Origin of the sequence: Nocardia spongicola (assembly GCF_047200775.1) — a bacterium.
Lineage (GTDB): Bacteria > Actinomycetota > Actinomycetes > Mycobacteriales > Mycobacteriaceae > Nocardia.
This window is the reverse complement of record NZ_JBJZOO010000005.1, coordinates 56,372-114,042: the sequence shown is the minus strand read 5'-3', so window position 1 is coordinate 114,042 and position 57,671 is coordinate 56,372. Positions and strand designations below refer to the sequence as shown.

Here is a 57,671-nt window from a genome sequence, read left to right as displayed (position 1 = left end):
CGGCGAAGGAACCCTCGCAGATTTCGGTGATCCCGGTGGGATGGGCGAGGATCAATTCGATGCGGCCGGGGTGCGGACAGCGCAGATAGCCGGTTTCGCTGTGCAGCGGTCTGCCGTCGTCGGTGGCGCGGGTTTTCTGCTGGTACATGAGGAATGGCCGGCCGAGATGGCCGAATCGGATTTCCTCGACATAGCTGAATGGCTGAATGGTCGGGTACTCACCGTGTCCGTTGCCGCGCCAGCTGCCGAGCAGGGGCGTGAGCGGAGCGATATCGGGATGCGGGGCGACGGGAGGCTGGGATTCGACCACGGCGGACAGCCTAACCCGTGGTCGGCCTATCGCTCCGGTGCTCCCGCCACGTAGGCACAGTAATGTCGGTTTCACCCGATCGAAACGGGTGTGTGGCCGGAAAGGAAGCAGGAACGTTGAACGGATGGTGGAAGGCGCGCCGTGGCGTTGTGCCTCGACTGCGCACCCGAAACGGTGTGCTGCGCGCATCGGGGCTCGGCTTGGCGCTGATTGTCGCTACAGCGTGTGCGGACGCGACACCGGATGAGGTGTCCGCGCTCGATGGCAACAGATACGTCCGAACCGATCTCGTGGCCACCGATGCGGACTACGAAGCGCAGCTCACCATCCCGGATATGGTGAATGCCTGGGGAATGGCGAACCGTCCGCGCGGTGCGGGCGGGCACTTCTGGGTGGGTGCCGGAGGCGCGTCGTTCCAGTTCGTCGGCGACGTCACCGGCTCGCCGGATGAGGAAATGCGCGAGCTCTTCCGGGATCCGTTGCAGATCGTCACCATTCCCGGCGCCGACGCCGATACCTCGGACGAGAGTGCGGGCAAGACCACCGGCGTCGTCTACAACCCGGCGCCGATCAACTCCGATCTGTTCTTCGTCCGCGACCAGCCGGTCGCGGCGGAAGGCGGACCGCTGAACGGCTCGGCGCGCTTCATTTTCGCCACCGACTCCGGCACGCTCTCCGCGTGGACCGAGCAGGGCTTCGAAGGACGGACCGTACGCCACGACGGCCCTGCTGTTCTGGTCTTCGACGGCAGGCCGCAGGGTATGCAGTTCTTCGGCATCGCGCTGACTCCCTCCGGCGATAAGCTGCTGGCCGCCGATTTCGGTGCCGACCCGCAGATCCGGACATTCGACAAGAACTGGCAGTTGATCCCGACCACGGGTTTCGCCAACCCCTTCGCCACCGGCGACGCGATCGATCCGGCCGCACCGGAGCAGGGGAGGAAGGCCGAGCCGGGCGATCCCGCGCCGTTCAATGTCGCGACCATCGGTGACCGGGTCTTCGTCACCTACGCCGTAACTCAGCCGGATGAGCAGGATCCGACCGCGTTCGACGCGGGCGAGGAGGATTCGCTGGACCAGAACGAGGAAAAGAACACCGGCGGTAAACCGAACAAGGGCAAAATCGCCGAGTTCGACGCCAACGGCAAGCTGGTGCGCATCCTCGATGACGGCAAGCGCCTGAACGCGCCATGGGCGGTTACCGTGGCGCCGGAGGGCTTCGGCCCGCTCAGCGGAAAACTGCTGGTGGGCAACTTCGGTGGCGCCGGACATGTGCTCGCCTATGACGACACCACCGGAAAGTTCGCCGACTATCTGCGGGATACCGACGGCGAGCCGGTCGCCATCGAAGGGCTGTGGGCGCTGATGTTCGGCAACGGCGAGAGCCTGGGAGACGCCGACTCGCTGTATTTCACCGCGGGACCGGATGACGAGAAGGCCGGTCTGTTCGGCAGATTCCGTCTGAAGTAATCGCGGGGCATGCGACAGCGGCCCGCTACCGGATGGTGCGGGCCGCTTGTCCTATCGGCCTCCGGTCGGCGCGGAAGCACTGGGCGCGGTGCGCCGTTCGCGGACGGCCGATGCGGTTTCCGTTAGCGCGGTACGGATGGTCGTACCCGTAGTCGTCGTAGAACCGCAATACGCTCGCTGTGAGCCCGCTGGCCCGCGCAAGCACACCGATCGTGATCAACTCTGCCGGTTCCGAATTCGCCACCCGGCCATCGTTGAGTCTCGACCTGCTCGAAGGTCGAACGCCATCGGTGGGGCAGTGCGCCGTGTGTGTCCGCTGCGGTGGTAAGGGGCCCGGCGTGCGGGCAGCCGCTGTCCGGTTGAGGTCGCCGCGGGCACGCAGATTCTCTGCCATGTCGTGGTGGGCAGCTCGCGGGGAGACCGCTCAGCCCAACCGACCCGCGGCATCGTAGATCATGGCGGCGGAATCCCGTGGACTCAGCGCCATGGCACGCAGCTGGTCGAAAATGACGCCGAAACGCCGGATCTCCGCGCGTCCCTCGATCAGTTCGTCGCCGGCGATGCCTTCGACATAGACCAATTCGGGGTCGGCGGGGTCGGGGAAGTCCAGCAGGGTGAAGGGCCCGGACATACCGGGGTGCGCGCCGGCGTCGAACGGCATGATCTGCACGATCACGTTCTTACGCTCGGTTTCCTTCAAGAGCCGTTCGAGCTGGCCGCGCATGACCGAGGGGCCGCCGACGGTGCGCCGGATCGCGGCCTCGTCCATGACTACCCAGAGTTCGAGCGGTTTTTCCTTGGATAGGTTGGCGGCGCGATCCATCCTGGCTTTCGCCCTGCTCTCCATGACCGACGCCTCCAATGCGGGCATGGAGGTGCTGATGACCGCTGTCGTGTACTCGTAGGTCTGTAAAAGCCCTGGGATGGTCGAGGTTTGGTAGTGGCGGGCCGAGCGCGCCTCTGCCTCGAAGTTGATATAGGCGGCGTATACCTCTGTCACACTGCCTTCGTAGGCCCGTGCCATACCGGGTTTCAACGCATCCGCCAGTAGCGCCAGCGCATCCTCACGTTGGGTGTTGCCGATGCCGTATAGGTCGAGCATCGCCATGAGGGTGCGGCGCTGCGGACGGGCCTGCGCGGTCTCGATCCGATACAGCGTGGTGACATTGATCCCGGTCTTCGCGCTGACCTCTTCCTTGCTGAGCTGGGCGGTTTCGCGCATCTCATGCAGCATCGCCGCGAGTCGCCGCAACCGGACGGTCAGGACGGTGCGCTTGCCTGCCATCAGAACAACCCTTTCGGTCCGCGCACTTACTGGAACGCGCTGTGGCGTTCGCGCCCGAATACGGCCCTCGTGCAGTGGGTCCGCGACGACCGTGTGGGCACAGCAACAGAGACTACCTCCAGTGATCCACGTTATGGTCAATGCTTTCCAGGAGAAATGCGCTTTCCGGAAGAAAATTTCTCAGCGCGGCACCTGGGCGGCGAACCGTGCCGGGTATCGGCTGAACAGGTATACACGTGTAATGCGTCTTCCGGCGCCTGGTGTCGACTGGCCGATCACGGCAGGAACCCTGTGCGGAGGTGTCGGATCCGGGCTCGGGGCGGCGGCTGTGCCACGTTCCGGCATCGTCCATTGCTATTGGGTAGCTATAGTGAATTTTTTGCGCATGAAAACGGAATCAGCAGCCTGGAGTGGATCTATTCAGTGTTGCTAAAAGTTTGCTACGGTTTGGCATAGAGTCGTGTTCCTGGCTGCCGTGCCTGGGTGGCGATAGATAATGATCGTGTGACCGGGACCGATTACCTCGCGTCGATGAGCGCCACCGCGGTCGATGGCGTCCTGGCGGGCACGCCGCAGCGAGTGGGTCGCTTCCGTTTCTGGTCGACAGATCAGCGATGGGAATGGTCGGACGAAGCCGCCGCGATCTACGGCTACGCCAGGGGCGCGCAGCCGAGCACCGAGTTGCTGCTGGAGCACAGACATCCGGACGACCGTACGTTGGTAACCCAGGTCGCCGCCGCCATGTGTACCGGCGAGCCGTTCTGCGCTCGCCATCGCATCATCGATACGGCCGGGCGGGTACATCACATCATCGTTGTCGCCGACCGCATGCTCGGTGAGCAGGGCGTGCTGCTCGGTGTGACCGGCTACTTCGTCGATGTGTCCGACACTCTCGAAGAGAATCGGCAGGAGATCCTCGATGGCACCCTGCCCGAGCTGATCGAGTCACGTGCGGTGATCGAACAGGCCAAAGGGGTGCTCATGGTCGTCTACGGCATCAAGGCCGAACAGGCGTTCCGGGTACTGCAATGGCGTTCTCAAGAAACCAACATCAAGTTGCGCGCGTTGGCGCAGAAATTGGTCACCGAGATTCTCGCTATGGACGGAGCTCCGGCCGCCCAGCGTGCCCGCTTCGACCACCTGCTGTTGACTATGCACGGTGGTGTCGTGGCCGCGGAGTGAAGGTAGTCCCGCCCTGCGGCGAACGATCGAGGACAGTCGGCGACCGATCGCTGGGCACTTGCCCCTGAGATCCTTCCGAGCGGAAGTACTCGACGTTCCGAGGCATGTGTGGATACGATGCCTCCGGGGGGATATCTCCGGCTTGAACGGTGAGGGGGTTGCGTGGAACAGATCGAGCTCGTCGCCCTTGCCGACGCGTGGTGGCGCACGTTGCGGACGCTCATCGTCGATTCGGTGTCCGTCTCCGATCCTGAAGTCGTGCTCCTCGGTCTGCTCGAGGATCTGGTGCTCGGCCTGGAAGCCGAAGTATTCGACGCGAGCGTCGGTGCGCGGGTTGGTGCCGGGCTGGTCTCCATGGGTGTGGTCGGTCCGACTGTGCTCAGCGCATCCGCGCAAGTGCTGTACTGGTTGGCTGAACGCAGTGCGGACCCGCGCACGGGCAGGCGGCTCGCGGCACTACTCGCCGCGGTCGGCCAAGGATACGAAACGCGGCTTTACGCCGACGGTGAGCGGCAGCCGGAAGCTGTATGCCAGGTGAACCGAGCAGCGGGCCAGGTGAACCGAGCGACGTACGAGGTCAGCCCAGCCGGGAGTGAACATTTCCGCGTCGTCTTCGACAATGCCGCGATCGCGATCGGTATCGGTGATACCGATGGAACGCTGCTGGATGCCAATCGCGGACTGGCCGAGATGATCGGGGTCCCGGTCGAAACACTCCGGGGAATATCGGTCTACGACTTCGCTCACCCCAATGACAGAGACGCCATCCGCACGTTGGTGTACGAGAAGCTGGTCCCTGCCGGAGCGGGCACGGTGAAGCTGGAACAGCGTATTCTTCGTGCGGACCACAGCTATGGATGGGCAGCCTTCGCGATCACCTTCGTCAAAGGCGCCGCCGGGCACAGCGACTATCTGCTCGCGATCGGTGAAGATGTCACCGAGCAGCACCGGATGCGGGAAGAACTGCACCGGCAGGCCCGACATGATCCGCTCACCGGGCTACCGAACCGCAGGCATCTCATCGAACGGATCGACACGATGATCGCCTGCGCCGACCACGGCGACCGCGCGGGGCTGTGTTTCGTCGACATCGATCGCTTCAAACATGTCAACGATTGCTACGGACACGGGACAGGCGACCAGATCCTCACCGCGGTCGCCGCTCGTCTGCGAGACAGCGTGCGCGACTCCAGTTGCCTGATCGCCCGGATCGGCGGTGACGAGTTCGTCGCGCTGATTCCGCCACCTGCGAGCGACCATCAGGTGGCCACTGTGGCCGATAGCTTGCTCGAGTCGCTGATCGAGCCGATCATCATCGGTGACCGGCGACTACGTATGTCCGTCAGCATCGGCGCGGTGCTCACCCCGGTCGCGGGGGCTGATGCCGAGTCGCTGCTCGACGCCGCCGACACCGGCCTCTATCGCGCGAAGGCCGACGGTAAAGGGCGGTGGGTGTTGCACATTCCGGGTGTCGGCACCACCTGCGGACCGCAGCCTGTGCCGTGATCCGCGGCGCATGAGCGTACGCGGTTGTCGTGTCGGCCGTACAGTTCGACCCCGTGCGGTATCTCGCTCAACTGTCGAGTATCCGACGCAGAAAAACGGATGGGACGATCGGCCAGTTCTCTTTCCAGCGCCCCTTCTGATTGTCGTCGTCGAGCGAGCTCAACAGCGTGGTGATCCGCGGGCCTTCGTCGAGTAGCGGGCGGATGAGGCCGACATCGGCGTAGGTGGCCAATACCGGTACGAGGGTGTCCTTCGCGGCGTCGGTCTGCTCTGCTGCCGCGAGGCAGGATGCGAGCAGCACCTGCGCCTGCGCTGCGCTGCGCGGGCGGCGAGCGGCATCGATGGAATCACGCAGTTGCTCGGCGCGGGTGATGGCGGTGGCGATCTGCGTCGCGGTGTCGGAGCGTAAGAGCAACCGGATCGTGGAATCCGCGCGCAACTCCGCGGTCATTATCGCGACACCGCTTTCCCCGACCGGGGACTCGGTGAGATAGGTGGGGGTGAGACCGAGCCGAATCTGTTCATTGGCTATCCGGGCGGCCAGCCGCGGCAGTTTCAGGGCGCGCGCGGTCTCGGCGCCTTCTTCCAGGCGCCGGGTGGCGGCTTCGAGATCACCGCGCAGGGCCTCCAGCCGAGCAGCAGTGGCGTAACTTGCCATCAGGAACGAGACGGGGCCGCCCTCGGTGCCGAGCTGCCCGGCCTCGTTCAGCAGTTGTTCGGCTACGGGGAGATAGTCGCGTTCGTAGAGCAACTCACCGAGCAGAGCGCCCGCCAAACGGGCGGCATAGGTTTTCGGGCCCGACGCGGGGGTGGCGATCTGCACCGCGTTGCGGAAGCTGTGCTCCGCGGCGGGGATATCGAGCTCTTCCCTGGCTGCGATGCCGGCCATGCTGTGGCTGTACATCAGAATGAACGAGCTGCGGGTCTCCCGGTGATAGGGGATAGCCCAATCGTGCCATTCGCGTGCTTTGTCATAATCGAACCGGCATATCGCGGCGAACGAGGCGAGATTGGCGGCCGTGCACAGCGACCATGGTCCTAGGGTGTCTGCTCGCTCCAGGCATTCGGCGACCACGGTGTCCACGTCTTCCAAGCGATCGGCGAACACCCGCTCCACCCCTTCGATGAGGTCGGCCTCCACCGCGAGATCGGCGCCTGCCGTCGTGGACTTGTCGAGTGATGCCCGGGCCATCCGCAGCGCGGCGTGTAGTTCGGTGGGTTGCCGCAGCAGGGCGTTCGCCCAGGCGACCGCGATCTGCAGTCGCGGGCGTGCGCGAGCAATCGTCGGTGGCAGTTTGGCGACCAACCCGAGAAAAGTCGCGAGCTGGGCATCTTGCACCAGTTCCCTGGCCCGTGCTTCGACCAGATCAACAGCCATTTCGCTGTCCTCGCAGGCCAGTGCGTGATCGATGGCCTCGCTGAGCATTCCGTGATCGGCGAACCAGATGGCGGCGGCGCGGTGGAGTTCGGGAACCTGTTCGGGGTGATCGCGTTCGAGGCGTTGCCGGAGGAACTCGGCGAACAGATGGTGATAGTGGAACCATTCGCCGCTGTCATCGGTCCGGCGCAGGAAAAGATTGCGGCGTTCGAGATTCTCCAGCAGCGTCTGCCCGTAGGGCATGCCGGTCAGCGCGGTGGTCAGGCTGCCGGAGATCCGTTCGGGAAGTGAGGTTTTGAGCATGATGTCGAGGAGCTCCGGCTCGACGGTATCGAGCACATTCTCGGCCAAGTACTCGGCGATGGTGTGATGACGCCCGGACAGGTGGGCGATCAGCTTTGCCGGATCGCGGTGTTCGCGCAGGGACAGCGATGCCAGCTGCAATGCGGCGGCCCAGCCTTCGGTACTGTCCCGCAGCTCGATGCTCTCCTCTTCGTCCAGGACGAGACCGCTTTGTGCCGCGAGAAACGAACGTGCCTCTTCCGCATCGAAACGCAATGCGGCGGCATCGATTTCGACGATCTCATGGCGAACCCGCATGGTGCCGAGGGGCAAACTCTCCAGGGAGCGGCTGGTCACGATGATCTGCAGGTAGTGGCAGCCCTGTTCTACCAGGAAATTCAAGGCGGTGACGGCTGCGGGGCCGGAGATCCGGTCCCAGTCGTCGATGACGAGGGCGAACCGTTCGCGGCGTTCGTGGATGGTGTTGATCAGCGTGGTGAGCACATAACGCGCGGCAGCGGCATCGCCTTCTTCGAGCATGGGCGCGAGGTCGGGTACCAGCGTGGGATCGGCCCGGTTGAACGCCTCGATCAGGTGGGTGAGTAACCAGACGATATTGCTGTCGTCGGGATCGGCGTTCATCCAGGCCACAGTGACGCCATCGGTTTCGGTGAGATGCTTGGCCCATTGTGCGGCCAGCGTGCTCTTGCCGAATCCGGCAGGAGCATGGATGACCGCGAGCCGCGGCCGTGGCTCGGCATGTAGGACGTCGAGCAGCCGATCACGCTGCACCAGGGGCCGGGTGGACATCGCTGGGCGGAATTTCGTTTCGGGTGCCTGCGGTGTTCTGAGGCGGGTCGAGGGAGATTGCGCGGTGGGGGCCGGAGGGTGTGCGTCGAGGCCGGGAAGCGCTCGGTGATCGACGGCGGGCAGAGTCATACTCTCGATCGGCATACCGTTGTGGCGCTGGATATCGCGTAACAACTCTCCGAACGCGGCGGCCGAGGGCGGACGGTCCGCCGGATTGCGCGACATACTGGCCTCGATGGCGGCGCATACCTCGTCGGGGATACCGTCGGATCGCAGATCGGGGAGTGGGTCGGCGGAGATCCTGAGAAACTGGGCGACGATCTGCTCGCCGGAGCGGCGTTCATATGCCGCGTGCCCGGTGATCATGGCGAACAGGGTCGCGCCGAGGCCGTACACATCGGAAGCCACCGACGGAATGCCGGAGCGCAGCACTTCGGGTGCGGTGAAGGCGGGGGAACCGGTAACCACACCGGTAGTGGTTTCGAAACCGCCTTCGATACGAGCGATCCCGAAGTCGGACAGTTGTGGCTCGCCATAGTCGGTGATCAGGACATTGCCCGGTTTGATATCGCGATGCAGGATACCGGCTCGGTGGGCGGTCTCCAGGGCGCCCGCCAGTTTGATGATGATGCTGATCGCCTCGGGTACCGGCAGGAAGCCCTCTCGGCGGATACGGTTGTCCAGGGAACCGCGCGAGTGATAAGGCATCACCAAGTACGGGCGCCCGCTCCAGGTGGTGCCCACCTGGAGGATCGGCACGATGTTCGGGTGTCCGGACAATGCGCCCATCGCCTGCTGTTCCCGCAGGAACCGCTCGACATTCTCCGGTTCCAGATCCGGTCGTGCGGTGAGGACCTTGACCGCGACGCTGCGATTCAGCGCGCGCTGCCGACAGCGGTAGACCACCCCGAACCCGCCCTTGCCGATCACCTCAGGGTTGTCGAGTCCCTCGCCCTCCAGCTCCTGCTCGATCCCTGGAGGCCGATTCTGCTGCGTTGTGAACGGGTCCAAACCAGTCATGGCCCTGCTCTGCGTCTGGTGGCTACGGTCCTGCGGTAGACACCAGTTTATGCCCGGTGCGTTTCGTGCCGGATTCGCACGGTCGCTACCGCCGGAGGAGTTATGCGCGGTTCGGCCGAACACTACCGTTCCTGCGGTAGCGGGCAGGCGCGGTAGCGGGTCGCGGACGATCGTATTGCCGCATGATCGCCGATGCGCGGTGGCTGGGCCGTTCCCACGACCGTGAGCGACCCGTGGAGAAATGGTGAAAGGCGCTGCGGCAATGGTTTCGGTGTCGGTTACCCCGGTGCGGTCGCCGGTATTGTCGTCGTGTCTCCAGACGTGGTCCCAGGATTATCGATGACCGTCGCTTCGGGTTCTGGTCCCTGAATGTCCGATATTTGCCGCCAATGGCCGCTATGCCCGGTTCGGGGTTATTCCGTTGGTGTGCGGTAGCGAACCCGGGGGGTCGCTCCGTGGGAGCCTGCTGGTAGCTCGCCTCGGTGACCAGGCGGATGTCCGCGGCGGTTCGGGAGGGCGCATAGGCTGCGGAATCATAGCCATTCATTGATTCTTATGATTTATGTCACTTATGTCTTGCTGTGTCGCTTCTCGGTGGTGAGTGGCTCTGCGGTGATCGGCATCCAGGTCTCGCGGATGTGCTGCGCGATATGCGCTCGGCGGCGTCGGGGGGCGGCATCGCCCTGTCCTTTCGTGCGGGGGTATGCGCCGGGATTGTCCGGAGTGCCTGCGGATGAGGACGTCGGTGCTGTTTCTGATGAACCGGCCGCGCCAGGGGATGGGAGTGCGCTGTGGTGGTCGCGTGCGTTCGAAGGTGGTCATCTTGTGTGCGGTCAGGGCTCCGGCGGTATGGGCCGATCGGGATAGGTGATCCCGGTTCGATGGCTGCACTCCGATCGTGTCGGGGCGTGGTGTGGGAATCGGGTGATGTGCCGGTACTTTCGGAGTGCGCTGTGGGAAGGCAACTCGGCATCTCGTTGAACATCCTTATCCCACAATGCAATTCGCTGATGTATAGGTAATCGCGGTAGTGGTGATCCGGAGTCGAGCCTACTGTGCAGTGCTCGGCGATGATGTCCCGCTACTGTCGGGGTCGGTAGTGGAGCCGTAATCGATTGCGGCAGGTATGCTCTGGGGCCCTCATGTCATCAGGGGAGCTTGACAGCAGAAATGCGGACGCAATCTTGCGTTCTGCCATCGGGCCGCACATTATCCAGTTAGCCTAGGTGTGACAACCGATCCGATGACCGGGATAACCGAATCGAGAGCCAATTATGTTGGTACAAAGAGCGTTGGTGTCGGGTAAACCAGAGGCGGGGCGGTGAGCGCGCCGACAGTCGGCATGCTGCCGACAGCACCGCAATTATTGTGCGCCTTCCAGGGCCGTCGTTTCCAAGATCGGGAACTACTACGGTCCGCGCATACTCTCGCCGTACTGCATCAGCATCGCGCGCAAGTGCGAGATATCGCGATGATTGCCGAAATAGACTGTCGACGCGGTGAACTCATCGATGAAATCAATGAGTGGGTCGCACAGGAACTGCCGCAGCATCGACAAGGGGCTTCACTACATACCGAAAGCCTCGGCGCAGTGGTCGACCGGATGGCGAGCAGTTGGGTGCATGCGAATCAGGTCATCCACGACGAAGGCGCGCGCAGCGACAATACCCATAAATATTGGTATCAGCTGGCCGAACTCGTGGACGGATATACCGATCTGGTTATCGATGTGGCCGGTGGCCGTCGTCGGTTGCCCGAGCAATGACCGTATTGCGGTAATGACCCTCTCTCGGCGTTAGTGCTGCCGCTACGCGGTCGCAGTTATCCGTGTGGCGATCCCCGAGTACCGAGTCGCCCCTCGTGGCGTCTTCGAACAGTTGTGGTGCGGGCACCATGTCGGCGAATACCCTGTGGAATCCTGCTCGGCGCGCGGCAGTGTTGTGCGGATGGCGGGGTGCGGATAAGCGGGGTGGCGCCTGGCCTGCGCGGCAGTGTGCTGTGGTCGGCTTACCGGATACCGTGATCGGGCCATAGCCGGGTAGTGGGATTCCGGCCGGTCTCCGCGCCGGTCCGGTCGTCCCATTACGCTGTTTGCTATGTCTGTCCGTACTCGTAAGCCGCTCGTTCCCGGCACACTGTCACCCATTCGTGAAGTTCCGCGCGCTATCGAGCGTCCGGAGTACGCATGGAAGAAGACCGCCAACGAGGGGAATGAGCCCTGGGTACAGAGCGCGGAGACGATCGAGAAGATGCGGATCGCGGGCAAGATCGCCGCGCAGGCATTGGCAGAGGCCGGTAAAGCGGTCGCGCCCGGTGTCACCACCGACGAACTGGACCGCATCGCGCACGAGTACATGTGCGACCACGGCGCGTATCCGTCGACTCTCGGTTACAAGGGATTTCCGAAATCCTGCTGTACCTCTCTGAACGAGGTGATCTGTCACGGCATCCCGGATTCCACGGTGATCCAGGACGGTGACATCGTCAATATCGATGTCACCGCCTATATCCACGGTGTGCACGGTGACACCAACAAGACCTTCCTCGCCGGAGCGGTCGACGAGCAGGTACGGCTGCTCGTGGAGCGGACCGAAGAAGCCACCAACCGGGCCATCAAGGCGGTCCGGCCGGGCCGGGCGCTCAATGTGATCGGCCGGGTGATCGAATCCTTCGCCAACCGTTTCGGTTATGGCGTGGTGCGCGACTTCACCGGGCACGGTGTCGGCCCCACATTCCACAGTGGCCTGGTCATCTTGCACTACGACCAGCCCGCGGTGCAGTCCATCCTGGAACCGGGGATGACATTCACCATCGAACCGATGATCAACCTCGGCGGTATCGACTACGAGATCTGGGACGATGGCTGGACTGTGGTCACCAAAGACCGCGCATGGACCGCGCAGTTCGAGCACACACTGGTGGTCACCGAATCGGGGGCCGAGATCCTGACGCTGCCGTGACCGGTGCCTCGGTCGCCCGGATACCTTCGCCCGGAGCCTGGGCCCGCCTGCGATGAAGGGCGCGCTGTTGGTCGCGGGAACCACCTCGGATGCGGGAAAGAGCGTTGTGGTGGCCGGAATCTGCCGGATGCTGGCCAGGCGTGGTGTGCGCGTCGCGCCGTTCAAGGCGCAGAACATGTCCAATAACTCTGTAGTCACCCTCGACGGCGGGGAGATCGGCAGGGCGCAGGCCCTGCAGGCGCGGGCCTGCGGCCTCGAACCGAGTGTGCGGTTCAACCCGGTACTGCTCAAGCCGGGCAGTGATCGGCGCTCACAGTTGGTGGTGCGGGGGCGAGCGGTCGGGACTGTCGGCGCCGCGGACTATATCCGGCATCGGCGGGAGTTGCGCGCCGTCGTCGCCGCCGAGCTCGCCGCACTGCGCGCCGAGTTCGATGTGGTGATCTGCGAGGGTGCCGGTTCGCCCGCCGAGATCAACCTGCGCGCCACGGATCTGGCGAATATGGGTCTCGCTCGCGCCGCGCGGTTACCGGTGCTGCTGGTCGGTGATATCGATCGCGGCGGCGTGCTCGCCCATCTGTTCGGTACCCTCGCGATCCTCGAGCCCGAAGATCAGCGCTTGATCTCGGGTTTCGTGATCAACAAGTTCCGTGGCGCGCGCGAGTTATTGCGCCCGGGGCTGGACCGGCTCACTGAACTCACCGGCCGCCCCACTGTGGGAGTGCTCCCCTACGCCGAGGATCTCTGGATCGACGCGGAGGACTCGCTCGGTACCCTCGCCGACGCCCCGGTCGGTCGTCCCAGCCCCCCGGTGGGCACGGAATGGCTGACCGTCGCCGCGGTGCGATTGCCGCGTATCTCCAACTCCACCGATGTGGAGGCGCTGGCCTGCGAGCCGGGTGTCGCGGTGCGGTGGGTGAGCGATCCGTCGCGGCTGGCCGGGGCGGATCTGGTGGTTGTGCCGGGCAGTAAGGCGACGGTATCGGATCTGCGCTGGTTGCGGCGTACCGGGATCGCCGACGCATTGCGAGCGCGTGCCGCCGCGGGCGGGCCGATCCTGGGGATCTGCGGGGGATACCAGATGCTCGGTACCCGGATTATCGACCATGTCGAGTCCGACGTCGGGGAGGTCGAAGGACTCGGATTATTCGATCTGACAATCGAATTCGCCGAATCCAAGGTCCTGCGCCGCAGCGCGGGGTGTGCCGAGGGGATTACCGTGCACGGCTATGAGATCCACCATGGTCGTGTCGTGCATCGAGGTGACCCGGCATGGCTCACTGTCGAGGGCGAGCCGGAGGGCAGCGCCCGTGGTGCGGTATGGGGCACCCACCTGCACGGGTTGCTGGAGTCGGACCAGTTGCGCCGCAGCTGGCTGCGTACGGTTGCTGTAGCCGCTGGGCGAACGGGTTTCGTTGTCGCCGAAGATATTTCGGTCGACGCGGTGCGTTCTGCGCAACTCGATCTGCTGGCTGATCTGGTGGAAGACCACCTCGATATCGCGGAGCTGGAGCGTTTGCTCAGTACCGGCGCGCCCACCGACCTGCCGACTTTGGCCACCGATGCCGTACCCGCTGGTGGTCCGGCAACTCGACAGGACATGGGCGTGATCTGATTGTTATTTCTGATAACGAGGAGATGGGTCGGCGCCTTCGATAGCAAACGGCACCTCCTATAGCAGTTGGATGAACGGGCCGGAATCCGGACGCTCGCGGGGGTGGGCACGTGTCCCGCCACTCGGTTCCGGCGATCCGTGTAGCGTGATTCGGCATGAGATCTCGGCAGATCGCGGTGGGTGACCAGGCGTGGACCGTGCGGATCGATGGACCGGAGTCCCGACACAGTGTGCTGCTGCTGCCCGGGGCGGATGATGTGCCGGACGTCTACGACCAGGTATGCGCTCGTCTGCACACCTCGGATCTGCGCACTTTCGCGCTGGAGTCGATCGAGGGCCTCGACCCGGACCGCCTGACCGCGATTCTGGACGAACTGGGATTGCCGTGGGTGCACATCGCCGGATGCGGTTCGGGTGCGGTACTGGCCTGGCAGGCCTGTGCGCGCGGATTCGGCCGGTTCCAGAGTCTGGTCGTCGCCGATCACGGGCATCCAGCCGTGCCAGGTGCCGACGGTACGGTGCTGGACGCGACAACCGGCCCGGTGGAGGTGCCGACCACATTGCTGGTTACCAAGAACCTGCCGAGGTCGGTGGCCGACACCTCCGGGCGGTTCGTCTACGGCGAATTCCGGGTGGTCGAGGTCGACGTCGCCGATGTGGCCGCCGAAGCGGGCCACGAACTGGCCACCGAGATCGTGCTACGCACCAGCTTCTGGTGACCTCCGGTAGTCCGCCAGCCAGTCCAGCCAGCTGTTCACCTCGGCGAACGCCTTGGCGCGCGGTTCGGGGCCGGACAGGAATATGTCGTGCACGGCGCCGTCGATCGGCACGATATTGGTGCGGTCGCCCAGACAGCCCGACCAGCGCTGGATCTGTTTGACGTCGAGCACCGCGTCGGCGACGGCTACGGAAGGGCCGTATTTCCTGGCGAACTTGCTGATCCGGGAGCGCAGGATCAGGGTAGGCACCCCGACCTCCAGACCTTCTTGTAACTGCAAATGTCCCGTGCGGATGGCGCTCAGCCAGTCGAACCGGACCGGGAAGCCGTGTAACGGTTTCCAGTCCAGGTTGTAGTCCCATTCGCCTGCCGAGGAGCGATGGAGGCTGTCGCCGTATGTGCTGATCTTGGTGCCGGGCAGCAGGGTCTTCCCGCGAACTCGCCCGATCGTCTTGATGAGTACTGTTCCTAAGCCCCGGTAGAACGAGGGCCCCTGCAGATCGAACCACGGACTGTTGAGCACCAGCCCGGTGATCCCCGCGGCGGTCGCTCCCCGGGTGCGATTGACTCGATCCAGCCACAGCGACATGACCAGACCGCCGGTGGAGTGTCCGTTGAGTACCACCGGAGCGCCGGTCTCGGCCCGGATGATCCGCAGCGATTCGTTCAGTTCCTGGTCGTAGAGCGCGAGATCTGTCACATAGTGCGGGGTGTGCCCCTTGCGTCGGGATCGGCCGCACTTGCGCAGGTCGAGCGCGTAGAACTGGAACCCGCGCGCAGCGAAGTGCTCGGCGAGGTGCTCTTGGAAGAAGTAATCGGTGAATCCGTGGACATAGAGCACCGCGCCCGCGGTGTGTGCGACGGCACCGTTGGGTACATAGCGAACCAGTGTGGCGACCACGTCGCCTTCGCCGTCGGGATCAGGGCCCAGCGGGATCGTGCGTTGCTGGTAATGCGGGCCGAGGATGTCAGGCTGCCAGCCTCCATCATCCGGGGAGTCCTGGATCGGCTCGACAAGTGGCTGTTCGTTCGTCACGCGACCAATCTATGGGATGCGCTGGTGAGCCCGCAGACCGCGACCATATCGCTGCGCGGAGTGGCGAGGATCTCTGTCGCATTCCACACATTCGGCGGGCTGGTTGTGTTGCGGCAGGGTAAAGAGGGGCACAATTGGGCCTGGGTGAACAGCGGGTAACCTGACTCCCGCCATGCTGTTCGGGAGCGGCGGCTGTCGAACCCGGAGCGCAACTACACACCGTGCCCAGGCAGGTCCATCCGCCCGGTGGGCCCGCGCAAAAGGACAAGGAAGTCGATCTACTCGTGCCGAACGCTGCCATGACTGAAAAGACCGATGTAGTACTCATCGGTGCGGGGATCATGAGTGCCACTCTCGGCGCGCTGCTGCGGCAGCTGCAGCCGGACTGGTCGGTCTCCCTGTTCGAGCGGCTCGATGCTGCCGCCGCGGAGAGCAGTGACCCGTGGAACAACGCGGGCACCGGGCACTCCGCGCTGTGCGAGTTGAACTACAGCCCGCAGAGCCCCGACGGCTCGGTGGACATCACCAAAGCCGTCGATATCAATGAGCGTTTCCAGGTTTCCCGCCAGTTCTGGTCTTATGCCGTGGAGAACGGCATCCTCGGTGATCCGTCCGCCTTCATCAACCCGATACCGCACGTCAGTTTCGTGCACGGTGCCGACAATGTGCCCTACCTGCGTAAGCGGTATGAGGCCCTGGCCGCGCACCCGCTGTTCGAAGGCATGGAATACATCGACACCCCTGATGAATTCGCCCGGCGGCTGCCGCTGATGGCGCGCGGCAGGGATTTCTCCGACCCGATCGCGTTGAACTGGTCCGACGGCGGCACCGATATCGACTTCGGTGCGCTCACCAGGGAATTGCTGGCTTATCTCGGCGCCTCCGGCGCGGACCTGGCCTTCGGCCACGAGGTGCGCGACCTGTCCAAGCAGGCCGATGGGTCATGGCTTGTCACGGTGCGTAATGTCCGTACCAGGGAAACCCGCAAGCTGATCAGCAAATTCGTATTCGTCGGCGCGGGTGGCGGCGCGTTGCCGTTGCTGCAGAAGGCGAATATCGCGGAGGCCAAGGGATTCGGCGGCTTCCCGGTAAGTGGTCAGTTCTTCCGCTGTGTCAATCCGGCGCTGATCGACCAGCACGAGGCCAAGGTGTACGGCAAGGCCGCGGTCGGCGCGCCGCCGATGTCGGTGCCGCACTTGGATACCAGGGTGATCCAGGGCAAGCCGGGACTGCTGTTCGGCCCGTACGCGGGCTGGACGCCGAAATTCCTCAAGGACGGTAAGAACACCGACCTGTTCAAATCAGTGCGGCCGAACAATATCTTCTCGCTGCTCGGTGTCGGCGTCACCGAGCTGGGGTTGACCAAATACCTGGTCAGCGAGCTGCTGAAATCGGAAGCCGGCAAGGTGATCACATTGTCGGAGTTCATCCCGCGCGCCGAGGCCAGGGACTGGGAACTGATCACCGCGGGCCAGCGCGTGCAGGTGATCCGCCGTAAGGGCGCGGGCGGGGTGCTCGAGTTCGGTACCGCCGTGATCTCCGCGCAGGACGGCACCATCGCCGGTCTGCTCGGTGCTTCTCCAGGAGCCTCGACATGCGTGACGGCCATGCTCGACGTCCTGCAGCGCTGCTTCCCGTCCGAGTACGACCAGTGGACGCCCAAGCTGAAGGAGATGGTGCCCTCGCTGGGGGTGCGGCTCTCGGACAACTCGGCGCTGTTCCACGAAGTGTGGGACTGGACGACCAAGGCGCTGAACCTCGGCGGTGGCAACACGCTGAGGTAGGCGGGGTCGCGGCGAACCGCTGGGTGTGATAGCAAGACGCGATGATGTCAACGGTTGCACTCAAACGGTCATGGGCACAGGATCTCGACACCGCCACGCTCTATCAGCTGTTGAAACTTCGCGTCGAAGTCTTTGTCGTCGAGCAGAAATGTGCCTACCCCGAGCTGGATGGTAAGGATCTGCTTGCGGAGACCCGGCATTTCTGGCTCGACGACGAGGGCGAGGTCATCGCCACGCTGCGGTTGTGCGAGGAGCACCACGATGGTGTGAAGAGTTTCCGCATCGGCAGGCTGTGTACCGCGGAGCCCGTGCGCGGGCACGGCTACACCACCCGGCTGGTACAGGCGGCGCTGGCTGAGGCCGGTTCCACACCGGTGCGTTTGAACGCGCAGAGCTACCTGGTCGATCTGTACCGCAAGCACGGTTTCAAGGTCGATGGCGAGCAGTTCGAGGAGGACGGCATCACACACGTGCCGATGCGTAAAGGCGGGGCCTGAACGCAGACTCCGTGCCCACCTATCCGCTCCCGGTGTCGCCGCGCCGTGGCGCGGATCGGAGGGTGCTGTCGGCCCCTCGGACGTGCCGCGCTTAGAGTTGGGGCGTGTCTGTGTCCCATGCCGAAACCGTGTCGATGTCCGACCAGCACAGCCGATCGCGTATCGGCTCGGAGGGAGAGGCAGGCTTCCCCTTCTCTGCCGTTGTGGGGCAGCAACAGTTGCAACTGGCGCTGATTCTCTGCGCGGTACATCCCGGTATCGGCGGGGTACTGGTGCGTGGTGAGAAGGGCACCGCGAAATCGACCGTGGTGCGCGCATTGGCTCAGCTGCTACCGCCGGTGGTGGACGAAACGGGGGCGCGGCCCGCCCGGCTGGTCGAGCTGCCGGTGGGCGCGACCGAGGATCGGGTTATCGGCTCCCTGGATTTGGAGCGGGTGCTGCGCGATGGTGAGCAGGCTTTCCGCCCCGGTCTGCTCGCCGCCGCACACCATGGTGTGCTCTATGTCGACGAGGTGAACCTGCTGCACGACCATCTGGTCGACGTATTGCTGGACGCCGCGGCGATGGGCCGGGTGCACATCGAACGGGACGGCGTCTCGCACTCCCATCCCGCACGTTTCGTTCTGGTCGGCACCATGAACCCGGAGGAGGGCGAACTGCGCCCGCAGTTGCTGGACCGGTTCGGGCTGACCGTGGACGTGGCGGCCTCGCGGGAAGTGGACGTGCGTATGGCGGTGGTACGCCGCAGGCTGGACTACGAGGCAGACCCGGCCGGATTCGCCGTGCGGTACGCCGAGGCCGACCGCGAGGTGGCCGAGCGAATCCTCGCCGCCCGCGCGCGGGTCGGCCAGGTGCTGCTCGATGATGTGGAGCTACGGCGGATCGCCGCGCTGTGCGCCGCGTTCGATGTCGACGGGATGCGGGCGGATCTGGTCGTCGCCCGCACCGCGACCGCGCATGCCGCGTGGCGTGGCGGCACCGCGGTGACCGAGAACGATGTGCGGGTGGCGGCGGAATTGGCGCTGCCGCACCGGCGCAGGCGCGATCCGTTCGACGAGCCGGGCATCAGCGAAGAACAACTGGACGATGCGATGCGTGACGCCGCGGAGCAGGCGCGCAATGCCGAGCAACCCCCTGCTCCGGCCGAGGAGTCCGCGCAATCCGGTTCGGAACCCGACGGCTGCGGTGACGATCCGACGGACCCGCCGCCGGACGGCCCGGAAGAGGACCCGACCCCGCCGGACGGCCCCGGCGGCGGTGGCTCCGGCGAAAGGCGCAGCGGGAAACCGGTTTCCGGCGCGGCCACGCCGCCGCGCTGGGAGGTGCCCGGTGTCGGCGCCGGTGCTGCGGGCAGGCGTTCGCGCGCCGAGTCGCGACAGGGGCGGGTCGTACGTTCCACCACCGACACTTCTTCCGGGTTGCACGTGATCGGTACCCTCTTCGCCGCGGCAGCCAGGCCCCGCGGCCGAGCCGAGGGGCCGCTGCGGCTGGTCGCGGAGGATCTGCGCGGCGCGTATCGCGAGGGCCAGGAAGGCAATCTGGTGCTGTTCGTGGTCGATACGTCCGGCTCGATGGCCGCGCGGGACCGGCTGTCCGCCGTTACCGGCGCGGTGATCTCCTTGCTGCGTGATGCCTATCAGCGCCGGGACAAGGTCGCCGTCGTCACCGTACGTGGTGCGGAGGCCGAGCTCGTGTTGCCACCGACCTCATCGGTGGACATCGCGGTGCGCCGATTGTCCGGAATGCGTACCGGCGGAAAGACTCCGCTCGCGGCAGGCTTGTTGAAGGCGCGTGAAGTAGTGCGGCGCGAGCGGGTGCGTGACCCACGCCGTAGGCCACTGCTGGTGCTGCTGACCGACGGCAGGGCCACCGGCGGCACCGATCCGGTCTCGCGCGCTCGTGCCGCCGCGACTTTGCTCGCCGAGGACGCGGTCACCTCGATGGTGGTCGATTGTGAACGCGGCATGATCCGGCTGGGCTTGGCCGCCGAATTAGCCCGCGACCTGCGCGGCGGATATCTGAGCTTGGCCGAGCTGACCGGAGAGACGGTCGCTGATGTCGTCCGGGCGAGCTCAGGGGGCGTACGCGGTAGGTCGGTGCGAGCGGCTTGAGCAGCGGGACCGCGGCCGCGGCAGCTCGCCCGTACGGTGCACTACGGGTAGGTCGGGGGTCACCGAACCGCTTGCGCGGCACCTCCTGTCCGCAGGAGCGGCGTCCGGCGTAGTCGTAGCGCGCAGCGCAGGCCTGACCAGCTGGGCGCGCAGCCCGGTGGCCGGACCGGAATGAGTCGAGAGAGAACAAGGAGATTCGATGCCCAAGGGTGTGCCGGAGATTGTGCCCGATGACGGGCTGACCACGCGACAGCGGCGCAATCAGCCGGTCCTGGCGGTACATACCGGACCGGGCAAAGGCAAGTCGACGGCCGCGTTCGGGATGGCGCTGCGGGCCTGGAATCAGGGCTTCGATATCGCGGTGTTCCAATTCGTGAAGAGCGCCAAATGGAAGGTGGGTGAGGAAGCCGCGTTCCGTACCCTCGGCACACTGCACGAGCAGACCGGTGCGGGCGGACCGGTCGAATGGCACAAGATGGGTGAGGGCTGGTCCTGGGCCAGGAAGCAGGGAACCGAACAGGATCACGCCGCGGCCGCGCGTGCGGGGTGGCAGGAGATCGCCCGCCGCCTGCGCACCGAACAACACGGCTTCTATGTGCTCGACGAATTCACCTATCCGCTCGAGTGGGGTTGGGTGGAGGTGGCTGAGGTGGTCGAAACCCTCCGTAACCGCCCAGGCAAACAGCATGTCGTCATCACAGGCCGCCACGCGCCGCAGGCGCTGATCGATGCCGCCGATCTGGTCACCGAGATGACCAAGGTCAAGCACCCCATGGATGCGGGACGTAAGGGGCAGCGGGGTATCGAATGGTGATGCCTCCGCGCTCGCGGCACACCGGCTACGACCTGCTCGAGGTACCGGCCTCGGCGCGAGGCCGGGTATGACCGCAGGCATCGTGGTCGCAGCCCCCGCCTCTGGGAGCGGCAAGACCACAGTGGCCACTGGATTGGTCGGCGCGCTGCGGCGCGCGGGACATCGCGTGGCGCCCTGCAAAGTAGGGCCGGACTACATCGATCCCGGCTATCACGGCCTGGCGGCAGGCAGACCAGGGCGCAACCTGGATCCCGTGCTGGTCGGCGCGGAGCGTGTGGTGCCGCTGTATCGGCACGGTGCGCGCGGCTGCGATCTGGCGGTGGTCGAGGGCGTGATGGGATTGTTCGACGGCCGGATCGACGAGCATCATCCGGATCCCGTGGCGGAAGGGTCGACCGCGCAGGTCGCGAAGCTCCTCGGGATGCCGGTGGTGCTGGTCGTGGATGCCCGTGGACACAGCCAGAGCCTGGCGGCGCTGCTGCACGGCTTCGCCACCTTCGACAGCGGTGTCCGGCTCGGCGGCGTGATCCTGAACAGGGTCGGCAGCCGACGACATGAGCAGGTGTTGCGCGCGGCCTGCGATCGAGTCGGATTACCGGTGCTCGGTGCACTGCCCCGGCTGGCCGAACTGGAGGTCCCCTCCCGGCATCTCGGTCTGATTCCCGCCGTGGAACACGGTGCTGCTGCGGTGGCTGCGGTAACGGCGATGACAGACCTGGTTGCCGCGCATGTGGACCTGCCAGGGATCGTGGCACTGGCTCGCGCGTCGGTCACCGGCCCGGCTTGGGATCCGGCCGCTGCGGTAGGTGGTCATGATCGGGCCGATGGCGCCGGGCCACCCGCAGCGACCCGCTGCGACCCGGCAGCCCCCGACGGCACCACCAGTCGTTCCGGCCCGCTGATCGCCCTGGCCGGTGGCGCGGCGTTCACCTTCGGATATGCCGAACACCGGGAACTGCTGGGGGCGGCGGGCGCGCAGGTAGCGGTATTCGACCCGTTGCACGACGATCTCCCGGTGGGTACGGCGGGGCTGGTGCTGCCCGGTGGTTTCCCCGAGGAACACGCCGCGCAGCTGGCCGACAATACCGGGCTGTTGCGCGCCGTAGCGCAGGCCGCTGGTCAGGGGATGCCGGTACACGCCGAATGCGCGGGGCTGCTGTATCTCACCCGATCGCTTGACGGGCATCCGATGGCGGGGGTGATCGACGCCGCCGCCGAGTTCGGTGCGCGGCTGACCCTCGGTTACCGAGACGCGGTGGCGCTTTCCGGCTCTCTCCTGTGGCAGGCGGGCGAACGGGTTCGCGGGCACGAGTTCCATCGCACCCGGTTGGTGTCGGAGCCTTCGGCCCCGCCGGCATGGGGATGGCGTGGCAGCACCGGTGCACGGGTTCGCGAGGGCGTGCTGACCGGTCGGGTGCACGCCTCGTATCTGCATACTCATCCGGCTGGGAACCCGGAGGCGGTGCGCCGCTTTGTCGCGGCGGCCGCGGCTTATGCCCGAGCGCATGTCCCGGCCTGAGCTGGCCGTCGGCATCGGTGTTCGCCCCGGTACGGATCAGGACCGTATCCACGCGGCAATGCGCGAAGTGTTCGGTGCCGATATCGAGGGTGTCATCAGCTGTTTGGCGACCGTCGACCGGCGTGCCGCAGAACCGGGCCTCTTGGCGGTCGCCGCGGTCTTGCGGATACCGATCCGCTCCTATCCGGCCCGCGCACTCGCTGATGTGCGGGTGCCGAATCCGTCCGCGCGTACCGCGAACGCGCTCGGCACCGCGAGTGTCGCGGAAGCGGCTGCGGTATCGGCCGGTCGCGGGCCACTGGTGATCCCCAAGACCACGATCCACACAGTGGTGCTCGCCGCGGCCCTCGCCCGCTGAGCATCGATCCGGCCGTGAGTACCGCATCGCCCGTGTTTCCGCCGCACGGTGTATTTCGCCGCACGGTGTTTTCGGAGCGCAGTGTGCTTTCGGCGCACAGCGTAGGCGCGGCCCGCGGATGGTTATGTATCCGGCCGGGACCGCCGGTGTCTGTTTACGGTGCCACCGATCCCCAATCGGCGAAGCCGGTGGGGTCGTGGCGGCCGAGATTGGCGTGCTCGAACAGACCCCAGCCCTCGGCATCGTCGCAGCGGGCGTGGGCGATGTGGTCGATCACGCCATAGGGGGTGCGGGCGACGATGGCCGGGTCGGTGAGGTCGTAGCGGCTCGAGTGCGACCAGTCGCGGCCCTTCCACTGGCCGTGTTGCCAGTCGGGATCGCCACCGTAACCACAGCCGACGTGCAGCGGGACATTGGTGCCCGGGGTGATTTCGATATCGAGCGGCTTGCCGTCCGGCGTGGTCAGTTCCAGCCGCGCCCCGATAGGAATCCTGGTGCCGGAACGATAGTCGATGCGGATGCGCGGCCAGCCGAGTTGTTCGGTGCGCCCGTCCGGCCAGACCCGGGTCGCGTCGTTGAGCGTGCGCCTGCCGTCCGGCTCTTCCTGCACGATCACCACCACGGCGAAGTCATCGAAGCGCAGTGGCGCGTACAGCCACCAGAAGCCGCCAGAGGGTTCGGTGGTCGCCCGCCCTGGCGGTTCGGTCTCACCGACCGGCCGGATACCCCAGGAACGATCTCTGGTCCCGGTCCATACCGCCGGGTCGACCGTGATGTCGTCACCGTCCACGTGCAGCGTTCCCGCCCAGGTGCCGACCTGCGCGAACCGGGACGCGTCGATGATCGGCCGGTTGCCCGCCAGGATCAGATGCGGTTGTTCCTGTACGGCGGGGAAGGCGCCGGTCCAGGTGAGGTCGAAGCTCAGGTCCTCGTGTTCGCAGAGCACCCGGATCCGGTGCAGTGGCTCGGCCACTTCGATGCGGTAACCACCCACGCGCTGTTCCAGGTCACGGTCGCCGAGCGCGTCGGAGAAGCGCACCGCCCGCAGCACATCACCGCGCCGGACGGCGGCATAGGCATCGGTCACCCCGAGGTTGGGGTACACACCGGCACCGGTGATCAACAGGGTGCCCCCGGCGCGGTCGTGGGCGTTGAAATAGCTGCGGTCGTAGAAGTTCCGATCACTGCTGGCCACCCTGGCCAGGGAAAGCGGTGTCTGGTGGATCGGGTATTCGTCCAAAGGCACAGGCATGGTCAGCCCCATTCGTAGGTCCCGTCGAGCAGCGCTTCCAGGCAGGCGCGGTGCATGATGTAGTCGTCCCGATCGGTTGTGTCGGTGTCCTCGCCGAAGTGGATCATCCGCCGTTTCACCCTGGCCATCACGATCGCGTGCCGCAGTGCGGCGTAGACGAGATAGAAATCGAGATCACGCACCTGGTATCCGGTCAGCGCCTGATACTCCGCGACCACGTCGTCGCGGCGCAGGAAGTCGGGAAGACCGGGTTGGCCGAAACGAGTGGCCAGATCTTGGAAGAACCGATGGATGAAGATCACCCAGCCCAGATCCAGCTCGCGTGGGCCGAGTGCGGCCATCTCCCAGTCCAGCACCGCCACCGGGTCGAATTCGCGGAAGATGATATTGCCGGGGCGGGCGTCTCCCCAGCTGAGCACATCCGGGCCGGGCCCGGCGGGCCAATGCTCGTCGAGCCAGGCGAAACCTCGCTCGATGAGCGGGATCTCGAAGCCGTCGTCCGCGAGTGCCCATCGGTACCAGGCGTGCTGGGCCGCGATATGCCTGCGCAGCGACTGGCCCGGACCGTCAAGCGGTGGGAATCGCGTCGCGGGATCGGGGATATCGTGGATCTTCGCGAGCACCGCCACGGTGTTGTGCGTGACCAAGCGCCGCTCGGCCGGGCTCGCATCGAACAGCCAGCCGACGAAAACGTACGGCGGGTTGTCTGTCGGCACACGGCCGTCGACTCTTCGCATCACGAAGAACGGTGTACCGAGCTGCTTTTCGTCGGGCTCCAGCCAGCACAGTTCGGGGATGGGCACATCGGTGGCCGCGGCGACGCCTGCCATCACCTGATACTGGGTGGCCAGATCATAGGTCTCGAAAACCGGGAACGATCCTGGTTCGGGCGCCATCCGCGCGACGAACGATCCACGCTGAGCGCGTCCGCCGCCGTGCCATTCGGCATCGAACAGGATCGAGGTGCTGGACATGCCGCCGGATTGCGGACACGTCAATCCGGAGATCCGGGGTAAACGGTCTGCGGAGACCTTGGAATCCAGCCAGCGCGCCAAGTCTCCGGCCATGGCATCGAGGTCTCGTTCGCTGACGGTCAGCTGCTGCCGCTGTGCCGGGTCCGGATCGTCGGTCATCCTCATCCTCCTGACGCGTGCGGCCCGGCCGCACCGCCCGCGATGCGCCGGTCCAGTGAATGTAACGCGTTCCAGTCGGCTCGCGGGCGGAAATCGGTACCGAATCGGGCGCACGGGTGCTGGGGTATACCCGGACGACTACATCCGCGGATACGCCGTCCGGAGTACAGGCAAGCAGGCATTCGGAGGGCAGATGAGCAGCCGTAGGGGGTACAGACGAGCAGGTGCATGAGCCGCGAGATGTACTGGCAAATCCGGGTTTTTCCCGAGTTCATCCCATGAATGGTTCCGATATGTTCGGTGTGTGGGAGATCCGCCGGAAACATTGATGAGTGAGGGGACAAGGTGACTACGGTCGGAACGGATTACGCGGAGTCATCGACAGGTACTGTGCCCTCGGGCGCGCGGCGGCCATGGAGCCGATCCGCGCGGATCGGATTCCGCTTCGCTTTCGCTTACCTGGTGTTGTTCTGTGTGCTGTTCGCGCAGATCCTCTTCGTATTCACCGGGCCGGTGGGCAGGGTGCTGCCGGACTCCGCGATCCTGTGGCAGATGCGTGCGACGAGCTGGTTCGCAGGCTGGGTCGGCGAATATCTATTCGGTGTCGACGCTGTACTGCACGAGGATTCGGGCAGTGGTGATCAAACCGTCATCTGGGTGCTGATCTTCTGCGTATTCGTGATGGCCGGGGTGATCACTCTGGTCTGGTCGATGCTCGACCGGCGCCGCCGCGAGTACGTCACCCTCGGCGCGTGGTTCGTGCTGTTCATTCGGCTGTGCTTGGGCGGCCAGATGCTCTTCTACGGGATGGCCAAGGCTATTCCGGCACAAATGCCCGAGCCTTCGCTGACCGCGCTGTTGCAACCGTACGGGACGATGAGCCCGGCCTCGGTGCTGTGGAACCAGGTGGGGGCCGCCCCGCCCTACCAGATCCTGCTCGGCGTGGCCGAAGTGCTCGGCGGTCTGCTGCTGTTCCTGCCGCGTACCGCGACGGCCGGTGCGCTGCTCAGCCTGGTGAGCATGGCGCAGGTCTTCGTGTTGAACATGACCTATGACGTGCCGGTGAAGATTCTCTCGTTCCACTTGCTGGTGCTGAGCCTGGTTGTACTGGCGCCGCAGGCCGGGCGACTGGCGAATATTCTTGTACTGGAACGGCCTGCCGAGCCTGCTGCCCAGCCCACGCTGTTCGCTTCCCGGCGCGCGAATCGGATCGCCGCGATACTGCAGGTCGTTCTGGGGCTGTGGGTGTTGATCGGTTGCACGCAGTACAGCTGGGAAGCCTGGAGTAAGGCGGGCAGCGGAATACCCGAGCCGCCGCTCTACGGCATTTGGACCGTCGATGAGTTCACCAGGGCAGGACATCGGGTACCACCGCTGCTCACCGACGAGAACCGCTGGCGCCGGATCATTGTCGATCGGCAGGGCGCGACGGTGCAGAAAATGGATGATTCGTTTATGCCTGTGCTTGCCACGGTCGACGAGGCCGCGCACACCCTCGTGCTGTCGGAGCCACCGCGCTCCACGGACGCCTCGCCTCAGCCCATGGCGACCTTCACCGTCGCTCGACCCTCCTCACACAGGATGCTGTTGACGGGGGAATTGAACGGGACGCCGGTAACGCTGTCGCTCGACTGGATGGACCCGGACTCCTTCCTCTTACGCAGCCGCGGTTTCCACTGGGTGCAGGACTACCCGTACTTCCGCTGAGCGATCCTGTGCCGATTTCGGTACGGCGAGATCGTGCCGCGACGGGGCCGATGGCCGAGCGTTCGCCCGCGCTCGGCCATCGGCTTGGCGGCCATGCTCCGATCGGGACCAGCAGGCGCGATCACGGACATCTCCGGGCGATTGCCCGTGCCGGAATCGAGGGCCGTAGGCTCGAAACTTGTGCTGAACACCTCGAACACTCCGCAAGAACGACCGACCGGCGATCCGAACTATCTGGTCGGGATCGATCTGCACGGGCGGCGTGTCGTCGTGGTCGGCGGGGGCAGCGTAGCGCAGCGCAGGCTGGGTCTGCTCATCGCCTCCGGTGCGGATGTGCATGTGGTCAGCCGTGCGGTCACCCCCGCCGTCGAAGGGATGGCGGCCTCAGGGCAGATCACCATCGCGCTGCGTGACTACGCCGACGGCGATCTAGAAGATGCCTGGTATGCGATCGCGTGCACCGACGAACCCAAGACCAATGCGGCGGTGGTGGCCGAGGCAACCCGGCGGCGCGTCTTCTGCGTGCGCGCCGATACCGCGCGGCTCGGCACCGCGGTGACTCCGGCCACCGCGCGCTACGACGGGCTGAGTCTCGGCGTACTGGCAAGCGGACAGCATCGGCGTTCGGCGGCAGTACGCACCGCCATGCTAGAGGCGCTGCAATCCGGTGTGGTCAGCGACGACTCCACCCCGATCACCCCTGGTGTCGCACTGATCGGTGGCGGCCCCGGCGATCCCGATCTGATCACCGTGCGCGGCAGGCGGTTGCTGGCCAGGGCGAATCTGGTGGTCGCCGACCGGCTCGCCCCGCCGGAACTGCTCGCCGAGCTCGGTCCGGAAGTGGAAGTGATCGATGCCGCGAAGATCCCGTATGGGCGGGCGATGGCCCAGGAAGCGATCAATACCGCGCTGATCGACGGCGCGAAGGCAGGCAAGTTCGTGGTACGGCTCAAAGGCGGCGACCCCTATGTGTTCGGACGCGGCTACGAGGAGCTGGAAGCCTGCGTCGAGGCCGGTGTCCCTGTCACGGTGGTGCCCGGCGTCACCAGCCCCATCTCGGTACCCGCCGCCGCGGGGATCCCGGTAACGCACCGCGGCGTCACCCACGAGTTCGTGGTGGTGAGCGGGCACCTCAAGCCGGATCATCCCGATTCCCTGGTGGATTGGCCCGCCCTGGCCCGGCTGCGTGGCACCTTGGTGCTGATGATGGCTGTGGAGCGGATCGAGCAATTCGCCACCGCGCTACTGGACGGTGGGCGACCGGCCGATACCCCCGCCACGGTCATCCAGGAGGGCACACTGCGTACCCAGCGCGTGCTGCGCGCCGACCTCGCGACCGTCGCCGAGCGTGTGCGTGCGGAGGGCATCCGTCCACCCGCGATCGTGGTGATCGGCCCGACCGCGGGATTCTCCGCCGCGCCGGAGCTCGATTCCGCGGCCGGGTAGCGCATATGCATCCGGGAGAGGATTCCGAGATCCATATCGCCTCGGCGGGCATCTCCATCGGCAGTGCCACCCGTTACGACCGCACCGGCCCTGTCGGCACCTGCGTGGTGACCACCCTGTCCAATGCCCGTCGCCAGGTCGACTTCGCGAGCACCACGAGCACCGAACTCGCCGGCAAGCCGCGCTGACCAGCCGTACTCTGCCCCTCATTCGAGGGCTGATGAACATCTGGCCCTTACCTCCGTGGTCGGGGGCCTCCCCGGTATGAGGGGAATCGCGAATTCGTGGATTCCCCCTGATCAGTGCACCTATTTCGAATATCGGGGAAATTCGACGTTTCGGCTACAGTGGCTCACTGTGCTTCGGAACCCCGCTGCGACGATGCAGTACCCGGTGACGCAGCGGGCCTTCGGGCTCGCGATCCTAGTCCTGAGCGGGCTGCAACTCATGGTTGTGCTCGACGGCACAGTGGTGATCTTCGCGCTGCCGCGGTTACAAGAAGAGATGGGACTGTCCAGCGCGGGTGGCGCTTGGACGGTGACCTCCTACGGGCTGACCTTCGCCGGGCTGATGCTGCTCGGCGGCAGGCTCGGCGATGCCTTCGGCCGTAAACGCATGCTGATCGTCGGGGTGGCGGTGTTCACCCTGGCCTCGCTGCTGTGCGGGCTGGCGCAGAACGCGCCCATGCTGCTCGCGGCGCGCGCTTTCCAAGGCGCAGGCGCTGCGATCGCGGCTCCCACCGCCTTCGCCCTGGTGGCCACCACGTTCGCGCCGGGTAAGGCGCGTAATCAGGCGATCGCGATCGTCGGCTCGATGGTCGGTATCGGCTCGGTCGGCGGCCTGGTGGTCGGCGGTGCGCTGACCCAGCTGTCGTGGCGGTGGATCTTCCTGATCAATGTCCCGATCGGTGCGCTGATCATCCTCGGCGCGGTCTACAAGCTCGCCGACACCGCGCACCACCGCGCGGCGCTGGATATACCCGGCGCGGTGCTCGGCACCCTGGCCTGTGCGTCCGTTGTGTTCGGTGCGACCGAAGGGCCCGAGCTGGGCTGGGGACATCCGGCCATCATCGGATCGCTGATCGCGGGCATCCTGCTGTTGCTCGTCTTCGTGGTGCTGGAACGCCGGGTGGACGACCCGCTGCTGCCGTGGTCGCTGTTCGACAGCCGGGACCGCGTCGCCACCTTCCTGCTGATCTTCCTCGCCGGCGGAGTGCTCGGTGCGATGACCTTCTTCGTCGCCCAGTTCATGCAGAACGTGATCGGGTACGGCCCGCTGCGGGCTGGTATCGCGGCCATTCCGTTCACCATCGGCATCGGCATCGGCGGCGCGCTGGCCTCCAAAGCGGCGTTGGCCATCGCGCCACGCTGGCTGCTCGCCGCCGCGTCCGTGGTACTCGGTATCGGTTTGCTGTTCGGGTCCACCCTGGACAGCGAGGTGGCCTACGTCTCTGAACTGTTACCGCTGTTGATCGTGATCGGTCTCGGGGTCGGTGTCGCCATGGTGCTCGCACCGCTGTGCGTACTGGTCGGAGTGCCGCCTACCGATATCGGTCCGCTGGCCGCGGTGGGGCAGATGTTCATGAACCTGGCGACACCGGTCGCCATCGGATTGCTCACCCCGATCGCGGCCTCTCGTACGCTCGCGCTCGGCGGGCGCACCGGTCGGGCCGCCGAGATGACCCCCGACGAGATCGCCGCGCTCAGCAGCGGCTACACCCTGGTGATTCTGGTCTGCGCGCTGCTCGCGTTCGGGGCCGCGCTGGTCGCGCTGACCCTGCGGTTCACCCCGCAACAGCTGGCGCAGGCGCAGCACGCCCAGGAAGAGGCCCAGCAAGTCTGAATCAGCCTCGGCCGGGCCCCGCACAGCCTCCGGGTACCGCGGCCGGAGACTGGGTGGTGAACGTAACCTTGCCCGGCACTGCGGCCTTCGCGATACTGTGCGGATGGTGGTGGAGGAATACCTGCTGACCCAATGGATCGAGCTGGCGGGGGAGCGGGCGGCCGATCTGGGTACGGATCTGGTAGCGCGCTACGGCGAGCCGCATCGGCGCTATCACACCGTGCATCATCTGGCAGGCATGCTGCGCGTCATCGACGAGCTCGCCGCCGACGCAGCGGACCTCGACGCTGTCCGCTACGCGGCTTTCTTCCACGACGCGATCTACGCGGTCGACCGAACGGACAACGAAGAGCGCAGTGCCGAACTGGCCGAAACGACGCTGGCCGAGCTGGGTGCGGCACCGGAGCTGAGCCGCGAAGTCGGCAGACTGGTCCGGCTCACCGCGGCGCACAACCCCGCACCGGGCGACTACAACGGCGCTGTGCTCTGTGATGCCGATTTGGCGGTCCTCGCCGCGGATTCCTCCGATTACGCCGCGTATACCCGGGCCGTGCGCGCGGAATACCAGCACGTTCCGGACGAACTGTTCCGTATCGGACGCGCGGCGGTGCTGCGGAAACTCGCCGAGCAGCCGTCCTTGTACCACACCACGGCCGCTCGCCGCCGGTACGAGTCCGCCGCCAGGGCCAATCTCGCGGCCGAGCTGACCGAGCTCACGACGCCTGCGGGATAGCCGGGCGCACTCAGGTGAGGAGCACGAGCTTGGTGGCCGAGGCGATCTCGGTGCGCAGCCCGGCCTTGGTCGCCACCCGTGCCACCCCACGGATATCGGTCGGCTCGGCTCTTGTGAGCACCAGGGCCCTGGCGAGCAGGCCTTTGTGATGTTTGTTGAAATGACTCACCACGGTGCGCGAGCCGTCCGGATGCTCGGTGAGCACGGTCGCGGTCACCGCACCGGGTACCCGTCCCAATTGCTGATAGCTGCCCGAGCGCAGGTCGACGACGAGTTCCCCGGCGGCTTCGGTGTGCAGCGCTGTGGCCAGTTCGTCGCGCCACAGCGCTGGAAGGGTCGGTAGTCCCGGTAGTTTGCTGCCGCCGGACAGCCGATAGGCGGGAATCGGGTCGCCTGCGCGGACCGCGCCGAACAGAGCTGAGCCGATACCGAGCCGGGCGTACGCCTTGGCCCGCTGGATCTTCGTGAACGAGCGCGCGTCGAGCGCCTCGTAGAGGACACCGGTGTAGCGCTCCAGGGCGGGCCGGGTCGGTGAGGTCCGCAGTGCGGCATTACGCGCGATCTCGATATCGGCCCCCTTGCCGAGCCCAAGGACGGTACGCGCGCGTTCCGGATCGGCCGCCAAGCGCACCACCGCATCGATCAGCCGGGTGCGCACCGTGGTGAGCTGCGGCATCGCCAGTGATTCCACGGCAAGTGGTGCTCCGGCACCGCCGTCGGACTTGGTTTCGGAAGGAGGAAGCAACACCAGCACGAACGAATACGGTAATGCGCTGTGACCGGCGTTCGGCCAGCGACTACCCTGTGCTTCCGTGATCACCCGCCTCTCCCGACTGTTCCTGCGTACCCTCCGCGACGATCCCGCCGACGCGGAGGTCCCCAGCCACAAACTCCTGGTTCGCGCCGGCTATGTGCGCCGAGTCGCCCCTGGCGTCTACTCGTGGTTGCCGCTGGGCCTGCGCGTGCTGCGCAAGGTCGAGGACATCGTGCGCGAAGAAATGGACGCGATCGGCGCACAGGAGATCTCGCTACCCGCATTGTTGCCGCGCGATCCGTACGAGACCACCAATCGGTGGACCGAATACGGCGACGGCCTGTTCCGGCTACGGGACCGCAAGGGCGCGGACTATCTGCTCGGCCCGACCCACGAGGAACTCTTCGCGCTCACCGTCAAAGGCGAGTACAGCTCCTATAAGGACCTCCCGGTCACGCTGTATCAGATCCAGACCAAATACCGCGATGAGGAGCGCCCCCGCGCGGGCATCCTGCGCGGCCGCGAATTCGTGATGAAGGACTCCTACTCCTTCGATCTGGACGAGGACGGCCTCAAAGCCAGTTACGACGCGCATCGGCAGGCCTATCAGCGCATCTTCGACCGGCTGCGGGTCGAATACGTCATCGTCGCGGCCACCTCGGGCGCGATGGGTGGCAGTGCGTCGGAGGAATTTCTCGCCGACAGTCCCGTCGGTGAGGACACCTACGTGCGTTGTCCGGAATCCGGCTACGCCGCCAATGTCGAGGCTGTGGTCACGCCGGCTCCCGACCCGCTGCCGATCGAGGGACAGCCCGAGGCCGTCGTATTCGATACCCCGGGCACCCCGACCATCGCGACACTGGTGGACTGGGCCAACGAGGCAGGCGTGGCCGAGCGCTACGGGCGTCCGGTCACCGCGGCCGACACCTTGAAGAACGTCATGGTCAAGCTGCGCCATCCGGACGGCAAGACCGAGATCCTCGGTATCGGCGTCCCCGGTGACCGTGAGGTCGACGACAAGCGCCTCGGCGCATCCGTCGAACCGGCCGAGGTGGAACTGCTCACCGACGCCGATTTCGCCGAGAACCCGTTCCTCGTGAAGGGTTACATCGGACCGAAGGCACTGCAAGCCAATGGTATTCGCTATCTGGTCGACCCTCGGGTTGTCAGCGGGACCAGCTGGATCACCGGCGCCGACGCACCGGGCAAGCATGTCGTCGGCTTGGTCACGGGCCGCGACTTCACGCCAGACGGCACCATCGAGGCCGCCGAGGTGCGCGATGGCGACCCCTCGCCCGACGGGCACGGCCGGTTGGTGTCGGCGCGCGGAATCGAGATCGGCCACATCTTCCAGCTCGGCAACAAGTACACCGACGCGTTCGAAGTGGACGTACTCGGTGAGAACGGCAAACCGGTGCGGCTGACCATGGGGTCCTACGGTGTCGGCGTCTCGCGCATGGTCGCGGTGATCGCCGAACAGCAGCACGACGACAAGGGGCTGCGCTGGCCTGCCTCGGTCGCGCCGTATGACGTGCACGTGGTCATCGCGAACAAGGACGACGCGGCCCGTGCCGGCGCCGAGGAAGTAGTGGCCGGATTGCACGCCAAGGGCCTGGACGTGCTCTTCGACGACCGTACGGCCTCGCCGGGAGTGAAGTTCAAGGACGCCGAACTGCTCGGTATGCCGCTGGTGCTGGTGATCGGGCGCGGCTGGGCCGAGGGCACCGTGGAACTGCGCGACCGGTTCACCGGCGAGACCGAAGAGCTCCCCGCGGCTTCGGCGGTGGACGCGGTGGTGGCCAAGGTTCGCCGCTGACCTTGTTCGCCGCAGGCCCCTGACGGCTCGGCTCAGGGGCCTGCGGAGACCAGATATACCAACCCCACGTGATCGGGGTATGTGCCTGCCCGCAAGGATATTTCGCTGTCGCGAAGGGTAGGAGCTGCTAGTGGGCGATTTCGCGCGTGTCATGCCGAGGCTGTATTCGCGACTGTCAAGCGAATACGGGACCATCGGCCGTTTCTTCTTCGACTCCGACTCGGGAACGATCACCGCAATTTCTCGTAGTGGTTATGGGTTGTCGATGATTCTCACCGATGTGGGCGAAGGAATTCGTATCGATCTCGGGCTCGGTCTGTCCCTTGTGATACCACACAATGAACCGTTCGACTTATCCGATGTGTCGGCTCCCGTGAGCTCGTTGATCGAGAACGGCATAACCCTGCATGTACCGCTGGAACCAGCGGGTGATCCGGTAGTTCGATACACGCTCGAGTTTCCCGGAGGTGTAATGAGTTCGCGGATCCCGGGCCGTGCGTACACGGAGTTCACTGTCGGTGGCTGGTCTTCCTTCTTCGGCTCCCGATGAAGATCGGGTTCCGGCCTTGCTCGCAGCGTGCAGGCCCTGCAGGAACCGAACCGTCGATACTTACGGAATCGTAACCTGAATTTGCTGGTCAATGTTCCGTACACCTGGTCCACGCTGCGGTTACTCGCTGGTAAGTTAACCGGCATGACAAACACCGACGCGCGGTTGTTCAACCCGGCCACCTACGATCCGCAGCAGTTCGACGCCGAGACCAGGCGACTGTTGCGCGCCACCATCGAGTGGTTCGAAAGCCGGGGTAAACAGCGTCTGCTCGACGACGATGCGAACGCGGTGTGGACGGCCGACTTCCTCAACTTCGTGAAGAAGGAGAAGCTGTTCGCTACCTTCCTGACGCCTGCGGCCTATGCCGACGGTGACCAGAACCGGCGCTGGGACGCGGCGCGCAATGCGGCGCTGTCGGAGATCTTCGGTTTCTACGGTCTGGCGTACTGGTACGCCGAGCAGGTGACCATCCTCGGTCTCGGCCCGATCTGGCAGAGCGACAACGAGGAGGCCAAGAAGCGCGCGGCCGCCGATCTGTCCGCGGGTGAGGTGATGGCCTTCGCGCTGTCCGAGCAGACGCGCGGCGCCGATATCTACAACACCGATCTGGTGCTCACACCCACCGAGCCGGGCAGCGAGGATGCCGAGGCCGGAATTCTGTTCCGCGCCAACGGCGAGAAGTACTACATCGGCAATGGCAATGTGGCCAGTATGGTGTCGGTGTTCTCCCGGCGCGCCGATCTCGACGGCGCCGACGCTTACGTCTGGTTCGTCGCCGATTCCCGCCACGAGAACTATCGTCTGCTCGGCAATGTGGTGCACGAGCAGATGTACGTCAGCAGCTTCCGCCTGGAGAACTACCCGGTCCGGGCCGAGGATATCCTGCACACCGGCCCCGAGGCGTTCTCCGCCGCGCTGAACACGGTCAACGTGGGCAAGTTCAACCTCTGCCACGGCGGCATCGGTATGGTCGAGCACTCCTTCTACGAGGCGATCACCCACGCGAACAACCGCGTCCTCTACGGCAACCCGGTCACCGATTTCCCACATGTGCGTACGAATTTCGTCGACGCCTACGCGCGTATTCTCGCGATGAAGCTGTTCAGCGATCGCGCTGTCGACTACTTCCGCAGCGCGAGCCTGGACGATCGTCGCTATCTGCTGTTCAACCCGATGACGAAGTCCAAGGTGACCTCCGAGGGTGAGACCGTGATGACGCTACTGCTGGATGTGCTGGCCGCCAAGGGGTTCGAGAAGAACACCTACTTCGCCGAGGTACGGCGGCTGATCAACACCTTGCCCCGGCTGGAGGGCACGGTACACGTGAACGTCGGGCAGATCCTGAAGTTCATGCCGAACTATCTGTTCAATCCTAAGGACTACCCGGAGATCGAGACCAGGCAGGATGCGGCCGACGACGCGTTCTTCTGGCAGCAGGGCCCGGCGCGGGGCGCGGGCAAGGTGCAGTTCGCCGACTGGACCCCCAGCTACGACAAGCATGCCGATATCCCCAATGTGGGCCGGTTCTACGAGCAGGCACAGGCGCTGCGCACTCTGCTGACCACGGCGGCGCCCGCTGCCGAGCAACAGCAGGACCTGGACTTCATGCTGACCATCGGCCACCTGTTCTCCCTGGTGGTCTACGGTCAGCTGATTCTGGAGCAGGCGGCGATCACCGGGCTGGACCGGGATCTGATCGACCAGATCTTCGACTTCCAGATCCGCGATTTCAACGGCTACGCCACCGCACTGTACGGCAAGCCGTCGGCCACCGAGGACCAGCGGAACTGGGCGACCTCCGCGCTGCGTTCGCCGGTTGCCGACCGTCCGCGTTTCGACCGGGTGTGGGCCGAGGTAGCGGCCTACGACGGCGCATACGAGATGCGGCCGTAGCGTCCGGCTGTTTCGCGGGGATCTCCCGATTCAGGGCGGCCGATGCTCGGGGCACTCGGCCGCCCTACGGGGAGGTGCGCTATGCGGTAGGCGCCACCGCCCGGTCGACGGGGGGAGTAGTAGTGTTGCCCGCCTCGGCCTTTCGGCGCGGGATGGTGAGTGTGGCGAGCACGCAGAGTATCGCTATGGTGAAGCAGGCCACGGCGTACCAGAGGCTTCCGATCGGGTCGCCGTTGCTCGTCACACCGTCCGAGGCGGCGAAGAAGTCAGGCAACGCGCTCACCCAGAACACCGCCATAGCACCCAGATACACCAGGCTGTAGATCTGGACGAGCCGGTTCGTGTATTGCGGAGTGTCGTCCTGGCCCTGTCGTAGCCGCAGCCACTGTTTGGTCAGGACCAGCGCGGCGACGACGGTGACGACAACCAGTTCGGCCGCGTAGAGGAAGCCACGTACTGTGTCGCTGCCCATGCCGAACAGCGTTGCGGGAAGCGGCAATACCGCTGTTCCCAGCGAAGCGAGCAGACCGATGACCACGGTCCGCCACACCAGTTGTGGTCCGGAGAAGTTTCGGCCGGCGTCGACGTGGCGCCCGACGAACAGTTGGACGCAGAACGCGAGCGATATCGGCCACAATGCGCCGAAGACGACCACACTCGGTAGCGGCACCGAATCGAACATCGGTTGATTGATCGCGTTCTCGGTAGACCACGCCCACCAGCGCAGTTGCGGGCCGAGATGGTCGAAGATCTCGTAGAAGGCATGGTGGACGAAGCCGACGCAGATCGCACCGAGAACGACTCCGTACCGACGACGGAATACGCCCAGCATCCGGACGAGCTCGTAAGCCATGGTGGCCATGAGCGGATAGATGGCGACGATGTACAGCGGTAGCCGGCCCCACAGGAATTCCACGGTGAACAGGTTGTGCGCGAACATCGTGTCGACGTGTGCGTCGATGCCGAAGGCCGCCGGGAAGTACAGCGGTGGCTCGATAATGTACAGATAGGCGCTCGCACCGAACCAGATCACCAGGTTGGTGGGATCACCGTGTCTGCGCAAACGCATGATCGCGTAGATCAGCATGAGCACCGATCCAAGGATGATCGTGAACTCCAGGACCGGTAGCGTCCAGTTCTCCAAGGCGAGCGGGTTTCGCACCTCGACGAGTCCACCGGCCTCGTCGCAGGAAAAGCCCAGTGCGGTCGCGAGCCGCTCGAAGGTGGCCGCGCAGTGATCAGCCATCGGTTCAACTCCTACTTACGAGCGGTCGTATCCGCGGTGTACCAGTGTGTGACGTCGTATCCGGCCTCGTAGCGGTCGAACCACAGGTCGGCGAGTGCGGGTAGTTTTTCGTGTGCCGGATTGTGCTTGGGTAGCTGACTGCGGATGATGCCGGCCAAGGCGGTCAGTTGCTCGCGGCGGGGCAGGTCGTCGAACGCACGCGACATCGGGCCGTTGTATTGCGCCTTCAGCAGTGGCAACCACGTGCGCAACTTCTGCTGAGCCCGGTACGACGCGAACATCGCCAGTGCGTCGATCTTCCGTTCCTCCAGTGGGACATGCTTATTGAATCCCTCGCAGGCCACCCTGATGGTCCGCATCACATGGCGGAAGATCGACGGCGCCATCCGCATCCGGTACGTATCGCTTCCGACGACGGAGTCGAAGATGATGAGCGCGGAGCTGCGATGCTCGACTTCTTCGACGAAGTGCCAGATGAACAGCGACGCGACCCGGTCGTCTCCTGACCGGAAGAGGGCCGCTTCGTTATCGAGCATCAGTTTGAACACCGGGGTGAAGGTCGCCTCCAGATCGGCGGTGTAGGCGAGCCGATAGTCGATGGAGGTATTCACGGTGAGTCGGTCGAACGCGCTGATCACGTCATTGAGCGTCTCCTGTAGCCCCGGGTACGCCTTGATCAGCGCGTTGACATGCTGGCGATGGGCGGTGGAGTGTTGCCCCTCCTGATGGACGAACGCGGTGGCTTCCTCGGCGACTTCTGGGTCGGTGATCAGCGGCATGGCCTCTCTGATCATGTTCACGACCATCTTCTCGAAGGCGATGGCGAGGAAGGACACCGCATTGGCCATCGACGAGAACGCCGGATTCTCTTCATTCCATAGGAAGGGCACGTCGTAGTCCGCGAACGCGAACCGCATCTTCCGCATCTGTAGATCGGTCACTTGGTTGCACCTCTTTGTTCGTACGTCGTATGGCCCGGTGGTTTCGTTCGGATCCGCCGCCGCTGCACTGAGGATGATCATACGCACAACTGGTTAAGTGTATGATCACAATTGCGGCTGTTATGACTACACCGCTGCTCGGGCGGTGTAGTCGGCCTATCTCCCTGTGAACGAGGCCATGGGATCCGGCCCCTGGGTGGAGACCGCTCTTGTACGAGTTGAGGCAGATCGGCAGTCGGGCGGTTATGATGCCGAAGTCGTCTCCGTGGTCTGTGCGCCGACAGGTGTGTGCGATCGCATGCCGGGGAGCGGGACGACTCGCCAGAGCGATCCACATCTCCCGCTCGGGAGAACCGGCTACGAGGGTGAAAAGGGCTCGATATCGTACGCCGGCCACGGCACGCAATTCGCATCCCGATCATTCGGAGAAAAATTTCGTCGGCGTAATTCGATTTCTTTTTCGGAACCTTCGGTGACTGCTTCGGCAACACCACCCGAGAAGCATTTCGGGGAGGAATGCGAACCGGGCTGTCGAGTGTCGGGAAGTGGTCCGTGAGTCGAGAAGTCGAGTGCGATCGCAAGCCGTTCGAATGTCGGCGCGCAATTATCGACCGTCAGCCCGGATCTCACTACGAAGCGGTGGTATCCGCGGTGTACCAGTGTGTGACGTCGTATCCGGCCTCGTAGCGGTCGAACCACAGGTCGGCGAGTGCGGGTAGTTTCCGCTGCGCCGGGTTGTACCAGGGCAGCTGACTGCGGATGACACCGGCCGATGCGATGAGTTGTTCGCGGCGAGGCAGGTTCTCGAACGCGTGTGGCATCGGGCCGTTGTCTTGTGCCTTCAGCAGTGGCAGCCACCTGCGCAACTTCTGCTTACGCCGGTATGAGGAGGATATCGCCAGTGCGTCGATCTTTCGTTCCTCCAGCGGGACATGTTTGTTGAATCCCTCGTAGATCACCCTGAAGCCCCGCGCCACGTGGCGGAAGATCGACGGCGCCATCCGCGTCCGGTATATGTCGCTTCCGACGACGGAGTCGAAGATGATGAGCGCGGAGCTGCGGTGTTCGATTTCTTCGACGAAGTGCCAGATGAACAGCGAGGCGACCCGGTCGTCTCCCGGCCGGAAGAGGGACGCGTCGTTGTCGAGCACCAGCTTGAACGTGGGGGCGAAGGACACCTCCAGATTCGCGATGTAGGCGAGCCTGTAGTCGACGGAGGTGTTCACGGTGAGCCGGTCGAACTCGTTGATGATGTCGTCGAGGGTCTCCTGCAGTCCGGGGTGCTGCTTGATCAGGGCGTTGACATGCTGGCGGTGGGACGTGGAATGTTGTCCCTCCTGATGCACGAACGCGTCGGCCTCCGCTGCCACCTCCTGGTCGGTGATCTGTGGTTTGATCTCCCGAACCAAGTTCACAATCATTTTCTCGAAGGCGACCGAGAAGAAAGATGCCGCATTGGTCATCGAGGAGTACGCTGGATTCTCTTTGTTCCATAGAAAGGGCACATCGTAGTCCGCGAACGCGAACCGCATCTTACGCATTTGTAGATCGGTCACTTGGTTGCACCTCTTTGTTCGTAAGTTGTTCCTGAGTGGTATTGCTCGATACTTTTATTCGAATCCGCCGTCGCTGCGTCGAGGATTATCCTACGCATAACTTGTCGTGCCAATAATTACAATTGGGGGAATTATGGGTTGAGCGCCGCTCGGGCGACGTTCTGCCCTGTGGTAAAGTTGAGCCTTTGATCTGGGTAGTCGGCGAGCTATCCGTTCGGAGTTTTCGCAGGCGCAGATATCGTTCGAGCCGAGGAAGCAGGCAGTGGCAGGAAGGCGTGGGTGGCGCGGGAGTCCGCCGAACAGTGACGAAGAAGCATCCCGGCGCATCGTCGCCGCCGCGGTCGATCTGATCTCTCGCACGGGCGCGGCGATCAGCATCGCCGATGTCGCGGAGTCGTTGGGTGTCATCCGGCAGACGGTGTACCGGTACTTCCCCAGTGCGGACGAACTGATGCGCGCGGCGGCCATCGCGTCCGTCGACGGATTCCTCGATCGGTTGACACGGCACGTGCGCGGTATCGAAGACCCGGTCGACGCGCTGACCGAGGGAGTGATCTATACCCTCGCCGAGGTACCTCGAATACCCCACCTCGGCATTCTGCTGTCCAGTACGTATTCGAACGCCCACCCCGATGGCATCGTCTCCGAAGAGGCGCAAACCTTCGGAGCGACGATGATCAAACGCTACGACGTCGACTGGGAGCGCTACGGCTACGACGATGCCTCGCTGCACGAACTGGTCGAATACCTACTGCGCACAATGCAGTCGTTCTTCCTCTCCCCGGGGAATCCGCCACGCGGCGAAGAGGACTTGCGACGCTATCTACGCCGCTGGATGGGCCCGGTGATCATCGCTCAGATGTCGCCCTCGGTGAGTGTGTAGTTCCGAAAAGCGCTGGGCCGCGCAGTGACGGTGCCTGGATGTGATCCCGGACTCCGGCCACGGTGGTGAGCGCGTTGCGCACCCGGTTGTCGATGTGCCGGTCAGGCCGCGCCGGGGAATGCGCGGGTGGGTGGGTTCGCACCGAGGAACGACTGCCAGGTGGCCAGCCGGACGGCAGCTTCGGTGAGCGCGTCGACACCGGTACCACGCACTGTCGCGGAGGCGCCTCGCTCGACCACCGAACGCCAGGCGACCGCGGTGTCCGACTCGACAGTCACGGCGAGCCGGGCGGCCGAGACCGGATCGGTGACCGGGAACGGCGCCGTGTAAGCGGCGTCAGGCGGTGGTACCTGTGCGCCGTCCGCGGTGAGGGTGTCGGCGATGGTGTCGCGCCGGGCACGATGCGCGGCGGTGTACTGGGCTATCAGTTCGGTGCGTTCGGTCGAGGCGTACGCGGCGATCACGCCGTAGGCGTACACCGCGGCGTATTCGGCGTTCAGCGCGTCTCGCAGCGCCTGATGTTCGTTCTCGCTCATGCTGTGTCCCTTTCTGCCTGAGCGGGGCCCTGCGTGGTGATGCTGCGCTGCCGTCTTCGGGCCTGACCGCTCATGCGAGTAGCACCCCCGCCTGGGTCGCGCACGCCGCGCTGATCGAAGCGAGTAATCCGGCTCGGTACCCGGACAGGGTGCGAGCGAGATCGGCGGCCGATTTCTGGGACTCGGTCAACTGGGTACGCAGCGCGACGATATTCGGTGCGACGACCGTGCCGGTGGCCGCGGCGGCCGCATCCGATTCCTGGGTGCGACGCACCGGTGTGGTGCCGTCGGCGTAGACGCCGATCACACGATCGATCTCGGTGCGAAGGGCCTCGGCGTGCGCGGTGCGTTCGGCCGCGATGGCGCTCAGTGCGGCATGCCGCTGTGGTTCCATCGCGATGGCCGCGGTCGCCGCGGCGGCATCGGCACGGGCCAGCGCTTCCTGTGCGGCGAGTGGATCCGGTTCCTGGACGGTGTCTTCGGTGGCGCAGCCGGCCAATGCGCCGAGAGCGAGGATGCCGACCGTCCCACGGCCCGCGAGACGCAGCGCGTTGCGACGATCGAGGGCGGCGGGGTGGGACTCGGGCCGGACCAGTGGTATGCCGGAAGTGTGCCCGGCATGCGGCAGGGCGGAAAGGCTGATGGGCACGGGACTATCGTGCCAGATTCGCGGCATACCACCGGATGAGGCGTCGGTCGTGGCGCGCGTACTCCTTGCCCCGTGGTCCATTACACTCTCGTGGCGCGTTACGCTAGACCTTCGGTAGAGAAATTTCCCGCCGCGTCACAACTGAACCAGGAGTCGCCCATATGCCCATGCCGACCGAGGAAAGGGTGAGCCAGCTCGTAGCTGGTCTCGTCGAACGCCGAGGATTCGACCTCGAGGGTGTCGAGATCTCGACGGCGGGTAGGCACCCGGATGCGCAGGCTCGGGTGCAAGTGACGGTGGACAGCGACACCTCCGATCTGGACTCCCTCGCTGTGCTCAGTACGGAGCTCTCGGCTCTGCTGGACGATGCGGGAGATTTCGGTGAGACGCCCTATCTGCTGGAAGTCTCGACTCCTGGCATAGACCGCCCGCTCACCGCCGACCGGCACTGGCGCCGGGCCCAAGGGCGAAAGGTGCGCGTCGTGCTGCGCGAAGGCGCGCAGCCGCCTGCGGGATCGCAGGCCTTCGATGCAAGGGTCGGTGCGCTCGCGGGCGCCTCGGTGGCGCTGGTACTCGGCGGTAATCGCAATCCACATCGAGTGATGGTCCCGCTCGCCGATATCGCCGACGCCGTAGTTCAGGTCGAGTTCTCCCCACCCGGCGCCAAGGAACTGGAACTCGCCGGTGGGGTTGTCCCTGGGCGGCCGACCCCTGGCCGAGAAGACGCGGTGGCGGTCGAGGACATCTCCGATACCGCGGAACACAGTCCGCCGCGCAGCACACCGAATGCGCAACCCGAACCGGTAACAGCGTCTGATTCATCGATCGAAGGGATCGTGGAATGAACATCGAAATCGAAGCCCTGCGTGCGATCGTCGCAGACAAAGGGATCTCGATCGAGACCGTGATCTCCGCGATCGAGTCGGCTCTGCTCACCGCCTATCGGCATACCGAAGGGCATCAGCCCAACGCGCGTATCGATATCAACCAGAAGACCGGTGTGGTCCGGGTGATGGCGCGTGAGCTGGATGCCGATGGCAACGTGATCTCCGAATGGGACGATACCCCAGAGGGGTTCGGTCGGATCGCGGCGACCACCGCCCGCCAGGTGGTGTTGCAGCGGCTGCGGGATGCGGAGAACGAGAAATCCTTCGGCGAGTTCTCCACTCACGAGGGCGATATCGTCGGCGGTGTGGTGCAGCGCGACGCGCGAGCCAATGCCCGCGGTACCGTCGTGGTGCGTGTCGGTAGCGAGCTGCACGGTGCGGAGGGATTGATCCCGCCCGCCGAACAGGTACCGGGCGAGACCTATGAGCACGGCGACCGGATCAAGTGCTACGTGGTCGGCGTCTCTCGTGGTCCGCGCGGGCCGCAGATCACGCTGTCGCGTACCCACCCGAATCTGGTGCGGCGGTTGTTCGCGCTCGAGGTGCCCGAGATCGCCGACGGTTCGGTGGAGATCACCGCCGTAGCACGGGAAGCCGGGCATCGCTCCAAGATCGCGGTGCACAGCACGGTGCCTGGGGTCAACGCCAAGGGCGCTTGTATCGGTCCGATGGGGCAGCGGGTGCGCAATGTGATGAGTGAGCTGGCCGGCGAGAAGATCGATATCATCGATTACGCCGATGATCCCGCGACCTTTGTGGGGAACGCGCTTTCCCCGTCGAAGGTGGTTTCCGTCACAATTGTCGACCCCGAAGCGCGTGCGGCCCGCGTGGTGGTCCCGGATTTCCAGCTTTCGCTCGCCATCGGCAAGGAGGGGCAGAATGCCCGCCTCGCTGCGCGATTGACCGGTTGGCGCATCGATATCCGCAGCGATGCCGCGTCTGACGTGGGCGGATCCGTTCGGACGGAGGTGCATCGGAGTTGACCCGAACCCGGCTGCGCAGCACTGGGGCTGACATCACCCGTAGTGACATATTCATAACTTCCGCAGGGGAGGGGTTCGGCGATCCGAGTGCTTCAGCGGTAGAGTGTTCCAAGGTTCAGTCCGAGCTTTCGGCTCTTATGCTCGACCGCACTACCGAGCAGGATGCGGCGCCCCGGCGCCGAGCGGCTCCCGTACGGACGTGTATCGGATGCCGGAAGCGTGAACTGGCCGTCGATCTGTTGCGGATCGTGGCTCGGAATCGTGCGACCGGAGATGGCTCTCGGGTCATCGAGATCGTTCCCGATTCGCGCCGCAGACTTCCCGGACGGGGTGCTTGGTTGCACCCCTTTTCGGCTTGTCTGAGCGCGGCAGAGCGACGCCGAGCGATCGGCAGAGCACTACGAGTGTCCGGACATCTGGATATCTCGGCCCTGGAGTATTACCTCGAGAACAGGCACGAGCACTCATGAGCACACCGTGAAGTACCAACGATGAACGTCCATCGGAGATAACCCGAGGTCGTGCGGGCCGCCCCAAGACGGTGGCGCTGCTCGACCTCTCAGTGAGGAGAGCAGTGGCAGGCAAGGCCCGCGTGCACGAGTTGGCAAAAGAACTCGGAGTCACGAGCAAGGAACTACTCGCAACGCTCAAGGAGCAGGGCGAGTTCGTGAAGTCGGCGTCATCGACGGTGGAGGCTCCCGTCGCGCGTCGGCTGCGTGAATCATTCGCGGCGAAATCCGCTCCGTCGAACGGCGCCAAGACGGGTGCGCGCCCCGGTCCGTCATCGGCCCGTCCGGCCGCGAAGCCGACAGGCAACGGTCCGCGTCCCGGCCCGCGTCCAGGGCCGTCCCCGGCGCAGACTCCGGCGGCGCCCGCCGCCAAGGAGACAGCTCGTCCGGCCGCGCCCACCGGCGAATCCCCCGCTGTGAAGCCGGGGCCTGCCCGACCGGGCCCGGCCCCCGCGCCCAAACCCGCAGCACGGGATGCGGTCACCCCGCCCGCTGCCGCGGCCTCGGGGACCACCACGGGTTCCGCGCCCGCGCCTGCAGGCCCCCGTCCGACGCCAGGTGCTCCGCGTCCGGGACAGCAGCGTCCAGGGCAGCAGCGTTCCGGTGCCCCCACGCCGGGTGCTCCGCGTCCGGGTGGCGCCACTCCAGGGCCGCGTCCGGGGCCGAAGCAGCCACGCGTCGGTAACAATCCCTATTCGTCGGCTCCCGAACGGCCAGCGCCACGTCCGACTCCCGGTCCGCGTCCAGGCCCCGCGCAGGGCGGCCCGCGTCCGGGTCCGGCGCAGGGCGGTGGCCCGCGTCCCGGACCGGGCCAGGGTGCGCGTCCGGCGCCGGGTCAAGGTGGTGCGCGTCCAGCGCCGGGACAGGGCGGTGCGCGTCCCGCACCCGGTCAGGGTGGGCCGCGTCCCGGTGGCCCGCGCCCGAGTCCGGGTTCGATGCCGCCGCGGCCGAACCCCGGCGCTATGCCGTCGCGTGCGGCGCGTCCAGGCGGTGCCGGTGGTCCCGGTGCCGGTCGTCCGGGTCGCCCCGGCGGCGGTGCCGGTCGTCCCGGTGGCGGTGGTGGCGGCTACCGTGGCGGTGGCGGCGGTGCGCCGGGAGCCGGTGCGCCGGGAACGGGTGGGCCCGGTGGCTTCCGCGGTCGTCCCGGTGGGGGCGGCGGTCGTCCGGGTGGTCCCGGTGGCCGTGGTGGCGCGGCGGGCGCGTTCGGTCGTCCCGGCGGCGCTCCGCGTCGTGGCCGTAAGTCGAAGCGGCAGAAGCGCCAAGAGTACGACTCGATGCAGGCTCCCGCCGTCGGCGGTGTGCGGTTGCCCCGTGGCAACGGTGAGATCATCCGGCTCGCCCGTGGCGCGTCGCTGTCGGACTTCGCGGAGAAGATCGACGCGAACCCGGCCGCTCTGGTGCAAGCGCTGTTCAACCTCGGCGAGATGGTCACCGCGACCCAGTCGGTGAACGACGAGACGCTCGAGCTGCTCGGCGGCGAGATGAACTACGTGGTGCACGTGGTCAGTCCCGAGGACGAGGACCGCGAGCTGCTGGAGTCGTTCGACCTCACCTATGGCGAGGACGAGGGTGGCGAGGAAGACCTCGAACAGCGTCCGCCGGTGGTGACCGTCATGGGTCACGTCGACCACGGTAAGACCCGATTGCTGGACACCATCCGTAAGGCGAACGTCCGCGAGGGCGAGGCGGGTGGTATCACCCAGCACATCGGTGCCTACCAGGTGCTCACCCACCTCGGCGAAGAGGATCGGCTCATCACCTTCATCGACACCCCTGGTCACGAGGCGTTCACCGCCATGCGTGCCCGTGGTGCGAAGGCCACCGACATCGCGATCCTCGTGATCGCGGCCGATGACGGTGTCATGCCGCAGACGGTGGAGGCGATCAATCACGCGCAGGCGGCCGAAGTGCCGATCGTTGTCGCGGTCAACAAGATCGACAAGGAAGGCGCCAACCCGCAGAAGATCCGGCAGCAGCTCACCGAGTACGGCCTGGTCTCCGAGGAGTACGGCGGCGAAACCATGTTCGTCGACATCTCCGCCAAGCAGGGCACCAATATCGAGGCATTGCTCGAGGCCGTCCTGCTCACCGCGGACGCTGCCCTCGATCTGCGCGCGAACCCGGATATGGATGCCCAGGGTGTGGCCATCGAGGCGCATCTCGACCGCGGCCGTGGTCCGGTGGCCACGGTGCTGGTGCAGCGCGGCACGCTGCGCGTCGGCGATTCGATCGTGGCGGGCGATGCCTACGGCCGCGTGCGCCGCATGGTGGACGAGCACGGCGAGGATGTCGAGGCGGCGCTGCCGTCGCGTCCGGTCCAGGTCGTCGGCTTCACCTCGGTGCCGGGCGCCGGTGACAACCTGCTCGTGGTCGACGAGGATCGGATCGCTCGGCAGATCGCCGACCGCCGCAACGCGCGTAAGCGCAATGCGCTGGCCGCACGCAGCCGCAAGCGGATCAGCCTGGAAGATCTGGATGCCGCGCTGAAGGAAACCAGCGAGCTGAACCTGATCCTCAAGGGCGACAACTCCGGTACCGTCGAGGCGCTGGAAGAGGCGCTGCTCGGTATCCAGGTGGACGACGAGGTGCGGCTGCGGGTCATCGACCGTGGTGTCGGTGGTGTCACCGAGACGAATGTCAACCTGGCCTCCGCGTCGAACGCGATCATCATCGGGTTCAACGTCAGGGCCGAGGGCAAGGCGACCGAGCTGGCCAACCGCGAGGGCGTCGACATTCGCTACTACTCGGTGATCTACCAGGCCATCGACGAGATCGAGAAGGCCCTCAAGGGCATGCTCAAGCCGATCTACGAAGAGGTCGAGCTGGGCCGGGCCGAGATCAGGGCGATGTTCCGGTCGTCGAAGGTCGGTAATATCGCCGGCTGCATGGTCACCTCGGGCTCGATCAAGCGCAACGCCAAGGCGCGCTTGCTTCGCGACAACGTGGTGGTCGCCGAGACGATGACGATCTCGTCGCTGCGTCGCGAGAAGGACGATGTGACCGAGGTCCGCGAGGGCTTCGAATGCGGTATGACGGTCACCTACTCCGATATCAAGGAAGGTGACATCATCGAGGCCTACGAGCTGCGCGAGAAGCCGCGCGACTGAGAGAACGAGACGTGAGGCCCGGACGCTACGGCGTCCGGGCCGGTCGTCCGAGATAACCGAAGGGATATGGGTGTACCTGGGTGCACTGGAGTTCGATCTGCTGCTCGGTGATGTGCATTCACTGAAACAGAAGCGTTCGGTGATCCGGCCGATTCTGGCCGAGCTGCAGCGCTTCGGCGTGAGTGCTGCCGAGGGCGGAGAACATGAGCTGTACCGGCGTTCGCTGCTCGGCGTGGCCATGGTCAGCGCGGGAATGGACCACCTGACCGAGGTGCTGGACAAATGTGAACGTCACGTCGCGGCTCGCCCGGAGTTACAGTTGCTGGCGGTACGCCGCCGGATTTTCGGCCCAGAAGACTGACGCGGCGGACAGTGATCGGCATGGTTGCTCGATCCCGGCCGCGGCAGCGCCACATGTGTTGTGGCTGTCGAACAGAGTGAGTAGTGAGGAGGAACCGGCCATGGTGGATCAAGCCAGGGCACGCCGACTCGCCAAGCGGATTTCTTCGATTGTGGCGACCGCGATCGAATACGAAGTGAAAGATCCGCGGCTGCGTTTCGTGACCATCACCGATGCCAAGGTCACCGGTGATCTCCGGGAGGCGACGGTGTATTACACCGTGATGGGTGAGACTCTCGATACCGAACCGGACTATGACGGTGCTGCCGCGGGGCTGGAGAAGGCCAAAGGGGTATTGCGCTCGAAGGTAGGAGCGGGAACCGGGGTGAAGTTCACCCCGTCCCTGGCATTCGTGCTGGATACCGTGCCCGATGCGGCCCGGCAGATGGAGGAGCTGCTCGCCAGGGCACGGGCCGCGGATGATGCGGTCGCCAGAGTGGCCGCCACCGCCAGACACGCGGGAGACACGGACCCCTATAAGGCCGAACGCGATACCGACGAGTGATATCCGGTAGTCGATGACGGCGATGCGGGAAACGGCTGGTCTTGCCGCGGCGGTGGCGGCTCTGGATGCCGCGCGCTCGGTGACCGTCCTCTGCCATGTGCAGCCCGACGCGGACACCATAGGAAGCGGTCTCGCGCTGGCGCTGGTCCTGCATCAGCGTGGGACCACGGTGCGGGTATCGTTCGCCGAACCGGCCGAGTTGCCGGTGTCGATGCGGTCGCTGCCGGGGGTGCGGCATCTGGTGCCAGCGGATCACGTACCTGCCGAGGTGGACCTGCTCATCGCAGTGGACTGCAGTACCGTGGGTCGGCTCGGTGCGCTTGCCGACCGCTTGTCCGGCGCCGCGACGACAATGGTGATCGACCACCATCAATCGAACACACTTTTCGGTTCGATCAATGTGGTCGATCCCGGCGCCGAGTCCACGACGAGCCTGATCATGCGGTTGTTCGAGGTATGGGGCGTATCGATCAGTCCGGATATCGCGCATTGCCTCTACGCAGGCCTGGTCACCGATACCGGTTCGTTCCGGTGGGTGCGCCCGGGAACCCATGAACTGGCCGAGCGATTGCTGGCCACCGGAATCGACGGCGCCGAGATCAGCCGCACCTTGCTCGACACCCACCCGTTCGGTTGGTTGCCGATGCTGTCCCGGGTGCTCGACACCGCGCGGTTGGTGCCGGAGGCGCGTGGTGGTGTCGGGCTGGTATACGCGTTCGTGCGCCGCGACGATACCGGGGACGTGCGCCCGGAGGAGATCGAGAGCGTGATCGATGTCGTGCGCACGACCGCCGAGGCAGGAGTCGCGGCGGTATTCAAACAATCCCGCACCGTACCGGACCGGTGGACGGTGTCACTCCGCTCACGTGCTGCCGGGCCGCGGGAACACAGTGGTGTGGACGTGGCGGAGGTGGCCACGGGTCTCGGGGGCGGCGGGCACCGCTTCGCCGCCGGATACACCGCGGACGGTACGCCCGACGACGTGGTCGGTGCGTTACTGACCGCGCTCGGGTGAGCGAGATTCGCGGCGCCGACCGGTACGAAGCCGGCGGCTGTCACCGTGACGACTCGGCACCGGCCCGCATCACCGCTATGGGTCGCCACCGGTTCCCGGCCTGTCTGCCGCCGCATGCCGCGCATTCGGCCTGTGTTGTGCCCGGTGCGGGAAGCTCAGCGACGAGACCGGAGCGAGCCGGGTACAGGAGGTATGCGTGACCGCGGGGAGTTCCGGTGAGGTGGCAACCGATGCCCCGGCAACCGAGGCGCGGATATCCGGCGTCGACCGGGCTGCCGCGGCCGGACCGCGGCGCATCGCCGGGATCGCGGTGCCGACGCTCGGTGTACTGATCGCCGAACCGCTCTATCTGCTGTTCGATCTCGCCGTTGTCGGCAGGCTCGACGCGCTCGCGCTGGCAGGCCTCGCGGTCGGCGGGCTGATTCTGGCGCAGACGAGTTCGCAGCTGACCTTCCTGTCCTATGGCACCACCGCGCGGTCGGCCCGGCGCTACGGCGCGGGGGATCGCGCGGGCGCGGTGGTCGAAGGGGTGCAGGCTACGTGGATAGCGCTCGTGGTCGGCGCCGTGATTTTGTTGCTGACTCAGGTGTTCGCCGTACCGGTGACCACCGCCATCGCCGGCGGCGGTGATATCGCGGCCGAAGCCCTCGCCTGGGTCCGCATCGCACTGTTCGGGATACCGCTGATCCTGATCGCCATGGCAGGCAACGGGTGGTTGCGCGGTATCCAGCACACACGCCGTCCGCTGGTCTACGTGCTCGCCGGACTCACGGTTTCGGCTGTCCTCTGCCCGGTACTGGTGTACGGACTGCTCGGTGCGCCGCGTATGGAGCTGCCCGGTTCGGCGGTGGCGAATCTCGCCGGGCAGTTCGTCACCGCGGCATTGTTCGCGAACGCGTTGCTTCGGGAACAGGTCTCCTTGCTCCCGCGGTGGTCGCTCATCCGGACGCAGCTCGTGCTCGGGCGTGACCTCATTGTCCGTAGTGCCGCGTTCCAGGCCTGCTTCGTCTCGGCAGCGGCGGTCGCCGCCCGTTTCGGTGCCGCTTCGGTGGCCGCGCACCAGTTGGTTCTGCAACTGTGGGGCTTTCTCGCGCTCACCCTGGACGCATTGGCCATCGCCGCGCAGACGCTCACCGGTGCCGCGCTCGGTGCGGGCGATACCGCGGGTGCCCGCGGTATCGCCCGGCGCGTGACCTGGTGGTCGGAGCTCTTCAGCCTCGCCCTCGCGGCCTGCTTCGCGGCGGGGGCGACGGTGATCCCGTCATTGTTCACCGACGACCAGGAGGTGCTCGAACGCACCCAGGTGGTGTGGTGGTTCTTCGTCGCCTTGATCCCGGTGGCAGGCATCGTCTTCGCCCTCGACGGTGTCCTGCTCGGTGCGGGTGATGCCGCCTACTTGCGCACCACCACGCTCACCGCGGCTCTGCTGGGTTTCCTGCCCGCTATCTGGTTGTCGTTGGCGTTCGGCTGGGGTGTGGCCGGAATCTGGTCCGGCCTGGCCGCGTTCATGGTGTTGCGGCTGGTCGCCGTCACGTGGCGAGCGTTCTCGGGCCGATGGGCCCGCCCCGGCGCCGAGATTCTCAGCTGACGAGACACCGGGATCCGCGCACACCCGGCTGCCGGTGTGCGCGAATCGGATGAAGATGTGCCAAGGTAGGTGTGGTGATACCCAAGTTGATGGCGGTCAGCGATATTCACGTCGGACACCAGGGGAATCGGCCGGTTGTCGAGAAGATCACGGCGGATTCACCGGAAGACTGGCTTATCGTGGCCGGAGACGTGGGGGAGAAGACCGGGGACATCCGCTGGGCCCTGCAACTGTTGCGCAGCCGGTTCGCCAAGGTGATCTGGGTACCGGGCAACCATGAGCTGTGGACCACGGCGAAGGATCCGGTGCAGATGTCCGGGGTGGCGCGTTACGACTATCTGGTCGCGATGTGCCGCGATCTGGACGTGCTCACACCGGAAGACCCGTTCCCGGTGTGGGAGGGCGAAGGCGCGCAGGAATACGGCGGACCGGTGACATTGGTGCCGATGTTCCTGCTGTACGACTACACCTTCCTGCCCGCGGGCACCACCACCAAGGCTGAGGGTCTAGCGGTCGCGCGGGAGCGCAATGTGGTGGCGACCGACGAATTCCTGCTCTCGCCGGAACCGTACGCGACAAGGGACGCGTGGTGCCATGCTCGCGTACAGGCCACCAAACGCAAACTCGACGCACTCGCACCAGGCACCCCTGTCGTCCTGATCAACCACTTCCCGCTGGTCCGTCAGCCGACCGAGGTGCTGTTCTACCCGGAGTTCGCGCTGTGGTGCGGTACCGAACTGACCGCGGACTGGCACACCCGCTACAACGTGGTCTGCTCGGTCTACGGGCATCTGCACATTCCGCGCACCACGCACTACGACGGCGTCCGGTTCGAGGAGGTCTCGATCGGTTACCCGCGCGAATGGCAGCGGCGCGGTCTGCCCGACCGGCTACTGCGGCAGATCCTGCCGACTCCGCAGTATCCGCCGGGCACGCTGAACAAATGGGGTGGGCATTTCCGGGTGACCCCGGAGATGGAAGCCGCCGCCGCCGCCCTGCGCAGCAAGGCGCAGCAGCGGCGCGGCCCGGCCTAGATCCTCGACCCGCGTGGTCTCCGCCTGCATGAGCCGAGCGATTGCGGGCCGGAGCCATCCTGCGTGCGGCGGGGTGGCTATAGGCGGTTTCATGGCGTCGTATTCCCGGCCGATGGCACTGGACTAGGCTCGCAGGTGATGATCGAGAACATTCTGCCCGCGGGTGTGGCCTCGGCCGAGCTGCTGGCTTACCCGGAGGATCTACGGCCGCATCCGGCGGAGGAGCATCTCATCGCCAAATCGGTGGAGAAGCGGCGTCGTGATTTCATCGGTGCCAGGCACTGTGCCAGGTTGGCGCTGGAGCAGCTCGGTGAGCCGCCGGTCGCGATCGGCAAGGGGGAGCGGGGAGCTCCGGTGTGGCCACGCGGGATCGTCGGCAGTCTGACCCACTGCGATGGTTATCGCGCCGCCGCGCTCGGCCACAAGCTGCGGTTCCGTTCCATCGGCATCGATGCCGAGCCACATGCCGCCCTGCCCGATGGTGTGCTCGATTCGGTAAGCCTGCGACAGGAACGGCAGTGGCTGCGTGCCAACGATTCCGAACTGCACCTGGACCGGCTGCTGTTCTGCGCCAAAGAAGCCACGTACAAGGCGTGGTTTCCTTTGACCACGCGCTGGCTTGGTTTCGAGGAGGCGCACATCACGTTCGACATCGAGGACAGCACCGCCACGTCCGGGCACGGCAGTTTCCACAGCGGCTTGCTGGTACCGGGCCAGACCGTCGACGGCGGGGTCCCGCTGCATTCGTTCGATGGCCGTTGGCGGATCGCCGACGGTTACATCCTGACCGCGATCGCGCATATCTGATGGGCGGTCTCGGCGGTCTGCTCATCATCGACAAGGCCGGTGGCTGGACCAGCCACGATGTCGTCGCGAAATGCCGTAAACTGCTGCGCACCAAGAAAATCGGGCACGCGGGAACCCTGGACCCGATGGCCACCGGTGTGCTGGTGCTCGGTGTGGAACGCGCGACCAAACTGCTCGGCCTGCTCACGCTGACGACCAAGGCCTACACCGCGACCATCCGCCTCGGCCAGGCGACCAACACCGACGACGCCGAGGGCGAAGTGCTCACCACGACCCCGGCCCACCACCTCACCGACCCCGATATCGCCAGGCGCGTCGCCCAACTGACCGGAGATATCGACCAGGTCCCCGCCACGGTGAGCGCGATCAAAGTGAACGGCGAACGCGCCTACGCCCGCCACCGCGCGGGCGAAGACGTACAGCTGGCCGCCCGCCCGGTCACGGTATCGCGCTTCGATGTGCTCGCGCGCCGCGAGGCCGGAGATTTCGTCGATCTGGACGTACTGGTCGAGTGCTCCTCCGGCACCTATGTCCGGGCGCTGGCCAGGGACCTCGGCGCCGCGCTCGGCGTCGGTGGCCATCTGACCGCGCTGCGCCGCACCAGAGTCGGTCCGTTCACCCTCGATCATGCCCGCACCCTGGATGAGCTGGCCGCCGCCGTGGAATCGGAGGAGCCGCCGCTGAGCCTCGATATCGATGCCGCGGTGCGCACCGCGTTCCCGCGCCGGGACATCGACGAGAAACAGGCCGACGACCTGCGTAACGGCCGCTGGCTCGAACCCGTCGGCATCTCCGGTGTCTACGCCGCTGTCGACCCGGCGAGCCGTGCCATCGCCCTGCTACGGGAGTCCGGCAACCGCGCGTCCTCGGTGATGGTCGTCCGTCCGGCCAATCTCTGATCCAGGTGCGCGGCAGTCGTTGTCGCGGTGGGAGGCCCACGAACTGCGGGGCAGGCTGCGCTCGTAGGTGGTAGGAGCGTTGGCCTGCCCGGACGGCGTGCTTGTGGTGGATGAGACCGGGTTTGTGAGGAAGGGTGTGAAGTCGGCAGGTGTTCAGTGCCAGTCTTCCGGTACCGCCGGACGCGTGGAGAACTGCCGGCTCGGGGTGTTCCTCGCCTACGCCGCCGGCTCGGGACGAGCATTGATCGATCGGGAACTGTATCTGCCGGAATCGTGGGTGGGTGATGCGGACCGCCGCAACGAGGCAGGGATACCCGAACAATGTCGTGGACAAAGAGTTCTGACCAAACCCAGGCTGGCCGAAGCGATGCTCGCGCGTACTGTCGATACGGGCGTGACCGTCGGCTGGGTCGCCGCTGACGCGGCCTACGGGCGCGACGGAAAGTTCCGCTCGTTCCGCGAGGCCGTCGGCTGTCCTACGTACTGGAAGTGCCCGTCCGTCGGACCGTGAACGACCTGGACGGTCGTCGCCGGGTGGACACCCTTGCCGGTCGCGCGCCCACAGATGCCGGCACCGCATGTCGGCCGGGCTCGGTGAGCGAGGCGAACGCGTCTACGACTGGGCCTGGGCCACGCTTCCGCCCTTCGGCGACATCCCTTCAGGGTTCGCCCGCACCCTCTCCCACGCACTCGCCGTGTGTCACTGGCGACACCGCCACCAGGACTGCACCCGACAACTCCGATATCGAAGACAATTCTTGCAGCACAACGAAATACAAATGTCGTGCTAGTGGCGATCACGGTGCCGGTGATCGGCGCCGACTACACAACGAATGACAGTGTGGCCTCACCAGGCTATGCGGCAACAATCCGATCGGATTTTCGATGGTGCCGCACAACCAAGCAGTCGGAGCCGATACTCACGTCGTAATCCCGAATACGGCGGTCGGACTGGTCGCGACCACGGTAGGGGTCGCGGTACCGGTGATCGGCGCCGACACCACCTGACTGGTGCCCGCGTTGGCGATGAACAAAGTACCACCGGAAACGGTGATACCCGTAGGGGACGATAGCCCGGTCACCAGCGGGGTCGGTGTGCCACCGGTGATCGGCACTGTCACCACCTGATTGTTGCCGATATCGCAGATGTAGAGGAGTTCACCGACCCGGACGAGAGCGATGGGACCGTTCATGCCGGTCGCCAGCAGGGTGGGTGTGCCACCGGTCTGCGGCACCACCGACACCTGGCCGTTCGGGGAGGCAAAGGCATTGGTGAAGAACAGTCGGTCGGTACCGCCGTAGGTGTAGGGCAGCGGATTACTCGTCCCGTCCAGTGCCGCGGCGACGGTGACCTCGACCGTGCCGGTGCCCGGCGGGGCGATGGCGTTGATCTGGGTATCGGAAACAATGGTGAATGTCGTTGCCGTCACCCCGAACCGCACGGTCAACGGGCCGGCCCCGGCGAACCCGCTTCCGACGATCTCCACCGTATTGCCCCCGGCAGGCGGGCCGAAGCTCGGAGTGAGCGAGGTCAGTACCGGCGCCGCCACAGCGGGCGCCAACGGCGCGATCACCGATGACGTCGACGCCCCATCGGTGATCCCGAACAAGAAAACAGGGGTGTTGGCGATCACGGTGGGGGTCGCGGTACCGGTGATCGGCGCCGACACCACCTGACTGGTGCCCCCGTCGGTGATGAACAGGGTGCTACCGGAGACGGTGATATCCCTCGGAAACAACAGCCCGGTCACCAGAGGAGTCGCCGCGCCCCCGGCGACCGGCACCGTCACCACTCGGCCTGCCACTCTCTCGCAGATGTAGAGCAGGTCACCGACCCGGATGAGACCTTCCGGGGAGTTCAGGCCGGTCGCCAGCAGGGTTGGGGTGCCACCGGTTTGCGGCACTGAATACACACTTGTGGTGCTATCGGTGAAGAACAGTAGACCGGAGCCGCCGTAGGTGTAGGGCAGTGGATTACTCGTCCCGTCCAGCGCTGCGGCGACGGTGACCTCGACGGTGCCGGTGCCCGGCGGGGCGATGGCGTTGATCTGGGTATCGGAAACAATGGTGAATGTGGTTGCCGTCGACCCGAATCGCACGGTCAGCGGTCCGGCGCCGGTGAACCCGCTCCCGCTGAGCACTACCGTGTTCAAACCAGCAGGAGGGCCGAAGCTGGGGTCGAGTGAGGTGAGCGCAGGTGCCATCGTTGGCCTCCGGACCAGGAAAGAGATTGTTCCGCAACGGATGTCGACACAGTGGCGGCATCGCTCTCTCCAGTAACCCACCACAGGCGGTGGCACCGCAACATATCCCCGATAGCGATTCCACAACGAATACCGTCTGTTTTTCTATGGTTTCACGGCTTGAACGCGACGCCGAGGGTTTCACCGATACCCCACCATTCGCACCATCCGACAGTGCGAAACACCACCATACATCGCCGATCACCACCGATTACAGCGTGCTGAAATGTCCACGTCCTGACATAGCCATGTCCCCACTACGACCACACCGCACCTCCCTCGGCGCATCGGTTGGGCAATCCCACTGGACCATGCGACAAAGATCCGATCGGATTTTCGACGATGCCGCACAGCCCAGCAGTCGGAGCCGACACTCACGTCGTGATCCAGAATGCGCCAGTCGGACTGGTGGCGACCACGGTAGGAGTCGCGGTACCGGTGATCGGCGCCGACACCACTTGACCAGTGTTGAAGTTGGTGATGAACAAGGTGCCACCGGAAACAGCGATATCCGTAGGGAACGACAGCCCGGTCACTAAAGGAGTCGGTGTGCCACCGGTGATCGGCACCGTCACCACCTGATTGGCCGCGGCATTGCAGATGTAGAGGAGGTCACCGATCCGGACGAGACCAAAGGGAATGCTCAGGCCGGACGCCACCAGGGTGGGAGCACCACCGGTCTGTGGCACCGTCGATACCCGGCCGTTGGGGAAAGTAAGGGCATTGTTGAAAAATAGTGGAGCGGAGCCGCCATAGGTGTAGGGCAGCGCGTTGCTCGTCCCGTCCAACAGCGCGGTGACGGTGACACCGACCGTGCCGGTGCCCGGCGGGGCGATGGCGTTGATCTGGGTATCGGAAATAATGGTGAACGTCGTCGCCGTCGCTCCGAACCGCACGGTCAACGGGCCGGCACCGGCGAATCCGCTTCCGACGATTTCCACCGTATTGCCCCCGGCAGGCGGGCCGAAACTCGGAGTGAGCGAAGTCAGTACCGGCGCCGCCACAGCAGGCGCGAACGGCACGAACACCGATGACGTCGACACTCCAACGGTGATCCCGGATACGTTGGCAGAGGTGTTGGTGACTACGGTGGGGATCGCGGTACCGGTAATCGGCGCCGAAAGCACCTGATCGGGGCCCACGTCGGTGATGAACAGGGTGCTACCGGAGACGGTGATATCCCTAGGGAGCGACAGTCCGGTCACCAGAGGGGTCGGTGCGCCACCAGTCACCGGTACCGTCACCACCCGGCTGGGCCCACTCTCACAGATGTAGAGGAGGTCACCGACCCGAACGAGACCTCCCGGAGAGTTCAGACCGGATGCCAACAGGGTGGGGGTGCCACCGGTCTGCGGCACCGAATACACATTGCCGGGAGAGGAGCTGTCGGTGAAGAACAGCAGGCCGGAACCACCGTAGGTGTAGGGCAGCGGATTACTCGTCCCGTCCAGCGCCGCGGTGACGGTGACATCGACCGTACCCGTGCCCGGCGGGGCGATGGCGTTGATCCGGGTATCGGAAACAACGGTGAATGTGGTTGCCGTCGAACCGAATCGAACGGTCAGCGGGCCGGCACCGGCGAACCCGCTCCCGAAGAGCACTACCGTGTTGAAACCGCTCGGCGGACCGAAACTGGGATCGAGTGAAGTGAGCACAGGTGCCATCGAGGGCCTCCGAACCAGGAAAATAATTGTTCCGCAACGGATGTCGAAAGGGAAGCGACATCGCTCTCTCCAGTAACCCACCACAGGAGGCGATTCCGCAACGCATCCCCGATGGCGATTGCACAACGAATCCCGACTGTTCTCCGAGATCTCGCGGCCCGGACTCGACACTGATAACTGCACACCGCTGAACCGGCGAATCGGTCCGGTATCGCTCCGCCGGCCATGGACGAAGCAGTCATGGTGGCGAAGGCTGCTGGCATGTCCTCGCTCACGCCGAATGAGTACCTGCCCGAAACCACCTAACTGAACACGGCCTCCTACGGCCTGCCGTCCGCCCGAGCACTGGCCGCGGTGGCCGAAGCCGACGCGGACTGGGCAGCCGGCCGTGGCGGACCCGCGACGCTGGATCATCTGGTGCCGGGTTTACGCGCGAGGT

General features: G+C 65.5%; 50 protein-coding genes (1 of these 50 cut by a window edge). 35 read left to right on the top strand and 15 right to left on the bottom strand.

Annotated elements, in window-relative coordinates; translation table 11 throughout:
- On the bottom strand, nt 1-310 hold the 5' portion of the coding sequence (locus tag ACL02S_RS12680; protein WP_412802579.1) for a peroxynitrite isomerase. The gene continues 188 nt to the left of window position 1, outside the view; 310 of the gene's 498 nt are visible here — the first part of the coding sequence; it begins with the start codon at nt 308-310; the stop codon falls past the left edge of the window.
- A gap of 116 nt (nt 311-426) precedes the next feature.
- On the opposite strand from ACL02S_RS12680, the gene ACL02S_RS12675 reads away from it, so the two are divergent.
- Nucleotides 427-1,779 carry a TIGR03118 family protein gene (locus ACL02S_RS12675; protein ID WP_412802578.1) on the top strand — a complete coding sequence of 451 codons (1,353 nt, stop codon included), beginning with the start codon at nt 427-429 and terminating at the stop codon, nt 1,777-1,779.
- A gap of 25 nt (nt 1,780-1,804) precedes the next feature.
- Here ACL02S_RS12675 and ACL02S_RS12670 read toward each other — a convergent pair whose 3' ends face one another.
- A complete protein-coding gene (locus tag ACL02S_RS12670) occupies nt 1,805-2,023 on the bottom strand; it encodes a MerR family transcriptional regulator (protein ID WP_412802577.1) in 219 nt (72 codons plus the stop codon).
- Nucleotides 2,024-2,203: 180 nt separating this feature from the next.
- A complete protein-coding gene (locus ACL02S_RS12665; protein WP_412802576.1) occupies nt 2,204-3,064 on the bottom strand; it encodes a helix-turn-helix domain-containing protein in 861 nt (286 codons plus the stop codon).
- 531 nt (nt 3,065-3,595) lie between these two features.
- On the opposite strand from ACL02S_RS12665, the gene ACL02S_RS12660 reads away from it, so the two are divergent.
- Together ACL02S_RS12660 and ACL02S_RS12655 are read left to right on the top strand one after the other, a co-directional pair.
- Nucleotides 3,596-4,246, top strand: a complete 651-nt coding sequence (locus tag ACL02S_RS12660) for a PAS and ANTAR domain-containing protein (RefSeq protein WP_412802787.1) — start codon at nt 3,596-3,598, stop codon at nt 4,244-4,246.
- Between the two features lie 162 nt (nt 4,247-4,408).
- Nucleotides 4,409-5,752, top strand: coding sequence for a diguanylate cyclase domain-containing protein (locus tag ACL02S_RS12655; RefSeq protein WP_412802575.1), 1,344 nt, complete (start codon nt 4,409-4,411; stop codon nt 5,750-5,752).
- A 67-nt stretch (nt 5,753-5,819) separates the two neighbouring features.
- On the opposite strand, the gene ACL02S_RS12650 is transcribed toward ACL02S_RS12655, so the two are convergent.
- Complete coding sequence (locus tag ACL02S_RS12650; RefSeq protein ID WP_412802574.1) at nt 5,820-9,242, bottom strand: protein kinase domain-containing protein; 3,423 nt, start codon at nt 9,240-9,242, stop codon at nt 5,820-5,822.
- Between the two features lie 1,321 nt (nt 9,243-10,563).
- On the opposite strand from ACL02S_RS12650, the gene ACL02S_RS12645 reads away from it, so the two are divergent.
- The 4 genes from ACL02S_RS12645 to ACL02S_RS12630 all read left to right on the top strand — a co-directional run bounded on the left by ACL02S_RS12645 (nt 10,564) and on the right by ACL02S_RS12630 (nt 14,533).
- Nucleotides 10,564-11,007: a DUF4254 domain-containing protein gene (locus ACL02S_RS12645; protein WP_412802573.1), complete on the top strand. Its 444-nt coding sequence runs from the start codon at nt 10,564-10,566 to the stop codon at nt 11,005-11,007.
- A gap of 331 nt (nt 11,008-11,338) precedes the next feature.
- Entirely contained in the window at nt 11,339-12,202 is an 864-nt protein-coding gene (map, locus tag ACL02S_RS12640) for a type I methionyl aminopeptidase (RefSeq protein WP_412802572.1), read from the top strand.
- Between the two features lie 52 nt (nt 12,203-12,254).
- Nucleotides 12,255-13,814 carry a cobyric acid synthase gene (locus ACL02S_RS12635; RefSeq protein WP_412802571.1) on the top strand — a complete coding sequence of 520 codons (1,560 nt, stop codon included), beginning with the start codon at nt 12,255-12,257 and terminating at the stop codon, nt 13,812-13,814.
- A gap of 155 nt (nt 13,815-13,969) precedes the next feature.
- Nucleotides 13,970-14,533: an alpha/beta hydrolase gene (locus ACL02S_RS12630; RefSeq protein WP_412802570.1), complete on the top strand. Its 564-nt coding sequence runs from the start codon at nt 13,970-13,972 to the stop codon at nt 14,531-14,533.
- Here the strand turns inward: ACL02S_RS12630 and ACL02S_RS12625 are convergent.
- A complete protein-coding gene (locus tag ACL02S_RS12625; RefSeq protein ID WP_412802569.1) occupies nt 14,513-15,568 on the bottom strand; it encodes an alpha/beta hydrolase in 1,056 nt (351 codons plus the stop codon). The genes ACL02S_RS12630 and ACL02S_RS12625 overlap by 21 nt on opposite strands.
- Nucleotides 15,569-15,592: 24 nt before the next feature.
- Between ACL02S_RS12625 and ACL02S_RS12620 the strand changes: the two genes are divergently transcribed.
- The 7 genes from ACL02S_RS12620 (at nt 15,593) to ACL02S_RS12590 (ending at nt 22,651) form a co-directional block, all read left to right on the top strand.
- Nucleotides 15,593-15,727, top strand: coding sequence for a hypothetical protein (locus ACL02S_RS12620; RefSeq protein WP_412802568.1), 135 nt, complete (start codon nt 15,593-15,595; stop codon nt 15,725-15,727).
- 140 nt (nt 15,728-15,867) lie between these two features.
- Complete coding sequence (gene mqo, locus ACL02S_RS12615; RefSeq protein WP_412802567.1) at nt 15,868-17,352, top strand: malate dehydrogenase (quinone); 1,485 nt, start codon at nt 15,868-15,870, stop codon at nt 17,350-17,352.
- 41 nt (nt 17,353-17,393) lie between these two features.
- Nucleotides 17,394-17,849, top strand: a complete 456-nt coding sequence (locus ACL02S_RS12610; protein ID WP_412802566.1) for a GNAT family N-acetyltransferase — start codon at nt 17,394-17,396, stop codon at nt 17,847-17,849.
- A 134-nt stretch (nt 17,850-17,983) separates the two neighbouring features.
- Nucleotides 17,984-19,960, top strand: a complete 1,977-nt coding sequence (locus ACL02S_RS12605; protein WP_412802786.1) for a VWA domain-containing protein — start codon at nt 17,984-17,986, stop codon at nt 19,958-19,960.
- Between the two features lie 199 nt (nt 19,961-20,159).
- Nucleotides 20,160-20,774: a cob(I)yrinic acid a,c-diamide adenosyltransferase gene (gene cobO / locus ACL02S_RS12600; RefSeq protein ID WP_412802565.1), complete on the top strand. Its 615-nt coding sequence runs from the start codon at nt 20,160-20,162 to the stop codon at nt 20,772-20,774.
- 67 nt (nt 20,775-20,841) lie between these two features.
- Nucleotides 20,842-22,293, top strand: a complete 1,452-nt coding sequence (locus ACL02S_RS12595) for a cobyrinic acid a,c-diamide synthase CobB (RefSeq protein ID WP_412802564.1) — start codon at nt 20,842-20,844, stop codon at nt 22,291-22,293.
- Nucleotides 22,280-22,651: a cobalamin biosynthesis protein gene (locus ACL02S_RS12590; RefSeq protein WP_412802563.1), complete on the top strand. Its 372-nt coding sequence runs from the start codon at nt 22,280-22,282 to the stop codon at nt 22,649-22,651. Before ACL02S_RS12595 ends, ACL02S_RS12590 begins: the two co-directional genes overlap by 14 nt.
- 154 nt (nt 22,652-22,805) lie before the next feature.
- Here the strand turns inward: ACL02S_RS12590 and ACL02S_RS12585 are convergent, their stop codons facing one another.
- Entirely contained in the window at nt 22,806-23,903 is a 1,098-nt protein-coding gene (locus tag ACL02S_RS12585; RefSeq protein ID WP_412802562.1) for an Rv3169 family protein, read from the bottom strand.
- Between the two features lie 2 nt (nt 23,904-23,905).
- Nucleotides 23,906-25,036, bottom strand: coding sequence for a phosphotransferase family protein (locus ACL02S_RS12580; protein ID WP_412802561.1), 1,131 nt, complete (start codon nt 25,034-25,036; stop codon nt 23,906-23,908).
- Nucleotides 25,037-25,381: 345 nt separating this feature from the next.
- Here ACL02S_RS12580 and ACL02S_RS12575 point away from each other — a divergent pair, with 345 nt between their 5' ends.
- The 5 genes from ACL02S_RS12575 (at nt 25,382) to ACL02S_RS12555 (ending at nt 30,764) form a co-directional block, all read left to right on the top strand.
- Entirely contained in the window at nt 25,382-26,743 is a 1,362-nt protein-coding gene (locus tag ACL02S_RS12575; protein ID WP_412802560.1) for a DoxX family protein, read from the top strand.
- A gap of 180 nt (nt 26,744-26,923) precedes the next feature.
- A complete protein-coding gene (cobA, locus tag ACL02S_RS12570) occupies nt 26,924-28,189 on the top strand; it encodes a uroporphyrinogen-III C-methyltransferase (RefSeq protein ID WP_412802559.1) in 1,266 nt (421 codons plus the stop codon).
- A 5-nt stretch (nt 28,190-28,194) separates the two neighbouring features.
- Nucleotides 28,195-28,377, top strand: coding sequence for a hypothetical protein (locus tag ACL02S_RS12565; protein WP_412802558.1), 183 nt, complete (start codon nt 28,195-28,197; stop codon nt 28,375-28,377).
- A 193-nt stretch (nt 28,378-28,570) separates the two neighbouring features.
- Nucleotides 28,571-30,031: an MFS transporter gene (locus ACL02S_RS12560; RefSeq protein ID WP_412802785.1), complete on the top strand. Its 1,461-nt coding sequence runs from the start codon at nt 28,571-28,573 to the stop codon at nt 30,029-30,031.
- 103 nt (nt 30,032-30,134) lie between these two features.
- Entirely contained in the window at nt 30,135-30,764 is a 630-nt protein-coding gene (locus ACL02S_RS12555) for an HD domain-containing protein (RefSeq protein WP_412802557.1), read from the top strand.
- 10 nt (nt 30,765-30,774) lie between these two features.
- Here the strand turns inward: ACL02S_RS12555 and yaaA are convergent, their stop codons facing one another.
- Entirely contained in the window at nt 30,775-31,518 is a 744-nt protein-coding gene (gene yaaA, locus ACL02S_RS12550; protein WP_412802784.1) for a peroxide stress protein YaaA, read from the bottom strand.
- 58 nt (nt 31,519-31,576) lie between these two features.
- Between yaaA and ACL02S_RS12545 the strand changes: the two genes are divergently transcribed.
- From ACL02S_RS12545 to ACL02S_RS12535, 3 genes are all read left to right on the top strand, one after another.
- A complete protein-coding gene (locus ACL02S_RS12545) occupies nt 31,577-33,334 on the top strand; it encodes a proline--tRNA ligase (RefSeq protein ID WP_412802556.1) in 1,758 nt (585 codons plus the stop codon).
- A gap of 130 nt (nt 33,335-33,464) precedes the next feature.
- Nucleotides 33,465-33,884 carry a hypothetical protein gene (locus ACL02S_RS12540; RefSeq protein WP_412802555.1) on the top strand — a complete coding sequence of 140 codons (420 nt, stop codon included), beginning with the start codon at nt 33,465-33,467 and terminating at the stop codon, nt 33,882-33,884.
- A 144-nt stretch (nt 33,885-34,028) separates the two neighbouring features.
- Complete coding sequence (locus ACL02S_RS12535) at nt 34,029-35,780, top strand: acyl-CoA dehydrogenase family protein (RefSeq protein ID WP_412802554.1); 1,752 nt, start codon at nt 34,029-34,031, stop codon at nt 35,778-35,780.
- A 79-nt stretch (nt 35,781-35,859) separates the two neighbouring features.
- Here the strand turns inward: ACL02S_RS12535 and ACL02S_RS12530 are convergent, their stop codons facing one another.
- From ACL02S_RS12530 to ACL02S_RS12520, 3 genes are all read right to left on the bottom strand, one after another.
- Nucleotides 35,860-37,026, bottom strand: a complete 1,167-nt coding sequence (locus tag ACL02S_RS12530) for a hypothetical protein (RefSeq protein ID WP_412802553.1) — start codon at nt 37,024-37,026, stop codon at nt 35,860-35,862.
- Nucleotides 37,027-37,037: 11 nt separating this feature from the next.
- Nucleotides 37,038-37,967, bottom strand: a complete 930-nt coding sequence (locus tag ACL02S_RS12525) for a metal-dependent hydrolase (protein WP_412802552.1) — start codon at nt 37,965-37,967, stop codon at nt 37,038-37,040.
- 629 nt (nt 37,968-38,596) lie between these two features.
- On the bottom strand, nt 38,597-39,523 hold the full coding sequence (locus tag ACL02S_RS12520) for a metal-dependent hydrolase (protein WP_412802551.1): 927 nt from the start codon (nt 39,521-39,523) through the stop codon (nt 38,597-38,599).
- A gap of 262 nt (nt 39,524-39,785) precedes the next feature.
- Here ACL02S_RS12520 and ACL02S_RS12515 point away from each other — a divergent pair, with 262 nt between their 5' ends.
- Complete coding sequence (locus tag ACL02S_RS12515) at nt 39,786-40,406, top strand: TetR/AcrR family transcriptional regulator (RefSeq protein ID WP_412802550.1); 621 nt, start codon at nt 39,786-39,788, stop codon at nt 40,404-40,406.
- 101 nt (nt 40,407-40,507) lie between these two features.
- On the opposite strand, the gene ACL02S_RS12510 is transcribed toward ACL02S_RS12515, so the two are convergent.
- Nucleotides 40,508-40,942, bottom strand: a complete 435-nt coding sequence (locus tag ACL02S_RS12510; RefSeq protein ID WP_412802549.1) for a ferritin-like domain-containing protein — start codon at nt 40,940-40,942, stop codon at nt 40,508-40,510.
- Nucleotides 40,943-41,012: 70 nt separating this feature from the next.
- Nucleotides 41,013-41,591: a hypothetical protein gene (locus tag ACL02S_RS12505; RefSeq protein ID WP_412802548.1), complete on the bottom strand. Its 579-nt coding sequence runs from the start codon at nt 41,589-41,591 to the stop codon at nt 41,013-41,015.
- A 161-nt stretch (nt 41,592-41,752) separates the two neighbouring features.
- On the opposite strand from ACL02S_RS12505, the gene rimP reads away from it, so the two are divergent.
- From rimP to ACL02S_RS12445, 12 genes are all read left to right on the top strand, one after another.
- Entirely contained in the window at nt 41,753-42,436 is a 684-nt protein-coding gene (gene rimP, locus ACL02S_RS12500) for a ribosome maturation factor RimP (protein WP_412802547.1), read from the top strand.
- Nucleotides 42,433-43,461 (top strand): transcription termination factor NusA, encoded by a 1,029-nt coding sequence (nusA, locus tag ACL02S_RS12495; protein ID WP_412802546.1) that lies wholly within the window; start codon nt 42,433-42,435, stop codon nt 43,459-43,461. Before rimP ends, nusA begins: the two co-directional genes overlap by 4 nt.
- 137 nt (nt 43,462-43,598) lie before the next feature.
- Nucleotides 43,599-43,931 (top strand): YlxR family protein, encoded by a 333-nt coding sequence (locus tag ACL02S_RS12490; RefSeq protein WP_412802545.1) that lies wholly within the window; start codon nt 43,599-43,601, stop codon nt 43,929-43,931.
- 104 nt (nt 43,932-44,035) lie between these two features.
- A complete protein-coding gene (gene infB, locus ACL02S_RS12485; RefSeq protein WP_412802544.1) occupies nt 44,036-47,077 on the top strand; it encodes a translation initiation factor IF-2 in 3,042 nt (1,013 codons plus the stop codon).
- Between the two features lie 70 nt (nt 47,078-47,147).
- Complete coding sequence (locus tag ACL02S_RS12480) at nt 47,148-47,438, top strand: DUF503 domain-containing protein (protein ID WP_412802543.1); 291 nt, start codon at nt 47,148-47,150, stop codon at nt 47,436-47,438.
- Between the two features lie 100 nt (nt 47,439-47,538).
- Nucleotides 47,539-47,982, top strand: a complete 444-nt coding sequence (gene rbfA / locus ACL02S_RS12475; protein ID WP_412802542.1) for a 30S ribosome-binding factor RbfA — start codon at nt 47,539-47,541, stop codon at nt 47,980-47,982.
- Nucleotides 47,983-47,995: 13 nt separating this feature from the next.
- The gene (locus tag ACL02S_RS12470) at nt 47,996-48,997 is read left to right on the top strand and encodes a DHH family phosphoesterase (protein WP_412802541.1); all 1,002 of its coding nucleotides are present in this window, start codon (nt 47,996-47,998) and stop codon (nt 48,995-48,997) included.
- A gap of 253 nt (nt 48,998-49,250) precedes the next feature.
- Nucleotides 49,251-50,585 carry an MATE family efflux transporter gene (locus ACL02S_RS12465; protein ID WP_412802783.1) on the top strand — a complete coding sequence of 445 codons (1,335 nt, stop codon included), beginning with the start codon at nt 49,251-49,253 and terminating at the stop codon, nt 50,583-50,585.
- A gap of 74 nt (nt 50,586-50,659) precedes the next feature.
- Complete coding sequence (locus ACL02S_RS12460; RefSeq protein WP_412802540.1) at nt 50,660-51,619, top strand: metallophosphoesterase family protein; 960 nt, start codon at nt 50,660-50,662, stop codon at nt 51,617-51,619.
- A gap of 138 nt (nt 51,620-51,757) precedes the next feature.
- Complete coding sequence (gene npt, locus ACL02S_RS12455) at nt 51,758-52,426, top strand: 4'-phosphopantetheinyl transferase Npt (RefSeq protein WP_412802539.1); 669 nt, start codon at nt 51,758-51,760, stop codon at nt 52,424-52,426.
- Nucleotides 52,426-53,325, top strand: a complete 900-nt coding sequence (gene truB, locus ACL02S_RS12450; RefSeq protein WP_412802538.1) for a tRNA pseudouridine(55) synthase TruB — start codon at nt 52,426-52,428, stop codon at nt 53,323-53,325. The genes npt and truB overlap by 1 nt, the downstream gene beginning before the upstream one ends.
- Before the next feature lie 67 nt (nt 53,326-53,392).
- On the top strand, nt 53,393-53,836 hold the full coding sequence (locus tag ACL02S_RS12445) for a transposase (RefSeq protein ID WP_412802537.1): 444 nt from the start codon (nt 53,393-53,395) through the stop codon (nt 53,834-53,836).
- Nucleotides 53,837-54,245: 409 nt separating this feature from the next.
- Here ACL02S_RS12445 and ACL02S_RS12440 read toward each other — a convergent pair whose 3' ends face one another.
- Both ACL02S_RS12440 and ACL02S_RS12435 read right to left on the bottom strand, forming a co-directional pair.
- Nucleotides 54,246-55,529 carry an IPT/TIG domain-containing protein gene (locus tag ACL02S_RS12440; protein ID WP_412802536.1) on the bottom strand — a complete coding sequence of 428 codons (1,284 nt, stop codon included), beginning with the start codon at nt 55,527-55,529 and terminating at the stop codon, nt 54,246-54,248.
- 413 nt (nt 55,530-55,942) lie between these two features.
- Nucleotides 55,943-57,232, bottom strand: a complete 1,290-nt coding sequence (locus ACL02S_RS12435) for an IPT/TIG domain-containing protein (RefSeq protein WP_412802535.1) — start codon at nt 57,230-57,232, stop codon at nt 55,943-55,945.
- Nucleotides 57,233-57,671 lie beyond the last annotated feature (439 nt).

Coding starts and splice junctions, on each gene's coding strand:
- ACL02S_RS12560 (WP_412802785.1), top strand. CDS start 28,571: ATGCAGTACCCGGTGACGCAGCGGGCCTTCGGGCTCGCGATCCTAGTC.
- ACL02S_RS12590 (WP_412802563.1), top strand. CDS start 22,280: ATGTCCCGGCCTGAGCTGGCCGTCGGCATCGGTGTTCGCCCCGGTACG.
- rbfA (WP_412802542.1), top strand. CDS start 47,539: ATGGTGGATCAAGCCAGGGCACGCCGACTCGCCAAGCGGATTTCTTCG.
- ACL02S_RS12585 (WP_412802562.1), bottom strand. CDS start 23,903: ATGCCTGTGCCTTTGGACGAATACCCGATCCACCAGACACCGCTTTCC.
- ACL02S_RS12530 (WP_412802553.1), bottom strand. CDS start 37,026: ATGGCTGATCACTGCGCGGCCACCTTCGAGCGGCTCGCGACCGCACTG.
- ACL02S_RS12535 (WP_412802554.1), top strand. CDS start 34,029: ATGACAAACACCGACGCGCGGTTGTTCAACCCGGCCACCTACGATCCG.
- npt (WP_412802539.1), top strand. CDS start 51,758: ATGATCGAGAACATTCTGCCCGCGGGTGTGGCCTCGGCCGAGCTGCTG.
- ACL02S_RS12595 (WP_412802564.1), top strand. CDS start 20,842: ATGACCGCAGGCATCGTGGTCGCAGCCCCCGCCTCTGGGAGCGGCAAG.
- ACL02S_RS12660 (WP_412802787.1), top strand. CDS start 3,596: ATGAGCGCCACCGCGGTCGATGGCGTCCTGGCGGGCACGCCGCAGCGA.
- ACL02S_RS12470 (WP_412802541.1), top strand. CDS start 47,996: ATGACGGCGATGCGGGAAACGGCTGGTCTTGCCGCGGCGGTGGCGGCT.
- ACL02S_RS12580 (WP_412802561.1), bottom strand. CDS start 25,036: ATGACCGACGATCCGGACCCGGCACAGCGGCAGCAGCTGACCGTCAGC.
- ACL02S_RS12635 (WP_412802571.1), top strand. CDS start 12,255: ATGAAGGGCGCGCTGTTGGTCGCGGGAACCACCTCGGATGCGGGAAAG.
- ACL02S_RS12630 (WP_412802570.1), top strand. CDS start 13,970: ATGAGATCTCGGCAGATCGCGGTGGGTGACCAGGCGTGGACCGTGCGG.
- rimP (WP_412802547.1), top strand. CDS start 41,753: ATGCCCATGCCGACCGAGGAAAGGGTGAGCCAGCTCGTAGCTGGTCTC.
- cobO (WP_412802565.1), top strand. CDS start 20,160: ATGCCCAAGGGTGTGCCGGAGATTGTGCCCGATGACGGGCTGACCACG.
- ACL02S_RS12610 (WP_412802566.1), top strand. CDS start 17,394: ATGATGTCAACGGTTGCACTCAAACGGTCATGGGCACAGGATCTCGAC.
- map (WP_412802572.1), top strand. CDS start 11,339: ATGTCTGTCCGTACTCGTAAGCCGCTCGTTCCCGGCACACTGTCACCC.
- ACL02S_RS12665 (WP_412802576.1), bottom strand. CDS start 3,064: ATGGCAGGCAAGCGCACCGTCCTGACCGTCCGGTTGCGGCGACTCGCG.
- nusA (WP_412802546.1), top strand. CDS start 42,433: ATGAACATCGAAATCGAAGCCCTGCGTGCGATCGTCGCAGACAAAGGG.
- ACL02S_RS12555 (WP_412802557.1), top strand. CDS start 30,135: ATGGTGGTGGAGGAATACCTGCTGACCCAATGGATCGAGCTGGCGGGG.
- ACL02S_RS12650 (WP_412802574.1), bottom strand. CDS start 9,242: ATGACTGGTTTGGACCCGTTCACAACGCAGCAGAATCGGCCTCCAGGG.
- ACL02S_RS12510 (WP_412802549.1), bottom strand. CDS start 40,942: ATGAGCGAGAACGAACATCAGGCGCTGCGAGACGCGCTGAACGCCGAA.
- ACL02S_RS12440 (WP_412802536.1), bottom strand. CDS start 55,529: ATGGCACCTGCGCTCACCTCACTCGACCCCAGCTTCGGCCCTCCTGCT.
- ACL02S_RS12565 (WP_412802558.1), top strand. CDS start 28,195: ATGCATCCGGGAGAGGATTCCGAGATCCATATCGCCTCGGCGGGCATC.
- ACL02S_RS12435 (WP_412802535.1), bottom strand. CDS start 57,232: ATGGCACCTGTGCTCACTTCACTCGATCCCAGTTTCGGTCCGCCGAGC.
- ACL02S_RS12605 (WP_412802786.1), top strand. CDS start 17,984: ATGTCCGACCAGCACAGCCGATCGCGTATCGGCTCGGAGGGAGAGGCA.
- ACL02S_RS12490 (WP_412802545.1), top strand. CDS start 43,599: ATGCTCGACCGCACTACCGAGCAGGATGCGGCGCCCCGGCGCCGAGCG.
- truB (WP_412802538.1), top strand. CDS start 52,426: ATGGGCGGTCTCGGCGGTCTGCTCATCATCGACAAGGCCGGTGGCTGG.
- mqo (WP_412802567.1), top strand. CDS start 15,868: ATGACTGAAAAGACCGATGTAGTACTCATCGGTGCGGGGATCATGAGT.